This window comes from Halocatena marina (assembly GCF_023276375.1).
GTDB classification, from domain to species: Archaea; Halobacteriota; Halobacteria; order Halobacteriales; family Haloarculaceae; genus Halocatena; species Halocatena marina.
In genome coordinates, this window is sequence record NZ_JALLPK010000001.1 from 1,382,347 (window position 1) to 1,440,017 (window position 57,671).

51 protein-coding genes (2 of these 51 only partly in view) are annotated in these 57,671 nt (G+C 53.2%); 22 read left to right on the forward strand and 29 right to left on the reverse strand.

Features of this window, described 5'->3' with window-relative positions:
- Nucleotides 1-643: the 5' portion of a helix-turn-helix domain-containing protein gene (locus tag MW898_RS06370; RefSeq protein WP_248905552.1), read on the reverse strand. 2 nt of this gene lie to the left of the window's left edge; only the first 643 of its 645 coding nucleotides appear in the window; its start codon is at nt 641-643; only part of the stop codon is in view: it crosses the left edge, with 1 base visible at nt 1.
- Between the two features lie 68 nt (nt 644-711).
- Nucleotides 712-1,533, reverse strand: coding sequence for a TrmB family transcriptional regulator (locus tag MW898_RS06375; protein WP_248905554.1), 822 nt, complete (start codon nt 1,531-1,533; stop codon nt 712-714).
- A gap of 373 nt (nt 1,534-1,906) precedes the next feature.
- Between MW898_RS06375 and MW898_RS06380 the strand changes: the two genes are divergently transcribed.
- Entirely contained in the window at nt 1,907-2,701 is a 795-nt protein-coding gene (locus MW898_RS06380) for a TrmB family transcriptional regulator (protein ID WP_248905556.1), read from the forward strand.
- Nucleotides 2,702-2,897: 196 nt separating this feature from the next.
- Here the strand turns inward: MW898_RS06380 and MW898_RS06385 are convergent, their stop codons facing one another.
- Nucleotides 2,898-3,632: a hypothetical protein gene (locus MW898_RS06385; RefSeq protein WP_248905558.1), complete on the reverse strand. Its 735-nt coding sequence runs from the start codon at nt 3,630-3,632 to the stop codon at nt 2,898-2,900.
- 427 nt (nt 3,633-4,059) lie between these two features.
- Here MW898_RS06385 and MW898_RS06390 point away from each other — a divergent pair, with 427 nt between their 5' ends.
- The 4 genes from MW898_RS06390 (at nt 4,060) to MW898_RS06405 (ending at nt 10,936) form a co-directional block, all read left to right on the forward strand.
- Nucleotides 4,060-8,430 (forward strand): PAS domain S-box protein, encoded by a 4,371-nt coding sequence (locus MW898_RS06390; RefSeq protein ID WP_248905560.1) that lies wholly within the window; start codon nt 4,060-4,062, stop codon nt 8,428-8,430.
- Nucleotides 8,431-8,870: 440 nt separating this feature from the next.
- Nucleotides 8,871-9,242, forward strand: coding sequence for a DUF7344 domain-containing protein (locus MW898_RS06395; RefSeq protein WP_248905563.1), 372 nt, complete (start codon nt 8,871-8,873; stop codon nt 9,240-9,242).
- Nucleotides 9,243-9,640: 398 nt separating this feature from the next.
- Entirely contained in the window at nt 9,641-10,201 is a 561-nt protein-coding gene (locus tag MW898_RS06400) for a hypothetical protein (protein WP_248905564.1), read from the forward strand.
- A gap of 33 nt (nt 10,202-10,234) precedes the next feature.
- The gene (locus tag MW898_RS06405; protein WP_248905565.1) at nt 10,235-10,936 is read left to right on the forward strand and encodes a class I SAM-dependent methyltransferase; all 702 of its coding nucleotides are present in this window, start codon (nt 10,235-10,237) and stop codon (nt 10,934-10,936) included.
- A gap of 851 nt (nt 10,937-11,787) precedes the next feature.
- Here the strand turns inward: MW898_RS06405 and MW898_RS06410 are convergent.
- Entirely contained in the window at nt 11,788-12,438 is a 651-nt protein-coding gene (locus MW898_RS06410; protein ID WP_248905566.1) for an ABC transporter ATP-binding protein, read from the reverse strand.
- Here MW898_RS06410 and MW898_RS26175 point away from each other — a divergent pair.
- Nucleotides 12,398-12,721 carry an IclR family transcriptional regulator domain-containing protein gene (locus MW898_RS26175; RefSeq protein ID WP_368409142.1) on the forward strand — a complete coding sequence of 108 codons (324 nt, stop codon included), beginning with the start codon at nt 12,398-12,400 and terminating at the stop codon, nt 12,719-12,721. The two genes, MW898_RS06410 and MW898_RS26175, sit on opposite strands and share 41 nt — an antisense overlap.
- Before the next feature lie 882 nt (nt 12,722-13,603).
- Here the strand turns inward: MW898_RS26175 and MW898_RS06415 are convergent.
- From MW898_RS06415 to MW898_RS06445, 8 genes are all read right to left on the reverse strand, one after another.
- Complete coding sequence (locus MW898_RS06415; RefSeq protein WP_248905567.1) at nt 13,604-14,110, reverse strand: anthrone oxygenase family protein; 507 nt, start codon at nt 14,108-14,110, stop codon at nt 13,604-13,606.
- Between the two features lie 273 nt (nt 14,111-14,383).
- The gene (locus tag MW898_RS26560) at nt 14,384-14,491 is read right to left on the reverse strand and encodes a DUF8156 family protein (protein WP_507237218.1); all 108 of its coding nucleotides are present in this window, start codon (nt 14,489-14,491) and stop codon (nt 14,384-14,386) included.
- Entirely contained in the window at nt 14,478-15,143 is a 666-nt protein-coding gene (locus tag MW898_RS06420; protein WP_248905568.1) for a hypothetical protein, read from the reverse strand. Before MW898_RS06420 ends, MW898_RS26560 begins: the two co-directional genes overlap by 14 nt.
- Before the next feature lie 159 nt (nt 15,144-15,302).
- Nucleotides 15,303-16,304: a Cdc6/Cdc18 family protein gene (locus MW898_RS06425; protein ID WP_248905569.1), complete on the reverse strand. Its 1,002-nt coding sequence runs from the start codon at nt 16,302-16,304 to the stop codon at nt 15,303-15,305.
- Nucleotides 16,305-16,739: 435 nt separating this feature from the next.
- Nucleotides 16,740-17,537, reverse strand: coding sequence for an ATP-binding cassette domain-containing protein (locus MW898_RS06430; protein WP_248905570.1), 798 nt, complete (start codon nt 17,535-17,537; stop codon nt 16,740-16,742).
- Between the two features lie 2 nt (nt 17,538-17,539).
- A complete protein-coding gene (locus MW898_RS06435) occupies nt 17,540-18,562 on the reverse strand; it encodes an ABC transporter permease (RefSeq protein WP_248905571.1) in 1,023 nt (340 codons plus the stop codon).
- 34 nt (nt 18,563-18,596) lie between these two features.
- A complete protein-coding gene (locus MW898_RS06440; protein WP_248905573.1) occupies nt 18,597-19,742 on the reverse strand; it encodes a sugar ABC transporter substrate-binding protein in 1,146 nt (381 codons plus the stop codon).
- A 292-nt stretch (nt 19,743-20,034) separates the two neighbouring features.
- Complete coding sequence (locus MW898_RS06445) at nt 20,035-20,706, reverse strand: nitroreductase family protein (RefSeq protein ID WP_248905575.1); 672 nt, start codon at nt 20,704-20,706, stop codon at nt 20,035-20,037.
- A gap of 229 nt (nt 20,707-20,935) precedes the next feature.
- Between MW898_RS06445 and MW898_RS06450 the strand changes: the two genes are divergently transcribed.
- Nucleotides 20,936-21,322, forward strand: coding sequence for a DUF7475 family protein (locus MW898_RS06450; protein WP_248905577.1), 387 nt, complete (start codon nt 20,936-20,938; stop codon nt 21,320-21,322).
- 213 nt (nt 21,323-21,535) lie between these two features.
- Here the strand turns inward: MW898_RS06450 and MW898_RS06455 are convergent, their stop codons facing one another.
- Nucleotides 21,536-22,597, reverse strand: a complete 1,062-nt coding sequence (locus tag MW898_RS06455; RefSeq protein ID WP_248905579.1) for a saccharopine dehydrogenase family protein — start codon at nt 22,595-22,597, stop codon at nt 21,536-21,538.
- A gap of 501 nt (nt 22,598-23,098) precedes the next feature.
- Between MW898_RS06455 and MW898_RS06460 the strand changes: the two genes are divergently transcribed.
- Complete coding sequence (locus MW898_RS06460; protein WP_248905581.1) at nt 23,099-23,239, forward strand: hypothetical protein; 141 nt, start codon at nt 23,099-23,101, stop codon at nt 23,237-23,239.
- 60 nt (nt 23,240-23,299) lie between these two features.
- Nucleotides 23,300-24,352 (forward strand): mannonate dehydratase, encoded by a 1,053-nt coding sequence (locus tag MW898_RS06465; RefSeq protein WP_248905582.1) that lies wholly within the window; start codon nt 23,300-23,302, stop codon nt 24,350-24,352.
- A 49-nt stretch (nt 24,353-24,401) separates the two neighbouring features.
- Here the strand turns inward: MW898_RS06465 and uxaC are convergent, their stop codons facing one another.
- On the reverse strand, nt 24,402-25,766 hold the full coding sequence (uxaC, locus tag MW898_RS06470) for a glucuronate isomerase (protein WP_248905583.1): 1,365 nt from the start codon (nt 25,764-25,766) through the stop codon (nt 24,402-24,404).
- Between the two features lie 125 nt (nt 25,767-25,891).
- Here uxaC and MW898_RS06475 point away from each other — a divergent pair, with 125 nt between their 5' ends.
- Both MW898_RS06475 and MW898_RS06480 read left to right on the forward strand, forming a co-directional pair.
- Nucleotides 25,892-26,974 (forward strand): LLM class flavin-dependent oxidoreductase, encoded by a 1,083-nt coding sequence (locus MW898_RS06475; RefSeq protein ID WP_248905584.1) that lies wholly within the window; start codon nt 25,892-25,894, stop codon nt 26,972-26,974.
- Between the two features lie 112 nt (nt 26,975-27,086).
- Entirely contained in the window at nt 27,087-28,544 is a 1,458-nt protein-coding gene (locus MW898_RS06480; protein ID WP_248905585.1) for a family 4 glycosyl hydrolase, read from the forward strand.
- Between the two features lie 176 nt (nt 28,545-28,720).
- Here MW898_RS06480 and gfo6 read toward each other — a convergent pair whose 3' ends face one another.
- Nucleotides 28,721-29,800, reverse strand: a complete 1,080-nt coding sequence (gfo6, locus tag MW898_RS06485; RefSeq protein WP_248905586.1) for a D-xylose 1-dehydrogenase Gfo6 — start codon at nt 29,798-29,800, stop codon at nt 28,721-28,723.
- A gap of 312 nt (nt 29,801-30,112) precedes the next feature.
- Between gfo6 and MW898_RS06490 the strand changes: the two genes are divergently transcribed.
- Both MW898_RS06490 and MW898_RS26180 read left to right on the forward strand, forming a co-directional pair.
- The gene (locus MW898_RS06490) at nt 30,113-30,880 is read left to right on the forward strand and encodes an IclR family transcriptional regulator (protein WP_248905587.1); all 768 of its coding nucleotides are present in this window, start codon (nt 30,113-30,115) and stop codon (nt 30,878-30,880) included.
- 171 nt (nt 30,881-31,051) lie between these two features.
- Entirely contained in the window at nt 31,052-31,315 is a 264-nt protein-coding gene (locus MW898_RS26180; protein WP_368409143.1) for an IclR family transcriptional regulator domain-containing protein, read from the forward strand.
- 1,088 nt (nt 31,316-32,403) lie between these two features.
- On the opposite strand, the gene MW898_RS06495 is transcribed toward MW898_RS26180, so the two are convergent.
- Complete coding sequence (locus tag MW898_RS06495) at nt 32,404-33,147, reverse strand: SDR family oxidoreductase (RefSeq protein WP_248905588.1); 744 nt, start codon at nt 33,145-33,147, stop codon at nt 32,404-32,406.
- A 197-nt stretch (nt 33,148-33,344) separates the two neighbouring features.
- Between MW898_RS06495 and MW898_RS06500 the strand changes: the two genes are divergently transcribed.
- Entirely contained in the window at nt 33,345-33,620 is a 276-nt protein-coding gene (locus tag MW898_RS06500; protein WP_248905589.1) for an ArsR family transcriptional regulator, read from the forward strand.
- Between the two features lie 596 nt (nt 33,621-34,216).
- Here MW898_RS06500 and MW898_RS06505 read toward each other — a convergent pair.
- Nucleotides 34,217-34,576 carry a PadR family transcriptional regulator gene (locus MW898_RS06505; protein ID WP_248905532.1) on the reverse strand — a complete coding sequence of 120 codons (360 nt, stop codon included), beginning with the start codon at nt 34,574-34,576 and terminating at the stop codon, nt 34,217-34,219.
- Between the two features lie 534 nt (nt 34,577-35,110).
- Nucleotides 35,111-37,120: a putative glycosyltransferase family protein gene (locus MW898_RS06510; RefSeq protein ID WP_248905590.1), complete on the reverse strand. Its 2,010-nt coding sequence runs from the start codon at nt 37,118-37,120 to the stop codon at nt 35,111-35,113.
- Between the two features lie 547 nt (nt 37,121-37,667).
- On the opposite strand from MW898_RS06510, the gene MW898_RS06515 reads away from it, so the two are divergent.
- Complete coding sequence (locus MW898_RS06515; RefSeq protein WP_368409171.1) at nt 37,668-39,101, forward strand: FAD-binding oxidoreductase; 1,434 nt, start codon at nt 37,668-37,670, stop codon at nt 39,099-39,101.
- A 219-nt stretch (nt 39,102-39,320) separates the two neighbouring features.
- On the opposite strand, the gene MW898_RS06520 is transcribed toward MW898_RS06515, so the two are convergent.
- Nucleotides 39,321-39,902, reverse strand: a complete 582-nt coding sequence (locus tag MW898_RS06520; RefSeq protein ID WP_248905594.1) for a hypothetical protein — start codon at nt 39,900-39,902, stop codon at nt 39,321-39,323.
- A gap of 415 nt (nt 39,903-40,317) precedes the next feature.
- Here MW898_RS06520 and MW898_RS06525 point away from each other — a divergent pair, with 415 nt between their 5' ends.
- The 3 genes from MW898_RS06525 (at nt 40,318) to MW898_RS06535 (ending at nt 42,265) form a co-directional block, all read left to right on the forward strand.
- Entirely contained in the window at nt 40,318-41,262 is a 945-nt protein-coding gene (locus tag MW898_RS06525; protein ID WP_248905595.1) for a DUF7504 family protein, read from the forward strand.
- 142 nt (nt 41,263-41,404) lie between these two features.
- Entirely contained in the window at nt 41,405-41,683 is a 279-nt protein-coding gene (locus tag MW898_RS06530; protein ID WP_248905597.1) for a hypothetical protein, read from the forward strand.
- A 96-nt stretch (nt 41,684-41,779) separates the two neighbouring features.
- Nucleotides 41,780-42,265 carry a DUF7974 family protein gene (locus MW898_RS06535; RefSeq protein WP_248905598.1) on the forward strand — a complete coding sequence of 162 codons (486 nt, stop codon included), beginning with the start codon at nt 41,780-41,782 and terminating at the stop codon, nt 42,263-42,265.
- 490 nt (nt 42,266-42,755) lie between these two features.
- On the opposite strand, the gene MW898_RS06540 is transcribed toward MW898_RS06535, so the two are convergent.
- The 7 genes from MW898_RS06540 to MW898_RS06570 form a co-directional block, all read right to left on the reverse strand.
- Nucleotides 42,756-44,033: an ABC transporter ATP-binding protein gene (locus tag MW898_RS06540; RefSeq protein WP_248905599.1), complete on the reverse strand. Its 1,278-nt coding sequence runs from the start codon at nt 44,031-44,033 to the stop codon at nt 42,756-42,758.
- The gene (locus MW898_RS25980) at nt 44,026-45,051 is read right to left on the reverse strand and encodes an ABC transporter ATP-binding protein (RefSeq protein ID WP_248905600.1); all 1,026 of its coding nucleotides are present in this window, start codon (nt 45,049-45,051) and stop codon (nt 44,026-44,028) included. Before MW898_RS25980 ends, MW898_RS06540 begins: the two co-directional genes overlap by 8 nt.
- Nucleotides 45,048-46,106, reverse strand: coding sequence for an ABC transporter permease (locus MW898_RS06550; RefSeq protein ID WP_248905601.1), 1,059 nt, complete (start codon nt 46,104-46,106; stop codon nt 45,048-45,050). The genes MW898_RS25980 and MW898_RS06550 overlap by 4 nt, the downstream gene beginning before the upstream one ends.
- A gap of 3 nt (nt 46,107-46,109) precedes the next feature.
- Entirely contained in the window at nt 46,110-47,060 is a 951-nt protein-coding gene (locus tag MW898_RS06555; RefSeq protein ID WP_248905602.1) for an ABC transporter permease, read from the reverse strand.
- Nucleotides 47,061-47,121: 61 nt separating this feature from the next.
- Entirely contained in the window at nt 47,122-48,825 is a 1,704-nt protein-coding gene (locus MW898_RS06560; protein ID WP_248905603.1) for an ABC transporter substrate-binding protein, read from the reverse strand.
- A gap of 173 nt (nt 48,826-48,998) precedes the next feature.
- Nucleotides 48,999-51,044 carry a S9 family peptidase gene (locus MW898_RS06565; RefSeq protein WP_248905605.1) on the reverse strand — a complete coding sequence of 682 codons (2,046 nt, stop codon included), beginning with the start codon at nt 51,042-51,044 and terminating at the stop codon, nt 48,999-49,001.
- Nucleotides 51,044-51,232, reverse strand: a complete 189-nt coding sequence (locus MW898_RS06570) for a hypothetical protein (protein ID WP_248905606.1) — start codon at nt 51,230-51,232, stop codon at nt 51,044-51,046. The genes MW898_RS06565 and MW898_RS06570 overlap by 1 nt, the downstream gene beginning before the upstream one ends.
- A 394-nt stretch (nt 51,233-51,626) precedes the next feature.
- On the opposite strand from MW898_RS06570, the gene MW898_RS06575 reads away from it, so the two are divergent.
- Genes MW898_RS06575 through MW898_RS06585 form a run of 3 tightly spaced genes read left to right on the forward strand, consistent with a single transcriptional unit; the run spans nt 51,627 to nt 55,044 of the window.
- A complete protein-coding gene (locus MW898_RS06575; protein ID WP_248905608.1) occupies nt 51,627-52,322 on the forward strand; it encodes a helix-turn-helix domain-containing protein in 696 nt (231 codons plus the stop codon).
- Nucleotides 52,323-52,376: 54 nt separating this feature from the next.
- Nucleotides 52,377-53,795, forward strand: a complete 1,419-nt coding sequence (locus MW898_RS06580; protein WP_248905611.1) for an APC family permease — start codon at nt 52,377-52,379, stop codon at nt 53,793-53,795.
- On the forward strand, nt 53,788-55,044 hold the full coding sequence (locus tag MW898_RS06585; RefSeq protein ID WP_248905612.1) for a M20 family metallopeptidase: 1,257 nt from the start codon (nt 53,788-53,790) through the stop codon (nt 55,042-55,044). The genes MW898_RS06580 and MW898_RS06585 overlap by 8 nt, the downstream gene beginning before the upstream one ends.
- A gap of 60 nt (nt 55,045-55,104) precedes the next feature.
- Here the strand turns inward: MW898_RS06585 and MW898_RS26495 are convergent, their stop codons facing one another.
- Entirely contained in the window at nt 55,105-55,995 is an 891-nt protein-coding gene (locus MW898_RS26495; RefSeq protein WP_444881622.1) for a DUF7537 family lipoprotein, read from the reverse strand.
- Between the two features lie 340 nt (nt 55,996-56,335).
- Here MW898_RS26495 and MW898_RS06595 point away from each other — a divergent pair, with 340 nt between their 5' ends.
- Complete coding sequence (locus tag MW898_RS06595; protein ID WP_248905615.1) at nt 56,336-56,809, forward strand: arsenate reductase/protein-tyrosine-phosphatase family protein; 474 nt, start codon at nt 56,336-56,338, stop codon at nt 56,807-56,809.
- 383 nt (nt 56,810-57,192) lie between these two features.
- On the opposite strand, the gene MW898_RS06600 is transcribed toward MW898_RS06595, so the two are convergent.
- Nucleotides 57,193-57,627, reverse strand: a complete 435-nt coding sequence (locus tag MW898_RS06600) for a PIN domain-containing protein (RefSeq protein ID WP_248905616.1) — start codon at nt 57,625-57,627, stop codon at nt 57,193-57,195.
- Nucleotides 57,628-57,671: the 3' portion of an AbrB/MazE/SpoVT family DNA-binding domain-containing protein gene (locus tag MW898_RS06605; RefSeq protein ID WP_248905617.1), read on the reverse strand. It continues 202 nt past the right edge of the window; the window shows 44 of its 246 coding nt (coding positions 203-246); its start codon lies off the right edge, out of view; the stop codon is at nt 57,628-57,630.

Consider the following 57,671-nt stretch of genomic DNA (forward strand, 5'->3'; position numbering starts at 1 on the left):
ATTCGGGCTGAAACGACGCATCCATCAGCGATGTGAGACCGTGGCGAAGCCGCTTTGAAGCGGTATCTGTACTGATCCCGATCGATTCAGCCAACTCATCCAGCGTGATCTGTTGTGGAATTTCCCAATATCCCTGTCGGTAGGCGGTCTCGATAATATCGTACTGTTCGTCGGTGAGGTCGCTATCTGTGTGGTTGACTGGGACAACAGGGTTATAGAGAGCGTTCAGTTGCATCTGGATATTGCTATCCAGACAGCTCTCTCTGAACGTGGCTACTCGTACTCGATCTCTGAACTGCAGTCTGAATTCCCAAACACCGGCTGTTCCCTCGGCGCGCAGGACGTCAGCGCCACTATCGATTAGTGGTTGGACGAGCGCGTCACTATCAGAACTCCACCGGATTTCAAAGAGTGACCGACCATCTACCTCCGTCAGATGGTGTATTTTCTCAGAGAGTTGGTTCTCTCGCACTGTCACTTCGATCTCTTCGGGGGGCGCTCCAGTCACCCAGAAGAGGGAAATGATGTCCTCTCGGAGCGGAACGAGTCGTTCGAGCTCAACGGCGATATCTGGATACTCATCGAGGAGACGACCGAGGGCAAACTGATCTGCTGGTATCGAAATGTCAGTTATCACGGCCATAGCTGTGCGTGTGGATGCCGAATCTCGTGAGGATTGTGTATCTATACATATATAAAATATTCTATATATTACTTGACTTCTTCTTCTTGGGGGCCGATATCCGAATCCAGTCCAGTTGTGAGCAACCGCCGGAGGATCACTAACAGTCCGTTACCGACTCCGTCGCTCCAGAGGGCTGCCTCTTCTGTTGGGGTGTGTCGGCCAATCGAACTCACCAACAGCGTCTCACGGTCGACCAACAGCAGCCGCCCGATCGTTTCGTCTTCGGTGGAACGAGGTTGGAGCCATTCGAGCTCCGATGCAAATAGGGTGACGTCGGGCAACGCCGTTGCAAGACGTTCGTGGACCGCCTCAGAGAGCGTTCCGACGTAGATCGCTACGCCACGATCGGCGGCAGCTTGCACTCGTTCGAGCAACTGATCGGTGATGGCCGTATTCCCACTCATAAACAGAATGGCCTCTTCATTCGCCCGGTCGAGAAAGTCAACCATTCGTCGCGTGATTGTCTCGCTCCCGGTCGTTGTCCAGACGCTCGCGTGCGTGTCGTTCGTCTGAGGTTCGATCGGCTCAAGAGCGTCGAGACTGGTCTGTAGACGCGTCAAGCGCGCATTGAAGCGCTGGCGCAACAGGGCGGTCGCTTCCGTGACCGAGATCGCGCGAAACTGTTGGGGCGAAGAGTGTTGTATATCAACCAATCCCTCGCGTTGAAGTTGCTCAACCGCATCATATACCCGCGTCCGGGGAACATCGGTAGCATCACTAATCTCTTTGGCAGTTCCGTAGGAAAGGCGAGTCAATGCGGTGAAACATTCGGCCTCGTACTGTTTGAGTCCGAGCGACTCCAGTGTCTCAATCGCGGTCGTGCGGGGAGTGTTGTGTTCCATACTCATCAACATCACTCCATTAAATCGGTGTTTCCACGCGCTGGTACATCTCTACTAGTTGCTACAACGGGGAAGGTATAGCCTTCTCGGTTGTAACCCCTCCCGTGACAACGATGTAACGGCGTGCCTGATAATAGATATTGGAGATGCTAATCATCAATAAACTACTATCGACACAGAAAATTACATCTCTTCAGGTCACGAACGAATATGATTCACTCGGATTACCACAAAGAAACCAAGTAGTCGGAGCGTCAACCCTCTCGCGTGCGACATCGATGTTATTCACTCACATAACCAGGGGTGCAGATCTAGAACCGTGCGGTTGGCATGAGGCTAAGAAAAAAGCAGCTGGAGATTCAGCATCAGGGACTTGAATATGACTGATCCACCAGTGGCACAATCCGCTGCTATTGAACTACTGCAGCAGCTTGGACTGAGTCAGTACGAAGCCGCCAGTTACGTTGCACTCTTGCGGCTTGGAGAGGGAACCGCCCGAGAGATGAGTGAGACAACGGACGTTCCCCGGACACGGATATACGATGCAGTCGAAGGCCTGCAAGAGCGTGGGTTGGTCGATATCAAGCACGCCTCGCCCAAGCTCTTCCGACCGGTCGCACGCGAGACCACACTGCGCCACTTCCATCACGAGTACGAGGATACCCTGACGAAGCTCGCCAATCGCCTCGCTGCTCTCGAACCCACTGATCATCAGCACGAACAGCGGGGTGTCTGGACAACCAGCGGACGCCCCGCAGTTGACGATCGGGTCGAAGAGTGCATTACGAGCGCCACTGACGAAGTCGTCTATCTGACTGTTGATAGTCTGCTGACCGACGATATCCTTGCACACTTACGCGCTGCCAGCGAACGTGGGGTCACGGTATTAGTTGCCAACAGTACAGCGGCGACTTACGAGCGAATGCAAGCCGCGGTGCCGGCCGCTGAACTGGTTGAAGCACCCTGGGAGTGGGACGAACCGATGACCGGACGGCTGCTCTTCGTAGATCGGGAGGCGGTGCTCATGAGTACGCTGCCGGCAGGCGATGGTCCAACGGAAACGGCAATCTGGGGAACTGGTGCAGAGAACAGTTTGGTGGTGGTTCTGGAAACGATCGTCGATTGGTGGCTCAGTTCGCCCGAGTCAGAATTGGAAACTGTTCTTGAGGAGTAATAGATAGCAACTGGCAGTTACGGTTTCTGGATGTTGAGTGAATACGGCGAGGAAATGCCATAATTATGATGCGAATTTATTAGTTATACGAAGATGGGTACTATCTATTGAGACGGCACTCTATAATACTCCCTCATTCACAACAGAAGTCCGCATCAGCGGAACGTATCCATGTACAGGGATAGGAAACTCCGTATCAGACCGGCGTTTGAACTCCGATCCCGTAATCGAGCGTCCAGTCAAGGCGTCGTTCTGCACTGTCCGCAAACGACACCTCACAGACACCGATCAGGGGAACATCGTTTGCGTGGAAGCCGTTCCAGTGCGAGTGATAGCGAGTCTCATCGATGAGACCCATCTCATAGGAACCATCTGGAACAATCACTGTCTCACCGGCAACGTTGACAGGACCACCATCCCCGGAGAGCGAGCGATCTGTCGAAAGCTGATTTTCGTAGTTCACCTCAAGTTCTTGTTCGAGTTGTGTGAACGCCATCTTCTTTTGATAGATTCCCCATGAGTCGTCTCCGTACTGTCTCCTGAGGAGGCGGCCCGCACTCCATAACCGCAGTCGGTAACGGGTGTCAACGAGGTGGTGAACCAACACAGCGGCATCTTGTACCGCGTACCGATTACTCGGGGTAATGGCCTTTTGACGTGTGTACATCCCAACTAAGTTGCCAGGGAGTGATCGCGGCTTCGTCCACGGAACAGCAACTTCTTCGTACTGCTCTCGCATCCGGTCTATATACGTAAGGACCTCAGACGGTGAGACGAACGTCTCACTGGTTGGCGATTTGAAGTCAATGGTACGGGTGGCTCCTCCACCAAATTTCGTACGGGTTGTTCCGAGACAACCAGCGCTACCAGTGAGGACACCAAGACTAGCAGTACCGCCGACTCGCATAAGGAATTTGCGCCGAGAGGGCATTGTCTGAATTAACTACGCACTTCCGTATATCTTTTCTGTGCTGACCATATCCCTGACCTTTTGTATATATTTATGCCAATTTATTATTGAAGATGACTACAGAGATTCTTGTGGATGGACGGTCGGTATATGACGATATGAGACGGATGGGCGAGGTAGACAGCAAAGATCGTGAAGCCATACACTGCAATCAGGTCAATAACAAGTAGATACATTCACTCGATCATAACTTAGCTGGCTACCCGTTCCTTCTACGTGGCAAGATTTTGTTCTAGCAACTAAACGAACATAATCTACTCAGATCAATAATCGAGAGCTTGTTTCACTCGATGTTCGTTCTTATACACTGAAAATATTACAATTATCTCCAGAAAAGATGGTCCAGTGTACGGAGCAGTAAATACGCTGCATCACATCTTATTCGAATATGACCTCGTCGGATCAACACATAACGCACGAGGATATACGTACTGTGTTCGATCGCTTTGACGATCCACAGACGCCGGTGACAGCAGCAGAGGTGGCATCCACTCTCGACTGTTCTCAGACGGTAGCTGTCGAAACACTTGCGACGCTTGTCGAGCACGGCACACTTCAAACGAAGCACGTCGGTGGGAATGAGCGTATTTGGTGGCATCCTCCCCACGACTCGTTAGAAATGCATCCGGAGACAGCTCAACTTACCGCACTTATGCAAGCGGTCACTGAGTACGCTATCTTCATCCTCGATCACGACGGACACGTGACAAGCTGGAATGAAGGTGCAGAGCGCATCAAAGGATACACAGACAGCGAAATTGTCGGTGAACACTTCTCAGTCTTCTATACCGAAGCTGACATTGACGCAGACGTTCCCGAAACCAACCTCGCCAAAGCAGCAGTCGACGGTGAATATACGGACGAAGGGTGGCGGGTATGCAGTGACGGCACCCGCTTTTGGGCTAACATCACGATCACAGCGCTCTACGACAACGATGGCTCAGTGTATGGGTATACCAAAGTAACGCGAGACAACTCAGAGCAACACGAGTACGAACAACAACTGCGACGCGAACGGGATCTCGTCGACCGTATCTTGGACACGATTCCTGTGGGTGTCTCCATCTTCAATCCGGACAAAACGCTGGCGCGGACGAATAGCCGGGCAGATCAAACGGTGGGACATCAAGATGAGAATGTTCACGAGGACGAGATTGACACTCTCGATGCGTCTGATACAGACGACACAATCGTTCCCGTCGACAGTCGTCTCTACGATCGTGTCTTTGAGACGAAAGAGCCCGTATCAGACGAGGTTATTCGGTACGAACTCCCGACCGGAAAGCACCGATGGATTTCGGTCAACGCAGCACCACTGCTAACGCAGGACGGTGAACTCGAACGGGTTATCGTTACCGAAAAAGACATCACCCAACTCAAAAACCAGACGCACCAACTCGAACGACAGCGCGACGAACTCGTACGCGAACTACAAGACATGTTCGCCCGCATTGACGATGCATTCTTCGCGCTCGACCGAGAGTGGCGGTTCACCTACGTCAACGAACGGGCCGAAGAGATCATCGAGAAGAGTGAAGCAGAATTGCTCGGCAACGTCGTCTGGGACGAGTATCTCAAAGGCGCTGAAACAACATTCCAGAAGGAATTTGAGCGGGCGATGACCACCCAGCAGGCAGTCACCTTTGAGGAGCACTATCCCCCACTCGATCACTGGTTTTCGATCCGTGCGTATCCGTCTGAAACTGGCCTCTCTGTCTATTTCCAAGATATCTCAGAGAAGAAAGCGCGCGAACGCACTCTCGAACAGTCGAAGACAACGATGGAGACGGTCTGGGATGGTATTATAACGCTTGATGCTGACGACCGATTCGCAGTGGTCAACGATGCATTCTGTACAATGGTCGGATACGACCGCGAGAAGCTCATCGGTGAGCACGTGACTCTCATCCACAACTCACACATTAACGAAGAGGCCACATTACTGAACAAATCCGTGCTCGCTGGAGAGTCGCCCTTTGTGACTTCGGAGTTCGATATGGTGACTGCCGATGGAGGGACAATTCCAGTCGAGGGTCGATTTGGTCCGTACAAGTATGGGGATGGCACGGACGGACGCACTGGCGTTGTCCGTGATATCACCGACCGTAATCGTCGCAAAGAGGAGCTCGAAACACAAATCACGCAACAGACAGCCACCGCAAGACTCGGTAAACGCGCCCTCGAGGAACCGGATCTCGATCGTCTGATGGACGAGGCTGTTGCACTTGTCGCCGAAACTCTCGACACAGACTACTGCAAAGTGTTGGAATTGCTCCCAGACGGAAATGAACTACTTCTCCGGGCAGGAATAGGGTGGAATGAAGGTATCGTCGGCACGGCAACCGTCGAGACAGACCGACATTCACAAGCAGGCTATACGTTACTCTCCACCGAACCTGTCGTGGTGGAGGATCTAACAGCAGAATCACGATTCAGTGGACCTGATCTCTTGATTGAACACGGTGTTGAAAGTGGCCTCAGCGTCATTATCGGATCGCCAACCAATCCGTGGGGTGTCCTTGGCACACACGATCGGAGCCACCGTGAGTTCAGCGTCCACGACATCAACTTCGTTCGGAGCGTCGCTAACATCCTCGCAACAGCCATCGAACGTGCTAATCAAGAGCTACTGCTTTCGACTACTCGATCTATCGCCGAGGCAGAAACGTTTGAGGATGGTCTCCAGGCGGCACTGCACGAAGTCTGTACCGCCACGCAGTGGGAGTACGGTGAGGTATGGACCGAGTCGAACGATGGACTTGAGTTCTTAGGAGCAGAAACTGGTGTCGATCACACCTTTGCTCCGTTTTCTGCTGCCGCGAGGGATCGTCGTTTCAAGCGCGGAGAGGGACTCGTTGGCCGCGTCTGGAATACGAAATCACCAGAATGGATGGAAAACATTTCAAAGGTGTCTGATAGCGAATTTTTACGACGGAATGAAGCTCGTGCGGTTGGGCTGAAAGCCACGCTCAGCATCCCCATCACGGCTCAGAACGAAGTTATCGCGGTGTTTGTATTCTCAATGACCGAATCGTGCGAGAAAAACGAGTGGATGGTCGAGTCACTCTCTTCGATTGCCAAAGAGATTGGGGGGGTAGTGTCTCAGCGGCGGATTGAGAGAGCACTCGAACGCGAGAAAGAACTCGTCGAACAGATTCTGGAAACGAATCCACTCGGAATCACAGTCCTGACCGCAGATGGTACGTTTGCCCGGCTCAATACACGCGCCGAACAGCTGTTCGGACGATCTCGTAGAGAGTTACTCGGGCGGCAACTCACTCAGTCAGAGTGGCGTCTCTTCGATGAGAATAATCAGCTGATCCCCGTCAAGGATCGACCAACGACACAAGTACTAGAGACCGGCAAGAGCATACGGGATTGGGAGGCCAAAATCGAACGACTCGACGGGCAGTACAAGTGGGTTTCTGTAAATGCTGCACCAATAACGAATCCCGATGGAACGATTACACATTTCGTATTTACGACAGAGGACATTACCGAGCGGAAACATCGGGAACGAGAGCTAAAGCACCAAATAGAGGCACTACAGCCACTGAATCGATACAATACGATTGTTCGAGCAGTCACTGAAGCAACAGTCGAAGAATCGACAGTAGCGGGGATTGAACAAGTTGTGTGCGAAACATTCGCTTCCTTCGATTTATATTCATTTGCAGTGATTGGTGAGTTCACACCTGACGAGGAATTTGTTCCGCGATCGTGGGGGGGAATCAACGAAGCGGAATTACAGACAATCCTCACGACGGATCCAGGCAGGAATCTTCAGATGGGACTGGGATCCGTAGCGGCGCAGACGAATACAGTGCAAGTGACCCAGACGGTCAGCGGTACCGACGCTGAATCACAGCGTTCCGTTGCCGATCGAGAGTATCAGGCAGTCGCGTTTGTTCCGTTGAGCAACAACGGTGTCGTGCATGGTGTCCTCAGCGTCTATGCGACGTCGTCGTTCGCATTCTCTGAGGACGACATGAGACTCCTCGAAGAGCTCGGTCGAACGATTGGGCTATCAATTGCAACGATGAGAAACCGACAGTTGTTGTACTCTGAGACAATTACCGAACTCAACGTCGAGATTGCTGGTTCACAGGATCCTCTCTTGACTACCTCAGAGCAAGCATCCTGCTCTCTCACGCTTGACACAGTCGTCCCGATAACCAGAGAGTCTTATCTCGCCTACGTAACCGTCGACAGCGCCATCCCTGAGGAGATCGCAACAGCGATCACTGGCAAGCCATCGGTCCTCGATGCACGGGTTATTGATTCAGACACCGATCACGAACGTGGGAAATTGGAGATTCACCTCTCCAATACTGCTTCACTCGCACAGATTATCGAGTACGGTGCGCATATCACGAAGTTTATCGCCAACAGTGGAACGGGGCGGCTCGTCGTGGCCAGTCCATCGCGGGACGATACGCAGAGTATGCTGCGCTGGCTGTACCAGATGTTCGATGACGTACAGTTCGAGTCATTGCGCGAGATACCGTGGACGCCACAAGAAACGACTACATCATTAGATGCGCTTGATGTCGGATTAACAGAGAGACAAGATGAAGTCATCGAAACAGCCCACTATGCAGGCTATTTCGCGTGGCCCCGCGAGAGCACAGCGGAGGAGGTGGCTGCCGCAATGGAGATCACTCCACCGACGTTACATCACCATCTCCGCAAGGGAGTGCAGAAAATCGTTGCAGCCTTCGTGGACCCATCAGGAGAACAGTCGGTTTCCCAACTCTAATCGGTTTGAGTGTGCTGGACTCTCATTGTCGTCGATCTACTCTCTACAGCGTTGAGAATCGACAGACTCCCCGAGTTTACTGTCACCAGAGACTGTACCATCATCCCTCAATCGCCATCGAACCAATACCAGCCCATCGGTTCTATTTCGGAGCCGTCTGTGATCGTCGATCACATAACAAATAGCACTGATTACGGTGAATGTGAGTGCTACCAATCACGGCTGTTTGATCTGACTCAATCAGTGATGCAGGCGAGTCTCTGAGGGTGCTGATTGGTAGACAGCAGCGTTCTGGAAACGTTGAAGAGACGATTTACGTCTCACACCAGAACCTGAAGAGACTCCGGAGACGTCCATCACTTTCCCATCGTACGATGCTGCCACAGGTGGCGCCAGTGCTTTTCTTTCTCTGAGACTCTAATCACTTAGACAGTGACTCTATGCCAAAGCCATCCAAAGAACGATCAGGCATGGAAGCCAATGAGACTGAGGTACAATCGGGATTCCCATTCACGATGTTCAGTGTCTTAGCAGACCCAGATCGCGTGGAGATACTCTCTTATCTGCTCGACCAGCCAACCCCAGTGACGATCGGAGAACTCGTGGATACGCTCGCAGAAGCTAACAGCAACGGAGAGAACACAGATACGGAACGTGAAAAGATCAACATCGCGCTTCATCACAATCACCTCCCGAAGCTGAGTGAATCTGGAGTAATCGGAATCTCCTCGGATGAGGAGTACGTCACACTCCTCCAGCCGGCACCACAGCTGAAACCCTACCTCGAACTCGCAGTGAATCCTCCGACATAAGAGAGCGCCAGCCCGCACTCTCTGCGGTGGATCACTGCGCAACGTGTGAAATTGTAACGTAGTGTTGTGAGACGTCTCACCGATATCTGAGTGCTCACAGCGTCCAGCAGCAGTTGAGCACCACTGTTCCTGTGTCCTGTCTTGGAGAGACAAACTTGATTCAAATGGAGCCACCTTCGCTATCGAATAACGCCCGACTCCTGACGAGAATTGATGTCGAGATTCTGAGGGAAAGATATAAAAATGTAGCGTGCGAACTAGTAAGTAAGAAGTAAAGTAAATTATATCGATAATTTTTTCTGGTAGCAGTAGCTACGTCAGAACACACGTAGGACAACGGCTACCGCACTGTTGCGGCACGAATGAACTGTCTAATGATTAGCTACTGCCATACACACATGTCTGATACGACACAAGCGGACACGACCGACGCTCATACGACGTACGAATCTGTTACCGACCCAGAGGCGATTGCCAACAGTGAAGGGATCGAGATTCGCCAGCGGACATACACCCACGAGGACCGAGACCACTATCAAAATCACTGCGAGGCCAACGCTATCGGACGAGCCATCGTTGGAGTGAGGAATACGGCGGATCGGCTCCTACTACTGGTAACCCCCGAGGCCGATTACGCTATTCTCCCAAACGAAACGGTCGCACCCGACGAGGACTGGGTGACTGTTGGCAAGCACCGTGTCGAGGAACAAGCGGGAATGGACGTTACGCTCGACAGCATAGCACGAGTTCGACGGATCGACCACGTGATTGACGGCGAGTCGACACCGCGATCGACGGTCCAACACGTCGTCTTCGGTGCGTCAGTCAGCTCGTCAGACGCGACACTCGATACGTTGTGTGATGAGGATTGGGAGATCGGATGGTACGACGAACTCCCTGTTGAGACTGACAATCTTGGGTCATATACACGCAACGATATCCAGCTGTTCCTCGAATGAGTCACTGAACATGAACAGAAATCATGGTTCGAGATGACGGACACGACTGCCGATGAGCCGATCGACTGGAATCGGTTCTGGAGCGAGGCCGACTGCGCTGACCGTGCCAGCGCGACACCGAGTACCCATCACGTTCGCGGGCTACTCGCCGACTTCTTCACAGCGAAGGGTGTCCCAGATTCGTTCGCGGATGTTGGCTGCGGTCCCGGGGTCGTTACCTTTCATGTCGCTGAGTGCTATCCCGAGGTGACCGCCATCGGATACGATGCAGCGGCGTCGGTTCTCGTCGAGAATCGCCAACAAGCTAGCGAGAGAGAGGTCGAGAACGTTTGCTTCGAGTCAGCCGTCCTCCCGAACTTCGAACCCGATCGGCAGTTCGATCTCGTCCTCTGTTTCGGCACGCTCGCCTACGTCGCAGCATCCAAGTGCGCTCTCCGGCATCTCTATGATGCAGTCGCACCCGACGGTCAGCTCGTCGTGGGCTATCTCAATCAGCGCTGGCAGACACATCACCAGCGTTTGGTTGATTCCCCCGAGCGGCATCCGAATCCGGAGTTCGAACCTGAGAGGTTCGAAGAGCGGTTCCAGCTTGTGCTGGCTGGAGAGAGTACGCTGTCCTACCGACAGATCCACGATGCACTCGGTACGTGGCCTCGAAGCTTCTGGGAGTTCACCGACAAACCAGCGGAACGCTGGGCGTGGCACCATGCTCCTCTCGTGTGGATACCGAAATAACCGCACGCGTCGCTAACCGGAGGTTCACTTCCAAAGCATCCCACGATATTTGACTGCGAAACTGATGTGATGGGGTGAATCCATGATAATGTCGAAGAGTGAATGGGTTTTGGCAGAGAAATTCTCTGTCTAGCGCTCGGGGGTCATCTACTCACGACTACACAATTAACGATCTATCGGCGGATCACCACGCTGTCGAAGTCTCCACAATGGATGGTAACTCACTTTGCAGAATACTGAAATCACGTGCACGTCGTTCGGTGCAACAGTTCCTATAATGACTCGGAAGATCCAATACACCAACTGTGGTTGGAAATACGCTCTGATTTCTGCGTGTACTACAAAGAGTACAATTAATTATGTAATCGAACAAATCAGATAATAATTATGTATATGTGAACAAGAGCGCATCAACGACCGAAATATATCGATCAAAGTGTTCCTCTCGGCCTCGCATAGATACAAGACGATATTGCTCTGACAGAAGTTCAGTTTATTTGATTAACACAATTGCTTTGTACGGGTTTCAATCATATTTATGAAATTATGGCGTTAATTGATCTACTGTCGTTCGTAACTATCATCTGCTACAGTTGTTAATCGACTGTATTGATATTACAGACTCCTTCTAACACCTATTCAAAATACTATGTGTCACATATATGAGCAAAAATAATTGGATTGCTGTTGCTGTGGACGTCGACGTCAGAGATAGGTCCGGTTGAGATTTATCCACAACTTCAATCCGTTTGTTGGTTTACAGCGACCGAGAAACAGAACTCGATAAATTACCAGATATTTAATATTTGTATCTGTGGTCTGGTTCGAAATGGATACCGTGGGCACATTGTTCAGGCACTAATTCCCCAGGTATCGTCGGAAGACGAAACCACTCGATTCGTGATGGATTCTCCGGTATGTCTATCGAAGAGGTGAATCCGGTCTTGCGGAAACACCACAGATAATTGGTCTCCTTCACTAACCGTAAGATCCCCTGGAATGCTCGCAGTGCAGACGGTATCACCGACATCGAAGTACACGTAGGTAGCATCTCCAAGTGGTTCAGCGACGGTTACCGTAACGGTGATCGCGTTGGAATCGTCGTCATCGGGACGGATATCTTCGGGACGAATACCGAGTGTGAGCGCTTCGCTGTCAGCTTGCTCAACCGTTCGAGCGAGCCGGTCAGAAAGACGGTATTTGAACGCCTTGTGGTTCAGTGTCTGGCCCGACCGTCGCGTCGTCAGGAAATTCATCGAGGGACTTCCAATAAACCCGGCGACAAAATGGTTAGTAGGTTGGTGGTAACACTCTAACGGGGTGCCAATCTGCTGCAGTTCACCGCCATTCAAGACAGCGATGCGATCGCCCATGGTCATCGCCTCGGTCTGATCGTGGGTGACGTAAATCGTGGTAACGTCGAGACGCTGCTGGAGCTCTTGGAGTTCGGTCCGCATCTGGGTGCGGAGTTTGGCGTCGAGATTCGACAGCGGCTCGTCCATCAAGAACACTTCTGGTTCACAACAGATTCGAGAGCACGGATTTGCGTTTGATGATAGAGAACAATTTGACGAGATTCGTTGTGTTGCCACCACGATTACTGCCGATTCCGGTGACCTACTCGGAGCTATCAGCATCGCTGCACCGATCGATCGAATGAACGATCACCGGTTTCGTTACGAACTACCGAGACTACTTCAGAACGTTGTCGAAATGATTGAACGAGTCGACGAATACCGATTCCGTCACGAGCTGCCGTGCATTTCGCGGACCCTACCAAAGTAATCTCTTGCGTGCGGTCTCTCCAAGACCGATACGCTGCTGTACTGTTTGTTCATAGCAAATCCAATCGTCGGTGTCTGTTGCAGGATCTGTGACACTGTAGATGCATTCTCTTGACGGTGTTGCTCTTGTGTAATGTGCGTTGTTTCATAGAGCACTCACTCTACTGTGATTCGTCTTATCTTGTTGTTTGAACCGTACGTGTAGTGTTGGGATCAGCGTGAATTCAGGAGTCACTCACAGATCGTTGGTGTCACAGCTGCCCTTAGGCAGAAAGCGTGTGCTGACGCTTTTCCGGTCCATCGACCTGCTGTCCGTTCATGATTGGGAACCGTGCAGGACCGCATAGTCCGTTACAAGAGTGCTGATGTAACGATAATATTTATAGTATTTTCTTCGAGGAACCAAAATGTGGATTGACAGGGAATCGAACGGCGATCAACAACAGCGACAGTCAGTCCGACTCGGAACGATTGACGCGAACGAAAGCCATCGACCGTATCGCGATAAAAATAATTAGAAGTAATCACTCACACAGTGATTAGTTGTATGGCTCAGCCGTTTCTCTATCATTCGGTGTTGTATTCACGCCCATCTGGCAAAATCACTCCACACCTGCCCACAGCGACAGAATTTCGAAGTCATCGATGAATGCGACCAGCCCCTGTCAAATATTGGTCCGAAGACGTTTAGAAGGTCTTGAGCTTCATGCATTTTGCTGTCTTTCAAACTATAACTGTTGACTTTGACGGCTGAATACACCAACAAACACACGAATAGCAGTGTTCGTTATATTTGACTATGGCAGCTCAAATAAATCTTCAGAAAAATACCCGTACTTACGAATTGAGTAGAAACTATTTATTGATATTCGAAAATAATACGCTATGAGAGAGTAGAGACAATCGCTGAGAGGTATATCACAAACGAGATAACAGCAGCGATCGCACGGACGTGGTTCCACCGTGCCCAGCGTGTCCGAACTGTTGTCCAATCGTCTGGTGGCGATGCTGGCGACCACGTTGCGATAGACTCGTTCATCGGTAGGTGGATATTCATCGTTACAGCGATTGTGCCGGTCAAGTAGATCGCTGTTCCAAGGAGAACTAACGGACCGTATTGGCTCGTCCAGTCACCCTGAAGGAGGACAACCGAAGCACTCACTGTCGGAACGGCGATCGAGCCGATGAACACGACGCCGAACGCGACGTTGAGAATAGCGTTGTTTATTGATTGCATCACGATCGTGTATGCTGACGCCGAGAATGTCTTGAGTGCCAGTACTACACTCACCGAGTAGGCAAAGAAGAGTCCGGCCAAGATCCCAACAAAGAACGCTGATGCTGCAAGTAGGAGAGGGACGAAGCCCTCCGAAAGGATGTTCAGTGTCACGAGAATCACGCTCCCTGCTCTTGAAGCGTCGTCATTCTACGGGGCTTCGAGTCGGTTCGACCTCCGTATTGAGCGACCGTTGACATAATCTCAGTCACAGTCGACACCATCGAGTAACTACTCCGGAAGATCTGATAAAGATGTATTCTGGATCAGAATCACATTTGGTGTTACAGTTGCACGGTGCGTCGGGGTTGTGAGTACGTGTTCGCTTGGTTCTGCCGCCGAAGAGGCGCTACTACCACGGTATTGTGACGCAACGTTACAATCCGATCAATTGAGTATTCCTTGGTCGGCGCGGCGGAGCGTCCGTTGATAGTCCAACCGCCGCTGTTCTGTCGTTCGTACTAACTCGCGATGCGTTCGGTTAGTCCGCCCCACGCGTGGCCACCTCCGGTTGCGTTGCCGTGAGTGCTGACTGCCGGGCAGTGAGTATGCGTTGCCAGTACGCTAGAGTCGTTTGAATAGTGCCGCCCTCGAGCGGGTACACCAGCGTCTCGAAATCGTCTCCTGTGAACCGTGGACCGAATGAGGTGAATTCACAGTGAATGACGTCGTTTACATGGTCATCAAGCACGGCCGTGAACGCATCGGCGGCCGTCCGCGTCAACACGATTGGTATCTCGGCAGTTGCAGCGAGATCGGCGATGAGCGTACACACTGCTGTGAACATGCGCTTTCCTTCACGGTTCGAACAGTCCTCCGAACGATAGAAGTAATCGATCGCCGGTAGGACGACGAGTGTTGTTCTGCCATCGAGTGGCAGATCACGCAGGAGGCTGTAGTGTTGCCACGGCGTGAAGCCTCGTGCGACGGCGATCCGTTCGAGGAGTCTCATACTCGGCGCGATCTGAGCGAGCGGCTGGGTGGTCCCGTGGTCGTGAGCGTCGACCCAGACAACACTTCCGTCCTCAAGAAGGAGGTGGTCAAGGACGAGCGAGTGAAGCGCGCCCGTCGCACGATCGTCGACCTCCAAGAGAGTGAGTCCTGAATCGAGCGTCGGAAGTTCTGGCCGGCGTGTCTGCCCCATCATTACATGATGGCTATTCGTGATCTGCTATCATAGTCACGAGTGAGTCGTTTCCAGAAGTTCCGAAAATTGCGGATGGTCTTTCCGTCGTCTGTTATTCTGGGAGGGGCGCTCGCCGATCATCGCATCCAGATTATTCGTACTCCAAAGATGCTCGGTGGGTTATCGCGGTCGATAGGTCCGGGCGCGATTTTGCCCGTCAGCGTGAATGAGCCGATAGTGTTCCATCTTCGAGAGATAGTTTCGGACTGTTCGGCGCGTTTTCGGGGCATCGACCGCATCGAGATAGGCATCATAGAGCGGACCCATCTCCAATTCTCCCTCATCGTTGAGAATGTCGTATAGTGTGCGCTGGTGTGGAGTGAGTTGGTCGATGGTTTTCTGACGGACCTCATCGCGTCCCTCCGGGACCGCGTCGTGAACGAGGTCGGTCGAAATGCGATCGGAGCCACACTGGTCGGCCAACCGCGCGGCATTTCGGAGAATACTGATTGCGATCCGAGCATCGCCTGCCGCTGCATCGGCAATCAGTTCGAGTTCATTTGTCCCAATAGCGTCTTCAGAGAGTCCCCAGTGGGCTCGCGCTTTGAGGATAGCCACGAGTTCATCGAGCGGGTACTTCTCGAAGGAGATACGAACGCACGTCTGTAAGCGACTCGTGAGGCGGTCATCGAGGAGCGAGAACAGGTCACGTTCGCGGTTGGCAATGAGAATCATCGAAATTCGGGGAAGTTGATAGAGATCGTAGAGCACGCGGTTTTCCTGCAGTTGATCAACCTCGTCGAGAATAACCACACACTGCGGACCATCGTACGCCCGGACCCGATCCAACAGTTCGTCTTTTGGCGTCGATCGTCGGTGGATATCGACCGTCCGATCGATCGCTTCGAGGATGCGATAGAGGACTTTGAAACGTGTATAGTCCTGCCAGCAGTTCACATACTGTGTTTTGATGTCCAGCACATTCTCGCGCAACCGCTCGACAGTAAACCGTGCAATACAGGTTTTTCCGGCACCGGTTGGACCAAGTAAGAGCGACGGTTCACCGGAGTGACCGTCCATGATCGGTTTGAGAGTGTTCGAGAGTGCGTTGACCTCAGCGTTTCGATGCTCGACATCGTCCGGGACGAACTGGGATTGGAGCACCCGAGCATCGCGTATCATAGTATAATTCGACCGTTCGACACCCGATGGCTTAAACGGATGTGCGTCGGTTCCGATTCTTCCGATACTTCTAGTTGCTTCACCAGATTCCTGTGAGCAACTGCAACACGAGCGACGCCTACCGAGACCGTTGCCCAATAGCTATAACCGTTAGTGTAGGCTGATGTGTATATTTGGCCATTAATGAGTATAAATCGACGCTTTTTTGACCTCTCCTTCGTTAGAATTAACGGGCGACATCGTTACCAGATGTTTACCCAGCGCTATCTGTCATTCCCCACCGGTTCAACCCCATTCAACATACGCTAATGGTCTGTTCTCAGACAATGATTGGAGTGGACCTCCACTGCGGTACGGTTTTCACTGTTCTCGATAGACCCACTTGAATGACATTGACATAAACAATTTGAAAATAACGAGTAACGGTGAGCGATGTTATCGCACGCGTTTTCCGGAAACAATGAGGTTTGTGAGCGTCTCGATATCGACCTCTGAAGGGTCTGTCACATCCACGAGCTGTCCTTTGAAGAGGATACCAATACGATCTGCGAGGTCGAGCACATCCTCAATGCTGTGACTAACAATAAGAATCGTATGGCCCTCGTTCTTGAGCCGACGTATTGTCTGATGGACGAGGTTCGTTGCGTCGATCGACAGGGCACTCGTCGGTTCATCGAGGATAATCACATCCGGGTCGAACGCCAGCGAGCGTCCGATAGCCACCAGCTGGCGCTCACCGCCTGAGAGGAACTCTACCTCCGTGTTGAGTGCGATGTCACGGTCTAGTTGGTCGTGAATGATCGCTTCGGTGCGTTCGCGTGTTTCGTCCCAGTCGATGATCCTGAGCGCACCAATCCCTTTTGTCGGGAACTGACCCATGAACACGTTCGATGGGATATCCAAGTCGTTCATCAGTGCGAGATCCTGATACACCGTTTCGATGCCTGCTCTTCGGGCGTCACTCGGACTGTCGAAGTTCACTTTCTCGCTATCGAGAGAGATCGATCCGTCGGTTGGCTCGTAGACTCCACTCAGGATGTTCATCAATGTCGATTTTCCCGCGCCGTTGTCGCCAATGAGCGCGAAAATTTCGTTCTCCTGAATATCCAACGTGACGCCGTCAAGTGCGACGATCCGTCCGAAGCGCTTGCGGACGTTCTCGACGCTGATTTTAGTCAATCCAGACGCGTCGGAACTCCGATCGATAGTTTCCGTGGCTTCATTAGTATCCATGGTTACTCACCCCTCCCAGTTCTTGCGAGGACTCGCTCTCGAATACGTTCTTGTGTGGCATACAACAGAATGGCGATCAATAGCACGAACCCGTTGATCATCTGGATTTGGGTCGCCTCAATGGCCGGGCTATTATCCAGTGCTGTTTGGATGATCTCGATGAGGATAACGCCGCCAAGCGCACCCGTGACCTTTCCCCGTCCACCGAAGAGGCTAACGCCACCGATAACAGCCCCAGCAAATGCCTGAAAGAGTAGATTCTCGCCGATAAGCGGCGGTACGATGCCGATGAACCCCGTGATCAACAGCCCTGCGAGTGCCGAGAGCAGACCGCTGATCGTGTACACCGCGATGATGATCCGGTCGGTGTTGATTCCGACCTCGCGTGCGGCATTAGCGTCACTACCGACGGCGTACACCGCCTGACCGAACCGAGTGTACTTCATCACGACACCGAAGGCGATGAATGCTCCGAGCACGAGTCCAATGGCAATAAGAGCGGTACTTCCTGGCAGAATGTACCCCACCGGAAGCTCCGTAACAGGCTGGGTCTGCATGGCGGTCTTTGCGCCCTCTAAGATGATGAGAAACGCCAGTGTCTGCAAGAAGGGGTTCAGCCCAACCTTGGCGATCATCACGCCGTTCACGACACCAATAACGAGACCGATAACGAGGATGAGAACAAAGCCCAGCAGTGCGCTGTCAGAGTAGTTCCAGCAGCTCGGGCAGTTGCCGAGAACCATTCCGGTGAACATCGCAGAGAATCCCGCGATGGCACCGATCGAAAGGTCAAAATGTCCAGAGAGGAGCGTAACGCTCTCGGCAAGCACGAGAAGACCGAGCGGTGCCCCCGCCCAGAAGATGAGTTGGATACTCGAAGCGCTGGCCAGGGTCTGCGGAACGAATGCGAGGACGCCAAGAATCACGATCGCGAGAATTGGCCAGATCATGTTGTCCAGCAGTGACAACAGCAAGCTGTCCGTGTCCTCGAAAAATCGACCGATGACGATATTTTCTCCGTTCATGATTGACTGAATCGAAATACGTCCATTTCCATTTTTATGCCTCTCCCCAGACATTACCCCAAAGGAACGGTTTGTCGGCGTTCTCTTGGGTTATGACGATGCTGTTCGTTTTGAACCACGGATGTCCGTTTTGTTCTTTCATTTCGGCCGGTGCCCAGATCGATTCCGACCAAAGATCAACGCCCTTGTGTTGACCCGATTTGACAGTGAAATCATCCGCCGTGACTGTCGAGTCCACGTCGGGAATCGCATCCATCGAGTGTCCGTTCTCGATGTACTGTTTCATCATCGCGATTGCGATAGGGTTGTAGAAGTAGTTTGGTTGATCGATGGCAGCGTCGATCATTCCCTGCTTAACCAGTGGATTTACCTCCGGACTGCCGTCCATCTGTGTCAGCACAATATGCTTGCTGTCACCCTTTTTGAAGAGCAGATTGAGGTTTCGAAGTGCTTGGACTACACCAAGACCCATCGATAAATTTCCGGAGTAGATTCCGTGAGGTTTTTTGTTCGCGTTGATCCATTCTTGGGTCTTCTCGAGAGCCGTATCGCGTGCATAATCAGCGTTGATTGTTTTCACGACTGTCACGTCGTTGTTCGACTTCATCACATCAAGGAAGCCCTGGCTGCGTTGGTTCGCCGACTGGTTGCCCTGACTGCCACGAATGTTCAGCACCTTCCACGGTTTTTTATTGGGCTTTTGTGCTTTCAGTGCCTTGAGCATCTGCTTTGCGCATTTCTCACCCCCTTCGTAGTTACTGAATCCCGTATACATCGGAACGTTCGTACTCGCTGTGTCGGCGTTAGTAGCGAACACTGGGACATTTTTCTTCATCGCATAATCGATGGCAGTTTTTGCGGCACCAGTCTGCCAGACACCCACGAGGATTCCGTCGAAGTCCTTGTTAGCGAAATCTCGGATGTCTTTGACCTGTTTCTGTGCGCTCTGCTGGTTTGGTCTAACTTCAATCTGGATGTTCTGATCCTTCGCGTAGAGCTTCGCTGCCTCGTTGTACGCGGTGATCCAGGCTCCACCACGAACGTACGAGGTCATTCCGAGTTTCTTGAGCTTGTCACTACCGCCTCCACTTCCAGCAATATCCCCCAGACAACCTGCGATCCCTGCGACACCGACCGTTCCCGCTGCCCTGAGAAAACCTCTCCTGCCAATATTATACATGGCTATGACAGGTATGATGATAGGTAGTATTAATCCTGGGGTCGTTAGTTCCTGTAGTCGAGCGATACCAGCAGTGAAATTCGATGAAATGAGATGTACAGGACAGCAGAGATATTGTTATAGGTGCGTTGTATACAGAATCACCTCTCAACAGAGATCGACAGCAGCGATGTCTCTGCACGTTGTGGTTGACTCGAGTGTTGTGAGTCGTCCCCAGCTACGCCTGTCGTACGCTCACGTGCACTACGAGCAGGTCGCTGAGATACGAGACGCGATGAATGAACGAGCGAGGTTAGTACTCTTCTCGGTGAAGTACTTCGTCGACAGCACGACGAGGGAGACGTTCGGGTTCCTCGCCACCGCTCGGACCAACAGCGATTAGCATAACCGGGATTTTGTCGTCAGGAACTCCAAGATACTCAGCGATACCCTCAGCGTCGAAACCAATCATAGGTGTCGCGGAAAGTCCGCGAGCATGTGCCGAATGAAGGAGGTTTGCTGCGGCGAGACTAGCATTCCGGATGCCGTAGTCGCGTCCCATACGATCGTCGGCGTACAGACCAACAGTCTGCTCTTTGGTCTGCTCTGCCGTTTCCTCGTCCATCCGTCCGGCTTCGGCCCACTCTTCGAACACGCGGTCGGCCGTTTCGGGAGTGGTGTGCCCAACGACGAGGATAGCCGTGCCAGCATCCCGAATGTGCTCTTGGCCGAAGGCGAGTTCGACGACGTCATCGAGCCGGTCATCGTCTTGGACAGCGACAAACTCCCACGGCTGAAGATTGTACGAAGACGGTGCGAGTGTCGTATCTTCTATGAGCGCTTTAAGCGTCTCGTCATCGAGATCCGTATCGGGGTCGAAATTGTGACCCGACCGGCGCGTTCGCAGGGCTTCAACTGCCTTCGGAAACGTTTCGTCGTGAGCGACGTCGACACTACGGATGTCTGTATTTGGCGTGGAACGCATCCTAATCACTCCTTGTACATCGGGTAATAAATCCGTTCGCTAACATCTTTGTCAGGTAGTAACAGAACTGTAACCGGTGTTCATCGTTTTAAACAGGTCAGTGAATGTATGGATATCGCGACAGTTTGGTGATAAATGTGTTTTCTCATACAAACTACGTCATCGAAAAATGGTGAAAGTATTTAGAATAGACATAATTTTTTTGAGTCACTCCTCCATTGCTCTCCGTATGTCCGATCAATCGACCGTCGTAGACAACTCGCACTCACTGATGAATGTTCCATCGAATCCTATCGCATACATTGCCATTCTTACAGCACTCATTTCTGCGGCCATCCATTTGTTTCTCGCACCGAAAGTGATCGGGTTCGATCAGACAACGGGGCTGTTGTTCGTTCTTAATGGCCTCGGGTTTATTGGCGGCATTCTTGTCTTCCTGACCAGATACTGGCGGCGTGAATTCTATCTTGTGGCCGTTGGATACGCGCTTGCAACCATCGTCGCCTTCTTTGCGATGGGTGGTCCCACCAACATGCTCTCCATTAGTTCGAAAATAGCCGAAGCTGTGCTCGCACTCGCTGCCACGTACCTCTATCTCTCCACCAACACCGCATGAAACGTTGGTCTATCCTTCGATTCGATACAAGGACGGGGCCGCCGACGTTGATACCGTTGGTGAGTTCGCTTATTCGCAAGTGGACGCCGAACACAACGCTGGTTGCGAGATGAGTGTGTCCTCACGAATCCAGTGGGGCAGATCGTCTGGTTCGCCACCGGTGAAAACGAAGAACGATTCGAATCTTCCGGCGAGGGATCTGGAGAATACCCTTCAGGTGATCTCTCCGACCTCTAGCGTGACACCGTCGAACTCGGTGATGAAGTCGGCACCGAACGCAGAGGACGGTGTTTGAAAGCCTGATTCGACCTCATCTGAGAGAACCCGCCGAGCCGATTCGACAGCTGTAGCCGCTGTCACATCGTAGATACCGGGAGTAGTGAGGCGCGCAGTTGCGCGGTCGCCAGCACCGTTTGTGACTTCACCAAAGAGACGTGTCGTGCTCTGTATGCGTTCGTCCTGTGTCGGCCCCGAAACGAGGCAATCGGTGGCGTAAAGCAGCAGCTGCTGGATGGGTCCGAACGTGAGTATCGGAGTGACGGCCGTTCCGTAGCGCATCGACCGCACGGCCGCTTGCGGGACTGTTGCGTACGTCTCAATGGTTCCAATACCAGTCGAGTAGTATGCAGTCGATAGCGCGCCCCACGGGACCATTACCCCTGTCTGTTCCCCGGAGCCAAAGTCGAATTCACGGGATTGCCAAGCGGGAGAGACGCTCTGAATTTCGCCGTCCTCACGCATAGCACTCGGTCGATTGACACTCTCGATGATGGACTTGACAGTCCCCGGTGAGAAGTTTTCGAGTCCATCCAGCGCGAGAGTGAGATGCTCTGTCTCCGGGAGTTTGGCGTTGAGTATCGCGGCGAGACAGTCCGTTGGAACCACATCGAAGCCGACGCCTGGAAGCAGCGTCACGTCGGCGGTTTCGGCCTCACGATCACGTTCCGCGATTGATTCGAGCACCTCGACACGTCCGGCGATATCGAGGTAATTGGTGCCTGTCTCGAGACAGGCATCGATGAGTGGCTCTGCTGTCCCTGAAAACGGGCCTGCACAGTTCAGCACAGCATCGACATCTGCAATGGATGATTCGATGATGTCTGGATGAGTGAGGCTGAACGCCTGATGATCAAGTTCGAATTCCGTTGCTTGCTCTTCGAGCGGTTCGGCGCGTCGGCCCGCCACAATCGGCGTGGCTCCGTCGTCGACGGCTCTCCGAGTGATGAGATCACCGGTGTAGCCGTACGACCCGTAGATGAGCAAGGTTCCGTCCATAGTGGTAGTTGTCTTTCCAGTACGTTAATTGTGATCATGGTTCATTCTCCTCAGAGATACGGTTGACTACGGTCTGCAACCATACGGAGAAAGATGAATCCTACCCTCGGAATTGAACATATATTATCGTATTTTTCTCTGTAACGACAGTGATTCGATCATCATCCTTCGATCTACAATAGCGTGAATAATCAGTCATATTTGCTGCAGTATCGACAATAGGATACTTTCATCCAGTTTCTCAGGAATGGATCTAATATCGCCGTGGAAAACACAGAGCAGATGATAGATACGATCGAACATCTCGTTCATCTATAGGTGAGTGAATACATTATTGAATTGTTATATTCAATTATTACTGTTTGTATAGTTTCTGATTGGAGAGCAAGTACGGAGGACGAGAGGGGTCTCGTCTTCGATCATCTAATTACAACCCGTTTCGCTGTACTGGATCAGTTGCTGGAGCAGCACGATAACCACGTCTGTGTTGGTTGATAAGCGATGGATGTCCGTGGCAACCGCATCGGGATCGGGCAGCTCTCCGAGAGCGAAAAACTAGAGGCCGACACCGTCGACAGGAACGCCACGGTCAAGGAGTCGTTTCATACGATCGGAGAGCGCGTCAGCGAAACACACCGGTAGTGTGAACGGACGCGTCGAGAGACACATCAGTTAAGATGTCTGCGATACGAACACGAACTGATGTCCGCCAACGACCGAGGAGATGTACCTGTGGAGCAACCGGACGGGCTTCCGATGCGGGTGGGACTGGGACAGTTCATGGAACCAACTGCAGAGCGTCTGCGGTTCATCAAGCAACTCGGGGCCAATGATATCGTTCTGAACATGTACAAATACGACGATCCTGACTACGAACATATGCCCGACAACGATCGAATGCCACTGTCGGGTGATGGGGAGTGGTCGGCCGAGAATCTGTTCGCGCTACGTAAGCGCGTCGAAGATGCTGGGATTCGACTGTACGCCATCGAGAACGTTCCGGTCTCGTTCTACGAGGATATGATGCTCGGTGGAACAAAGCGCGACGAGCAACTGAAAAAGCTCAAGACAACAGTACGGAACATGGGTGAGGCTGGAATTCCTCTCTTTGGCTATCATTGGGCACCAGCGGGCGTGTGGCGAACCAGCACCGAGACAGTCCGCGGGGGCGCTACCGTCTCAGCGTTCGACGGTCGAGAGACGGACACGAGCTATACCCACGGACGTGAATACACGGAAGCTGAGCTGTGGGAGAACTATGAACACTTCTTGCGTGAACTGCTCCCTGTCGCCGAGGAGGCAGGTGTCAAGCTGTGTCTGCATCCCAGTGACCCACCAATGAAGACTCTCGGTGGGATTCCACAGCTAGCGCGAAGCTTCGAGAATTTTAAGCGGGCGATGGAACTCGTTCCGAGCGAGAATCACGGACTGGAGTTCTGTCTCGGTTGTTGGTCGGAGATGGACGAAAACGTGGCAGAAGTAATCAGGTATTTCGGCGAACGGGATAAACTGTTCTATGTTCACTTTCGTGATGTGGAGGGAACGATCCCCGTGTTCAAGGAAACGTTCATCGACGAAGGGAACTACGACGAGTACGCGGTTCTAAAACTGCTGGACGAGGTGGGGTTTTCGGGTGTGATGATCCCGGATCATACGCCGCATTTGGAGGGCGACAGTGATTGGGAACACCGTGGGCGCGCGTACACTGCCGGCTATCTGAGAGGAATGCTCACAGCACTCCGTTCAGAGCAGTGATGCTGGACGCATTCAGCAGTAACAGTGGTTCGAATCGACTCGGTTTAGATCAAAAGCCAAAGAGCTTCTTGGGACGATCATAGGCAATGTGCTCGACCAGATCGTGTGCAACTTCGATCGGTATCCGGCCACGTTCGACGTGATTCCCGACGACGTTTGCAAGCGACCGTCGGAACATCTCGAAGCGCGATCCGTACGAGAGAAGCTTTCGAGAGTCGCTGACCATTCCTGCGTGATTTGCGAGGAGATCGACCGACCCCATGTAATCGAGCTGGTGTTCCATCCCGAAGGAGCTATCATTAAACCACCACGCGGCCCCAACACTCACATTCGGAAAGGCCCGTGAGATGGTCGTAATCGTCGGATACTGCGTCGGATCGACGCAGTAGAGGACAATCTCACATTCCTCGTCGAATACATTCATGAAGTGGCGGATGTTTTCTGCGATCTCGATGCGTTGCGTCGAGACAGTGCCCCCGGAGGCCGAACCAATCCTCTCGTAGAGTTTGGTCCGGTAGTCTCGAAGCGGTCCGATGTGTAACTGGGTGACCCACCCATTCTCGACGTTTAATTCGCCGATGTATTCGAGCATAAATGCCTTGAAGTCGCCGATTTCACGCTCACTCAGCGAGCGTCCCTCGCGCTCTTTCCGATAGATCGTTCGTGCCCGCGTCTTACTCACTGGACGGGAGACGGGTTCGTGGATCCCCAAATCGCTCGCTCGACAGCCATGTTCCTGGAAGAAGTCGTGAGTCGTCGCTAACGCGTCGAGAAAGCCGTCGAAGTCGTCTGTTGCAGTTCCGGTCGAGTCAGCCAATTCGTCAACAAAATCATTCCACGGTGGCGTTTCAATATTCACAGCACGATCCGCGCGCCACGTCGGTCGGATGTCCACACCAGACACCTCGTCGACGGCTCGCTCGTGATATTCGAGTTTTGAGGTCGGATCGTCGGTGCTACAGATCACCTCTACATCCATCTCCCGAAGAAGTTCCTGCGGTTGCATATCGATACGTTGGAGCTGTCTCTTCGTCTCCTGCCAGATTTCGTCTGCTGTCTCTGCTGAGATTGGCGTCTCGATTCCGAACCGTCGCTTCAGATCGAGGTGAATCCACTCGTAGGTCGGATTCCCCGCAAACTCGGGAAAAACCGTCGCTAGCGCGTTCCACTTCTCGCGGTTCGGCGCGTCACCGGTGATCAACTCCTCATCGACACCGCGCTTTCGCATCGCCGCCCAGACGTAGTGATCGGTCGCTGCTTCAACCTCCCAAACGTCGTTCCAACCGTCATTTTCGACGATCTCGACGACATCCGCATGACTGTGAGGGTCGAGAATCGGTGATTCAGCAATCACATCGTACAGCTCGCAGGCAGTGTCCGTCTCAAGCAAGTACGCTTCACCGAGGAAATTCATGGTAATCGAGATCGTGGTGGCCAGAATATAAATCTAGAGATCGCACACAACGATGAAGGAACGTGTTAGAATATGTCGAATTTGGACAATCAATTATTTACTCCATGCAATCAATATCGGACTCAATGACACGGTTTGATGCCAACAACATACGACTCGGTTGCCAAATAGCTAGCTACGGAAACGTCTCAGAGACCGTCCAACGAGCGGTGCGCGCCGAGACGGCTGGTTTCGACATCATTTCCGTACCAGATCATCTGTTTCATCCGACAGGCTCGGAAGAGTTTCTCGTGGATCCACCGTGGGAAGCATTCACCATATTAGGTGCAATCGCCCAGCAGACCGACGAAGTGACGCTGTTGCCGGGAGTTACAGACTCTGTCCGGCGGCATCCAACGGAGCTTGCCCACGCTATTGCGACCCTCGATCGCATGACCGATGGGCGTGCAGGGCTCGGTATCGGTGCCGGCGAGGCGTTCAACTTCGCTTCGATCGAGGATATTGACTGGGATGAGCCATTCACGCGGTTCAAAGAGACGGTGTCGGTGATCGATGGGCTGTGGAATTCCACGCCCGAAGAGCTGTTCACGTTCGAGGGCGAGTATTTCGAGATCAAACGATCACACATGGGACTGAAACCGGCACAGGACCCCCGTCCTCCGCTCTGGGTCGGTGGATACGGCCCGAGCATGCGCGGTTTTACCGGAGCGGTTGCTGACGGCTGGTTCCCGTGGATCTACTCTCCAGAGCAGTACGAAGCAGATCTTCAACGCGTGCTGGACGTCGCAGAAGACCGGAATCGATCTGTCGAATCGATCGACAGCGCACTCATGATTCCAACAACCGTTACAGACAATAGTGAGACAGCCCGACGGGCAGCAATTGAACGCAATCGAACGAGCTTGGCGCTCAGACCTCCGCTACTGGCCGACATGGGGTATGAGGATATCGCTGAGGAGACGCCGATCATGTGGGAGATGGCCTTCGATGAGCAACAGGAAGCACAACTGCTGGAAGCGACAGAACGGATTCCCGACGACGCAGTCGATCAGATTTGTGTCGCCGGTGATCCCGAGAGGGCGATTGAGCGTATCGAGGCGTTTTCTACCGCGGGTGTCGACAACCTCGTACTCATTCCAGTCGGTGATTTCGAAGAAACGATGACCCACTATCGAGAAGAGATCATACCATACTTCGAGGAGAGCTGAATACTGGAAGGTTCCTTTCGTATTGCTCGTCTCGAAACACACAGCGGTCGGGGTCAGACGTCCCGTATCACTCTGCCGGTACATTTATCAGAATATGCTCGCTGCATCAGATATGGGCACATCAGCTCAACAGAGACAGTCAGATACCGGAATCGACGCCGACGAGATGGTTATCACATACATTGGTGGTGGTAGTCGTCAGTGGGCACCGAAGTTCGTACAGGATATGGCGCTTTCTAACCTCGATGGTGAAGCCCGTCTCTACGACGTCAACTACGAGAGTGCGCAGTTGAACAGTCGCTTTGGGAACTGGGTTCAAGACGAAAACGAGACGACTGGCACGTGGACCTACAGGGCGGTTAAGGACCTCGATGAGGCTTTGGCGGGCGCAGATGCTGTTATCACATCGACGCAGTTTGATCCCACCGAAACGTTCGTCCACGATCTCGATATTCCAAAACGATACGGCATCCACGGTGCCGTCGCAGCGACCATCGGCCCTGGTGGAATCATGCGAGCAATGCGAACGATCCCGCTCTATCGCGCGATTGCGGCCGGTGTTCGTGAGCAGTGCCCAGACGCGTGGGTGTTTAACTTCACGAACCCGGTTCACTTCGTAACCCGCGCGCTCTACGATGAGTATCCCGACATCAACGCAGTCGGTCTCTGCCACGAGGTGATGGGAACTCGATTCCACCTCGCACGCATCGCAGAAGAGCACCTTGGAATGAATGCGACCCACGAGGACATCACACTCAACGTCAAGGGAATCAACCACTTCACGTGGGTCGATGAAGCCTACTGCAAGGGAGTCGATCTCTGGCCGGTTCTGGAAGAACTCGCTGATAGCGAACAGGCGAACCAACTGTTCACAGCGGCGGATTTAGAGGGCGAAAGTGTGTTCGTCGACAATCAGCAAATCACGTGGGAGCTGTTCCGCCGATTCGATATGTTCCCCGCTGCGGGCGACCGACACTTGGTCGAGTACGCGAACTGGTTCCTTCATGGCGGTGAGGAGTCACTCAACCGGTGGGGGATCAAACGCACCGGAAGCGATTATCGCGCCAAGCACTGGACTCCTGCTGAGTCGAAACAGACGACCGATGTTACGGCGTGGCTCGATGGCGAGAAGGAGTTCGAACTCGAACCGACTCGTGAAGTGTTCGCAGACATGCTCGAAGCACTTGCGGGCGGTGACAGCTTCGCAACGAACGTCAACATGGTTAACACCGGACAGGTCTCGGATATCGAGGAGGGCGCTGTCGTCGAAACGAACGCGCTGGTGCGTGCCAATGAGATCCGACCGCTTTCGACCGGTGGCTTTCCGCGGCAGGTCCGGTCGATGATCAATACTCACGTCGATACCATCGAAACGATTATCGAAGCATCGCGGACTGGCGACATCGATGAGGCGTTCAAGGGCTTCCTCATCGATCCACAGATCCGCACTCTTTCGCCCGAAGATTCTCGTAACATGTTCGCCGAACTGATCTCGGCTGAAAAATCGTATCTCGATGACTGGAAGCTAGACGAGTCCACGGTGCTCTCGGAATCGGCGACGTACGAGTAGACGCCTGACCATTTCAGTAAGCGTGGCGATCCTCGTTCGGAGGACCAAACAAGCGCTTTCTTCGTTTTTATTCGGCCGGTCGAATGGATTCAAGAGTGTGCCGATGCTCACAACAGTACCATCGGAGCGTTGTCCCGGCCCGAGCGACGATGCTCAGCTGAACAGCGAATGTGAACTCAGATGTCGACTGTTTCGCCAGTTTCTGCGGCTTCGTAGACAGCCGCAAGTGCGCGCATATCGACGAAGCCGTGCTCAGGGTTGGCGTACGGTTCACGGTCCGTAAGGAGACAGTCAGCGAAGTAATCGAACTCCTCTTCCATCTGATCGACCTGCTCGGTGTCGATGTCCATCGTCGCATTTCCAACTGTTACACAAAGGCTACTCGACATGTGAAAGGCCGGCTCAAGCAGGAGCGATCCTTCAGTACCAACAATACGTAGTTGGCTGTTCAATGTCGCGTTCTGACTCGCCGTACAGGTGGCATACACTCCACCCTCGAAGGCCACGCTGAAGGCAGCAACCTCATCGGGAACATCTGTGAAATACTCGTGATCTGAGCGCATCATCGACTGAACCGCGATTGGATCGGCAGTGAGAATGAACCGAGTTGTGTTGACCGAGTAGATTCCGAGATCCATCACGCTTGCCCCATATCCGACGAGATCACTGTCTAGACGCCACTGTTCTCGACCCCAGCCGAGTATTGACTGGGACATGTCGCCGTGAACGTGGACCGGATCACCAATAGCGCCAGCGTCGATGAGATTGCGTGCGCGTCTAACCGCGGGTTCAGTGTGCATCCGGTAGGCGATCATCGCCGTTGCGTCCGCTGCGTTACAGGTGTCGACAATGTGTTCGGCACGCTCGACGGTCGCCTCCATGGGTTTCTCACAGAGAATCGCTTTCCCATTTTTGGCTGCGCTTTCTACGAATTCGAGATGCCGGGCGTTGGGAGTGCAAATATAGACAGCGTCGTAAGCATCAGCCGCGCTGTCCTCGTGAAATTCTTCGTAAGTGATCCCGATTTCGACCGATTCGTGTTCGGCCGCAACCGTGTTGGCTTTCTCGGCCGAACTGCTGACGACGACTGTCGTCTCGCAGAACGTCGAGTTCTCGATGGCGGGCATCGCTTTGTCGCGGGTCCACCAGCCCAGTCCGACCAACGCAAATCGGATCGGACCGTCGCTCTCATTCGATTCTTGCCAGTCGCGGTGCGTGAACGACGAAATGTACGCTTCGATGTCTCGAACGCTCATGGGCCGTCGTTCACGACGGAAACTAATAAATCGCCACGCTCGTCGTTCAGTCCATTATTTGATCAGATGATGTGTGGAAATGTGAAGTGTCATTCTAAGCGTGTCGCATATCGCACGCCGAACTTCAGGCACTCTGAATGAGGGTGATTCGGAACACGAACGTCCAGTTCGTAATAGAACAGGGCATGGCACGTATCGAGATTCTCGATATCGATTCAACTGAGCAAACTGTTAGAATCATCGACAGCTTGAGAGTTCAAGTCCACTAATAGTGGAAAGGATTTTATTGGTGGGGATCAAGAAACATTTTGGATGAACGAAACGACTGAATCGGGAAAGACGATTGGTGCAGTCGAGCGCGCGTTTTCGATAATTGAGACGCTCCGAGAGTCGGGAACGATGACCGTCTCAGAGGTTGCCATCGCTCGTGACATACCAACCAGCACTGCACATGTTCACCTGAAGACGCTGCACTCGCTCGGCTACGTCGTCAAAGTGGATGGAGCATATAGATTGGGTCTCCGCTTTCTCCGTGATGGGGGCGCCATCCGCCAACGTCAGCACATTTACCAGATAGCGAAGAACGAAATAGATGGTCTCGCTGCCGAAACAGGCGAAGTGGCGAATCTTGGTGTCGAAGAGAACGGACAACGTGTTCTGCTCTACCAGTCGGAGGGGAGCAAGGCGGTGTACGACAATGCGCCGATCGGTGAGTATACTAACATGCACTGGACTGCGCTCGGGAAATCGTTGCTCGCGCATCTCTCTCACAAGAAGGTTGACGAGGTCGTCGATACGTATGGACTTCCTTCCAAGACTGAGCGAACAATAAGTACTCGTGAAGAGCTCGTTGCAGAGCTAGAAGGTGTCCGTGACCGTGGATACGCACTCGAAGACGAAGAACGCCGCGAAGGAATACGATCAGTGGCTGTTCCACTCAGAGTGGATTCATCTGTTGTCGGTGCTATCTCTGTCTCCGGTACAAAAAACCGTCTCAACGACGACCGAATCGACAACAAGCTTCTTGAACTGTTGTACAACGCCGCAAACATCATCACAGTTCGCTACGCGTACGAGTAATGTTGGCTGGTGCGTTTACAACTGTACTTCTGTAACTCTACCGTCTCTGTACAGTCATTACGAACGATTTATCGTTCCATCATCAGTAGACGCTGTCCGATTGTGTTTGCTGTCTCATACACCGTTGTGATGGGGAATATCTTATTCCAACACGATCGATGGCGCGTTGATATGGAGGTCTGTACTCAAACAAACTGGGGAATTACCTCGTCTGTGAATAGTCTCGTCATACCAAAATTCATATATAATAGAGAACGTGTTAAAAGCGTGCGATGTATCGCAGCCCCGATCATTGATAGCAGTGACAACGTAATAGCCACAGTCGGTGTTTCTGGGCCGACGAATCGGATGCACAGCAAACGATTTGAGAATGAGATCCCTCAGCAAGTGCTGAGTACTGCAAACATCATCGAGGTTACTATGACCTATTCCTAGTATCCAGTATTGTCGGACGATTTTTCGTCATCATTGTCTGGGTGCTGACCACCGATTTCCCATTGATTCAGGTTCAATTCTCTATCCTCTGCTACAATCGTTCAGGACACAACCTCGACGTCGTCCGGCAGTATCGAAGAAGATCTTGACTGCCAATTACAGATATACTGTTGTAATGGCTTGATTTTTTCTGCCTATCTCGATCGGGTTTTTCTCCAGTGATTGGAAAAGCTGTGGATAGGACAGTCGAACGGTTTCACGCTGTACGGAGATACCGTATTGAGTGATTATGCAGACACCCACTTCGTTCTACTCAATTAGATTAACTCATCTATATTTAGATATTTTGCAGACGGCAGACAACTACCTCAAATATAAGTAAATGCATATCTTACTATGAGTAATAGCTGTAAAATCCAGCGTAGAAGTAATATATGATAATATTCTTTGACTACTGTGTGATAACTGCCATCAACTGATGTCGAGATATGAGAAAGGGAGAACTATACGAATTCGTCTATTGATCGGCTATTAAAGTTAAAGAATGAGTTCTGCACGCTAATAGAGTTCAATCGTATGCTTTTCACTTCATATACATCATGTTAGAATAGGGGCATACGTGAGGGCTATTTTGTATGCGAAGACACGATATCGATGTCCTCACATAGATTGATTCACATTCATTGATACAGAAATCCAATAAGATATGATTACCACGGTGTGAACACAGCCTATCTAATATCTGTTGTTTGTATTTGTTTCGTGCTTCTATACAGAAGGATACGGTCGTTGAAATAGTATAGCAGGAAAGTCGATCACTTCATCCATGAATCAGTTGTTGTCACTTACTACTGTTCATCTGTACCGACGTCACACAGTAATCGATCATGCGTTGGATGTAGTTCACTGTAAGTAATCGAACAAAAGTTCAATCGAAGTGTCATACCATCCCAGACAAACGCAAGCAAGTTCATGTGGGCGATTGTCCATGCCCACGTGGATTCACAAAAGGTCGTCAAATTGTAGACAGCGGTGTGAAAACTTCGATATTTCGTATTGTGAGTCGTCTCGAGGAGCAGAATGTAGACTCAAAATTCGGTGAACTTGTCCCGGCGGAAGAGATCAAGTTCGGTTACGGAAGAGTGCTCCTGAGTCAGCGCAAACACAATTGCGCTGGCAATTTCCTCGGGTTCGGTTACGTCACCGCGTTCGAACCGTTCTTCGAACGATTCACCATCGTTGCCACCAAACTCTGAGCGAACTTCCGACGGATTGATCACAGTGACACCGATTCCGTCGTCGCCGACTTGCGCCGCAACGCTGTGAGCGAACCCCCGCACCCACCACTTTGTCGCAGCATAAACCGGATTCGCCGGACGTGGATACTGTCCAGCAAAGCTTCCGACAAACAGTATGTGGCCACCGGTTTCACGAACGTAGGGAATCGCCGCCCGTGTCGCATAGAAAACCCCGTCGACGTTGACCGCTTGCATCGTCTCGAAGTCATCCGTCGACATCGACTCAACTTCGCCTCCTCGTGCGAGTCCAGCATTGTTCACAGTTGCGTACAGCTCACCGAACGTCTCGATCGTCTCGGATACCAGGGTTTTGACTGCCTCCTCGTCAGCCACATCCGTCGAGACGACGAGGGACTCCGTCCCGTACTCAGACTCGATATCCGCTGCAATCTCCTCGAGTCGCTCTTTCCGGCGGGCTGCGAGCACAAGGCTCGCCCCCTCCGATGCGAGGGCGTGGGCAGTCGCTTCGCCGATTCCTGAACTCGCACCAGTGATGATTATTGGCCTTCCGTCTAGCCTATCGGTTGCTGCCATACCTGATCAATGACGCCAATTCTTTTCTCTGTTTCCCGACTCTCGATATTCGCCGACTGAGCTGTGTGTATCATGGTTCTCCGTTCGAATCGCTGCGTGCAACGTTACGGTTGGTGTATACGGCTCCACGAGAGAACGGAAGGCACCGATCAACTCAAGGAAGTCGACACCATATAGATATATGGATGTGGTATGTAATGGCATCACAATGGGATGACGTAAGTTTCGTAATCGCTTCCACGTATCGCTCAGCTGTTCTCGAACGACTAGTCCGCGGCCCAGCAACCCCGTCGATGATTGGATCAGAAACAGAGATTGAGATCGCTCACATCTCGCGGGCGCTACAAGAACTACGCGAGCATTCACTCGTCGAGTTACTTGTCTCAGACGACCGGCGGAAAGGCCGCGTCTATGGAATTACTGAGTACGGGGAGGACACGTGGACGACCATTGAGGCACAACACCTCGCCTGAACTGCTCTCACCGACTGTTGCGGCCACCGCGTGCGTACTGCTAGTAGCACGTACATGTCGCGCTGTCGCGGGGGCCAGTAGTGGTGCGTGTAGTTTGATCTCTCCACTACACACTCATGCATCGACCAGTTACGACGCTGGATATTGTCGTCGCATCGCTTCGGAGTAGGTGATGCTAAGTGTGCTAACCTTTGTTCGCACTTTTCCGTCATCGTCAATCGCTGATTATTGGATGTTGTTCGCAACAGACACGTCCGTCATTCGAGACGGTACTATTGTTACTCAAATTTTTGCCGGGAAGATCGAACCAAACGACTGATTGTAGTACGCTCTTCCTCGCATTTTCCAATGACACACTATGATACTCCTCAGTTAGAGAGATACACATCTGAAGATAGACGTCAGGTGATACATTACTGTTCAAGGTTCATAATGAGCTCAGTTGATTGATGCCTACTCTATTCGTTTATAAACATGTAACCACAGCCGGAGCTGCAGTTCAGTAAGGTGGCAAGACCAGCCGTTTGGCCGTACTATCTCGCACTGCAATGAATAACTCCAATAGACTCACACGCCCCTGAGTGGTCGGAGTTCGCTTACTGCTGGGCGGTGACGAGGTCTTTGATTTCTTCGGCGCGGCTGTCGTCGGTGATGAAGCGCGAGAAGACCCACGAGAGCTGGGTGATGATGGCGTCGTGGCCGTCCTCGGTGAGCGCGTACTCGTTGGTTCGCTTATCGAGTTCACTTTTCTCGACGAGTCCCATCTCGACGAGATCGTCGAGGTTGGGGTAGAGTCGACCGTGGTTGACCTCCGAGCCGTAGTACTGCTCGAGTTCGCGTTTGATGGCGAGGCCGTAGCGCGCCTCTTCGGCGAGGATGGCGAGGATGCGCTGTTGGAAGGCGGTGAGTTCTGGTGCGATACTTGATTTGCTGTCGCCTGACACTGTCGTCGACATACACTACGTTGATGATAGTATCGCACTTAATACTCGTCAACCTTCATACGAGTGTTTGTCCCATCGCGGTACTAAACAACTTACAGACATGCAGCACTCTTTGACGACCAGTCCGAAAGAATATCTGTACCATGGATAATACTGCGAGAGAACGACGCTATTCAGAATGCCAGTGATAGACTCACATAGTACTACCACTTTATTTATCATTCATTCCCAACTGTCAGAGATTAGTTTATTTGGTATCAAATGTCATCGTTTGCTCTACGCAGATGGGTCTCATCTGTGAGTGTTTGAAACCTATCCCATCTGGCTGGCATTCAGCCGATCATTTGCTCAAATCCGGTATCACTGAATCGCAGATCGTGCTTTGATAGACTTCATGTAGTTGAGGATACCCCACTCAGCGTATAGTCAGTGCATTGTCGATTGCTGTAGATTGTTCTAGAACCGGTAATAGTCACTCTCTACCAAGATAGCCACAAACACTCACAATTCGCTTAGCGAAACCGCACAGACACCGTGACCGTCTCCTTACGCTCCGCCCGTATCGCAGATCACGACATCATCATTCATGTAGAGGATGTCTTTTCCACTGCAGACCTGCTGAAGCTTAACCTTGGGTGTGTAGGAAACACTCGCATTATTGTAGAAGAGGTCGTAGTACGCAGCACCACTTCCCTGATAGTCCCGATAGATGAAGGTATCAGCGTCTCTGAGCACTGTAGTAGTTGTTCCATTTTGGAGTTCTAGGTTCCTTTCGTACCCAGCAACTTTACCGTCTTGTATTGCACCGGATTCCATATTGTGTGATTCGGTGCGTTCGATCGCTGTCGCATACGGGTGATCGGTGACCCAGTTCGTACTCTTATTCTCTGCGTAGGTATCGATAGCCTGCATGGCGGCCAGTTCGGATTCCGTGTAGCTGTAGCGCGTCTGAGTATTGGTGAATGCCGGCTGATCCTGTGTGCTTTCGCTTGCGAGGATCGAGGCTGCCGGGAAGACGACGACGAAGAGCAATAGGACGACCACCATGACTGACGGTTGGGTATTCTTGACGAGATAGGGCAGTCCGATTGCAGCAATAACAGCCATCGGAGCTGCAACGAACGGATACCACCGACCAGGAACAAACGTCGTGATTCCGAACATGGGGAATCCGAACACGAACATGAGCATAATAACGGTCGCGATGACACACGTGAACGTCGCGTGTGAGATGTTTTCCTGTCGAATGATGTACAGACAGCCCACGATCGTCAACAACAGCAACAACAGAAATCCAAGTACGTCGAGATACTCCACGATGCTCTGCATAAGCGTCTGCTGGGGCATCACATTGGGAGGAATATTCTGTGCGTTGGTACTCTGAAGTTGACCAACTCCGGATTTCTCTACCGTGCTGACAAAGTAGTCGAGGATAATCATCAGAAATGAATTCCCGTGATGTGGCGTCAGCGACCACATAAACGTGATCAGTCCGAGATCAAACACCAATAGCCCGGTGAGATTCACCGATTCGCGCGTCGACGAGCGCTCCCAGCTGGGCCGACCAATATCGAAGATGCCGAGGCCCAATCCGAAGTAGGCGAGGAGGCCAGAGCCGGTGAACACCAGCATGATGAACGCAGAGATCTGGTGTGTGAGGATAACCGCAACGCTGAAGAACACGACCAGCCCGAAATCACGCGGCTTGTAGTCGATTCGTAACATCCGATCCAGACTGTAGAAGATCGCGAGAAAGAAGATTAACCCTAGACTCGTCGGAATGAGGTGGATCCCCCACTCGATAACGGACGCACTAGTCGCGTACACAGCCGTGGCAAACACTGCCCAGCGTGGCTCGACGAAAAACGTCGCCGTTGCATAGATCAGCAGAACCGAAATGGGCATTGCTACGCCGACCACGATGAACAGCGCTGTTCTGATCGGCACGTCTAGCAGCAAACTCGACCCGACGACCAGCAGATGATACAACGGTGAGGCGTAGTATTTCACGTCGCTGATCGGCTGCAACGACTGCGCTTCAAGGACATCCGCAGTCCAGTGTCCCATGTGGGTCCAGACATCGATGCCGATGAAGCCAGTCGTTGTATACAGCGCGGCGAATCGGACAACGAGCCCGAAGACAATGATTAAAAAGAGCGACAGTCCGGGTGAGAAGTAGTCGTTATCGACGAAGAGAATCTGCGCGAATAAGGCAGTGCCAACAGCTGCAGCGATATCGTAGAACAGGAGCGTTCGGCCTTCGAAGAAGCCTGCTATCACGACAAGGGCAGCCGAACCGAGAATGATGAGCGGTGGCAGAATCCGTGCCATGGTAAATGAGAGCGTTGCAATTTCGCCGTGGCGCTCATCGCGGGCCGCAAGCAGATAGAGCGTTGATGCACAGCCCAACACGATCGGAAGCGTGCGAATGTACACTTGATCAAGCAGAAACTGCAGCGGCATCAGCGCTATCGCTGCTATGAGACCAAGCAAGCCCGCAATAATATCGAGACGACCCTGACGGGCCATCCCAAGAAGACTGGTGTTGTTGACCATTAGTACCTATCTACGAGAAAAAATCCTGCGCCGAGTATTAATTTTCTGATTTCCTCACAAACACATGATGATATTTTCGTAACACCCAAGTTCTCCCTTTTATACATTTGTTAATGACGTAAATGGAGTTTTGGATTCTATAAAACAACATATGTGTATCTGCTTTGGAGTTTGGCGACGGTGTTTGTCGTTATTCTATCGGAACTGTTTTGATACCAAGATGCATCGAACGTGGGTTTCCAGACACCAAGTGGTAATTGGGCGACGGGATAGCAGCGAATCTCGAACCGAAGGTGACAAACGTCCACTGCTGTACGAAATGTTCGAACTGGTGCGTAGGAGCGTGTTGCGATCATTCTAGTGAAAGATACTCACTAATCCGACAGAACGCTAAGAGGCCATTCATTTCAACGTAATCACTTTAGCTGTGTATCGACAGCGGATGGTTTCACGAAACGAACCGTGTCTCAGTATGTGAGACGCATTCGGAATCTCGTACGACATCTCGATGAGTGAGGCCAACAGCCACGCAGCCGTTGCATGCTATATGGAGACATATGCCATGGATAGCGAGCAGATCGGACAGTTCGAAACAAACATTCACGGCTCCGTAATTCGGCCAGAGGATGTCAAGTACGACGAGGCCCGCACAGTGTGGAATGGGATGATCGATCGACATCCTGCGCTGATCGTCCAGTGTAGCGGAAGTGCAGACGTAATCACCACAGTGAACTTCGCCCGCGCGAACGGTATTCCTATCGCGGTTCGCGGTGGTGGTCACAATGTTGCAGGGAGTGCTGTCCGTGACGACGGACTAGTAATCGACCTCTCGGAGATGACTGGCGTGCGAGTTGACCCTAATGAGCGGACTGCATGGGTACAGGCTGGTGCAACGTGGGCGGACCTCGATCACGAAACCCAAGCATTTGGGCTAGCGACACCCGGTGGTGTCGTCTCAGAGACCGGTATTGCAGGTTTGACTCTCGGAGGAGGCCTCGGCCACCTTCGCTGTAAGTATGGACTGAGCTGTGACAGCCTTCGCTCTGTTGAAGTCGTTACAGCTGACGGCGAGTTCCTGACGGCCAGTTCAGTGGAGCATTCAGAGCTATTCTGGGGACTCCGTGGTGGTGGTGGGAATTTTGGTGTCGTTACCGCGTTCGAATACGGACTCTACCCTGTTGGACCTGAGGTAGCGACCTGTCTGGTGTTCTATCCAGGCGATCAGCTGTCTGAGTGTTTGCGGGTGTTTCGTGAGTTCGTTGCCTCTGCGCCGGAAGAGATCAGCATACTCGCGTTTTCGGGCGTAATGCCTGATGAGGAGCTCTTTCCGGCAGACGCGGTGGATGACCTCAAAGTCGGGTTCCTGGCTTGCTATTCTGGCCCGGCCGAAGCGGGTGAGCGGGCACTTTTGCCCTTACGAGAGATCACCGAGCCAATAGCGGACTTCAGCGGGACGATGCCCTATATCGACTTCCAACAGATCCTCGACGAGGATTATCCGGACGGGATGCGCTATTACTGGAAGTCGATCTACCTCGATGGACTCTCAGACACCACCATCGATCGCATCGAGTACTGGACCGACGCGGCCCCATCGCCGCTCTCGACTATCGACGTGTGGCAACTCGGTGGTGCGATCACGGACACAGACATCGAGGAAAGTGCCTTTGCGGGCCGACACGCACCCTTTCTGCTAGGCGTTGAAGCGAACTGGGAGGAACCAGGACACGATGACGCCAACGTCAGGTGGGTGCGCGACTGCCTCGACGATATGCGCCAGTTCTCTGATGGCTCGGTCTATCTGAACTTCCCGGGCTTTATGGAAGAAGGTGATGCCATGATGCGGACAACGTTCGGACCGACCTACGAACGTCTGGTTGAGCTGAAAGACGAGTACGATCCAACGAATCTGTTCGACCTCAACCAAAATATCGCACCGTCCGGAACCGCACGGACGAATGGAGGATCATCCCACGAGTGAATTCGATCTCGAATTACTGTTATTTCTTGTCGTCGACAGCTCGCTTTCTCACGAGCATCCACTCTAATCCAATTCGCAGCAGATTTCACATACATTTTTGTCCGCTCTCGCCGCGTTGCGGAATCGGGCGGCCCAGTTCTACCACGATTGGTACAGTTATGGCCGATGAAGCGAATACTCTCGTTCGAGCTAATCGGATTCGGATCTATCGAGATCTACCTAGGGCGGATTGGATATGAGATTTCGTGCGACACTTGAGTCGTTCTGTATCTTGCACAGCGCCTTGTCTGTCGAGTTGAGTGCGAGCGTATACAGCTGCTTACCCCGGAGTTCTGTCCACGTCGTTTCGAGTCTCTGTCGTTCTGTTTCTGTAGCAGGAATCAAAGCACACTCACCGATGAGCTGTTCACTCCCCGTCGGAGCAAATGCGATGGCTGTTGTGTTTCGTGGAATCTCGGCTAACGCATCAGCAACCGTACGAAGATATGGTTCTCTCAAGACAACGAACAACAAATCATAATCCTGAGAAAGCGTCTGACTGAGTTTCTGTGGGATGTTCATTTCACGACCCACGACCTGAATTACTTCTTCGCTCGTCATATCCTCGACATCGAATCCTGCCTGTTTAGCACGGAAACGAACAGATTCGGTATCGCTGAGCCCACACTCGTACGATGGTATTTTATCCTCTTCGTGGAGCAGTCCAAATCCAGCGGAAACGATATGCCACTCGACAGTTGTATTCTCGCGCAGCATCGCGACCGCCTCCCGAACGTATTGGTGCTCTCGACCGACGTACATCTCTGCAGCTGTTGCGGTGCTGTCTTGATGTTTTCGTACTAATTCACTCCGCGAATGTACATCGATAGATTCACTGGTGACGACAGGATCGAACCGTTTACTCTGAGAACACGGTGAAAGCACCAAGATGTTCATGATTTAAACTATTCTCATGTGGTATGTCGAGTAATGAAAGCATTGTGTTCGATGGACAGTATCGGGTCCAAGAGTATGAGACAATTTCAGAAGTTTTGACAGTGACCACGATACCCAAACGATGGTCGATTACACACGTCGATTACCAGAGCGACGATGGCATGACTGACCGAACTGAGCACCGTAATACGTACCACTACATACCACGTAATATCCCATATAGTATTACATAAATAACGGGAATTTTTTACGGGTTGCTCTCAAGGCTTTAGCGAGAACAATGGCTCCGAATAGTACCAACACGGAACCACACACGGATCCGGACCCCATTTCACGAACATTGCAGTTCACACCAACTGCCTCTCAGTCACTGAGTACGGAGATTGTTATGGGTGTCGCCCGCGCGAGTGGGATCGATCCCACGCAGTTCCATGAAGCGCTGAACGAAGTCATCAATCCAAGCGCGTTGGATGCACTGTTCCAGCCCAAAGCAGACGGGACTGCACGCTCAGGTGGTACAGTCTGTTTTACCTTCCACGGATATCATATCTCCGTTGAGGCAGATAGAACTGTTACGCTCCAATCCGAACTCGATCGACTCAGACAAACTGGGGCAAATCTACTCGTATGTGGGATGGTCCCTGATGACGTTCGTGATGTAATGAGTGCACGCCTGCTCGGCGACGCTACGCGAGAGCGTGAGCGAACAGCCTTCTTTACACTTTCTGACTGTCCAACAGAGACAGCGCTTGATCGGCTCACGAAAGCACAGATACCCCAACAGCGCGCGCACGTGCTCTCGACGGGAGAGACCGCCCGTGCTGCGACACAGGCCACGACGCCTATCGAGGCGGCGCAGTCAACTGTGACTGGCTCTCTCGAAGACGTTCAAGCGGCGGTTCTGCAGACACTCTCTGATCTCGAACATCAAAACGATCCCTTTGGACCCGCTGACCTACGCTTTTGCTTTGATTCGCTAGGCCCCTTCGTCGACGCAGTCGATCAGAACCGACTGACCAGCGTGCTGGATCAGCTCTGCGACGCTATCGCTCAGCGAGATGGGATGGGTCAGTTCCTGATTCGCAACGCGTTCGAGACGCCGCTGGTTCAGGCGATACGTTCGTGCTTCGAAATCGTCGTTGAACTACGCATCAGTACACAAGGTCCGGAATATCGATGGCATCTCCAAACAACCGGTTTCACCACGCAGTGGCTCCCGCTCTGAACACCGTGTGGTCTTTCTCGATAGTGCTCTACGACTGCTGAATGGATTTACCTATTGGGAGAAAATGAAATGGAAGAACACATATTACACATGATGAAAGTTTGGTAAATTACTTTATGAATGTGCCGGTACTCCGATTTGGATGCTACCAGATGACTTCGTGCGTCCGTCGGCCGACAAGATCCATACTAAAACGTATCCGGGAATGAGCCGGCGGCGATTGTTATCATCGCTACTCGGTGTTGGCTTCACGCACTCTACGGCGAGCCATCTGACGAAAGCTGATATTGATACTGCTGCTTCCGATGAGGTTCCGATCGTCGTTGGGGTGCACGGTGAGACGCCATCCTCACAACGAACACCAATCAAGAGGTATGTCCCAGCCGATTGGCCAACTTTGGATACCACTTCTGATTTCTGAGTCCGAGTGCGATTCGAGGCACAATTTGAGCAGCTACGTCGTCCCAGAGTGTTTCTCTCCGTAAACGGTTTATTGCTGCTTGTATAGCGGTGAACAATGCGTGGTGTACGCCCAGCGACCGACCGGTCGACGAGAGGGACGAGTGACAGCATCGAAGTCGGATGGCTCGCTGGCATGCTTCCTGAGCGACTCGCAGTCCGCGGGCTCGCTGTTGAAGTTCAGGTTCCTGACATGATCTCTCTCGGCTCACCGTCATCGTTCACTGTCATCGTCTACAATCGCCTCCCGGTTCCGGTGGAGATCACACTTCCGACGAGTCGTCTTTGGGGATGGTCGGTCGACGGCGTGCCCGAGGCTGACAGTCGGGGATACGAACCGCCATCGGCCGAACGTTCGTTTGCTTTCAACCGAGGCCAACAAAGGACGTTCACTGCGACGTGGGACGGCCGTATCAGAGAACGCGGGACCGATGGCGACGTCTGGCGGACTGTTCGTGGAAAACACACGATAACCGGCTACCTCGCTGTCGAGAACTGGCGCGAGCGCGGCCTCTATTCCGAGAAGAGTGTCGATGTCGTTTGAGAAACGCGCTGGATCGAGAGACGAATGAAACATTAGCGAAAAGAGCCTGATGGCGATCACCCGTGTTTCGGCGATCGTATTTTCCGATCAATTATAGTGATGACTAGTCCAAGAATATTAGATATCACTATTAATATATGAGACGTCGTCTCCCGTTGGTGTGGGAATAGCAAAAATCCAGCTCCAACAATAGTGATCGCAGACAGACCAGCAACTAACAGCCAATAATTGAGTGAATACTGATGGTTTTCTGATATCGTAATCTCGTACAGCCGCCACGGTGCTATCACGATGATTAGTAATCCCATTCCGATATGGAGTATATATCGTTCCACATCTAACAGGATGGTGTGGGTTGTAAAAAATCACATCAACGAGTTGGCTCTCTTGCCACAGCAGTCAGTTCGTCATGGCCGTCCATTCTGGCTCAACGTGTCCGTAGTCGTGACCGTGCCAAGCGATGGACTTGGCGTGTAACAATGAGAGAGTATTACCACGAGTAGTCGGTTCGGTCATTCACTGAAAGGTGACAGGCCGATTGGTGGGAGTCTGAAATTCTCTCGTGTCGCGGGACCTCCCGTTCACAAACTGATTCGAACTCGGCGAGAGCATCGTGTGCGTCCTCCCACTCGCCCGTTGACGCCCGATCGAACGCCGTCCGTACTGCTTTCTCGGCGACAGCGGGAAGGGTGTCGAAATACGTCCCGATATCTTCTGCTGGATCGATAGATTCATCGCGGATAGCATCACGAAACGCCTGAAATTCACGGTATGACTCTCTGTCGAACCCGTCTGGTGGGATGCGTCGTGGACAGCGCGTGTGGAACTTACAGCCAGCGGGCGGATCACTCGGGCTCGGAACGGTACCACGTAATCGAGAGTCGATAGCGCGTGCGTCGGGATTCGGATGAGGAACGGAGTCCAGCAGCGCTCGCGTGTAGGGGTGATGCGGCGACGAGAAGAGCCGATCTGTCGGTCCCGTTTCAACGAAGTCACCGAGATACATCACCGCAACCCGATCGGCTATATGACGAATCACGGAGAGATCGTGCGTGATGAAGAGGTAGGTGAGTCCGTACTCATCCTGAAGGTCATCCATTAAGTTCAGAATTTGCGCCTGTACGCTCATGTCGAGGCCACTCACAGGCTCGTCTGCGATAACGAGATCCGGGCTGATCGAGAGCGCACGAGCGAGGTTGATCCGCTGACGCTGGCCGCCGGAGAACTCGTGGGGATAGCGGTTGTAGAAGTCGCGTTCGAGACCAACGTCCTCCAGCAGTTCAAGCACGCGATTACGTCGTCTCTCGGGGCTCCAACCAGCCGCTTCGAGCGGGTCCGCGATGATACTCCCGACGATCCGCCGCGGATTCAGACTCGACTGTGGGTCTTGAAAGACGAGTTGGATGTGCTGGCGGATCTCCCGCCACTGGGTGCTGTTGAACGTGGTGAGTTCCTCATCACGGAATTGAATCTCACCGTCCGTCGGTGGGGAGAGACCAAGCAGCGCGTGTGCGAGCGTCGACTTCCCACAGCCCGACTCCCCGACGACACCGAGCGTTTCGCCAGCGTGAAGATCGAAGCTAACGCCGTCGACAGCTCGAACCGAACGCTGCTCGATTGAGAGCGGAAATCCACCGCCCGAGCGATCGAATCGAACCGACGACAGCAGCCCCGAGTTCATCGGAAAATGCTTCTTCAGGTCGCGCACTTGGAGTAACGGATCGTCACTCTCACGCGCTGTTGCGTGTGATCCGACGACATTACTCATCGCGGCCACCTCCTGTTGTCCGCTCGTGTAGAACGGGTGGATCACCCGCGAAGTCGTCGTCGTAGAGGAGACAGGCCGCCGCATGATCCGATGTGACAGCATAATCCGGCGGCTCGACTGTGCTACAGTCATCAATAGCGACTGGACAGCGCGTCCGAAAGCGACAGCCAGAGGGTGGATCGACGGCACTCGGCATCGCTCCCTCGATGGGATCGAGTGACGAGACCGGACGGTCAGGCGTCACCACCGACCGCATCAGCATCTGCGTGTACGGATGTTTAGGATCGTTGAACAGATCCTCGTATCGCCCACGCTCGACGACCTCACCGAGATACATCACCACGACGCGGTCACAGACTTCTCGGACGACACCGAGGTCGTGTGTGACGTAAATCAGCCCAGTGTTGTAGCGGTCTTGAATCTCCTCGAAGAGGTCGAGAATCTGTGCCTGAATCGTCACGTCGAGCGCTGTCGTCGGTTCGTCCGCGATGATGAGCTTTGGATTACACGAGAGCGCCATCGCAATGAGGACGCGTTGGCGCATCCCGCCGGAAAATTCGTGGGGATACTGATCGGCGCGTACGGCAGCGTCGGGGATTCCAACGTCGTCCAGCAGCTCGACAGCGCGATCCCACGCCTCTGTAGCTGTCCGGTCGGTGTGGTGCTCGACAACCTCGGCGATCTGACTCCCGACCGTGTAGACTGGATTGAGCGCGGACATCGGATCTTGAAAAACGAAAGAGATCTCGCTCCCCCGTATCTCACGCCGTAGTTCTGACTCGGTGAGGCTGTGGAGATCCTGCCCGTCGAACGTGATCGTCCCGTCGACGACGGTCCCGGGCGGATCGATGAGGCCAAGGAGGCTACGGACGGTAACGCTCTTCCCTGCACCGCTCTCGCCGACGATACCGAGCGTTTCACCGGCGTTGACGCTGAAGTCGACGCCGTCGACAGCTTGCACGATGCCACCTTCCGTGTAGAAGTACGTCCGGAGATCGGATACCTCAAGGAGGCTCACGCATCATCACCTCGTTCGAGGTGGTCCTCGACGGATGGTCCACCATTACCATCGATGGCCGCTATGTCGCCCGTCGGCACTGTGCTGTTCGGCGTTTCGGCGAGCATCTCGGCCTTTCGCCGCTCGGTGTCGGGGACACGAAGACTCGTCCGGGGGTCCATCGCATCCCGGAGTCCATCGCCAAGCATGTTGAACCCCATAACGGTGAGAAATATCATCATTCCAGGGAAGATGGCGACCCACGGCGCGATGAAGAGCGCCTGTTGGGCGGAGTTGAGCATCCGTCCCCACGAGGCGGTGGGTGGCTGGACGCCAAAGCCGAGGAACGAGAGCGCTGCCGCGCCGATGATGACGCCCCCCATCGAGAGGGTTGCCTGCACGACAACGGCCGCAAGCCCGTTCGGAACGATCTCGCGAAAGAGGATGGTCCGTTTTGGGAGACCGGCGGCTCGTGCTGCGTCGACATACTCTTCTTCACGGATAGAGAGCACCTCAGAACGCATCACACGGGCGTACGCCGGGATGCCGATAACGCCATAGGCGAAAAAGAGATTGTAGATGCTGGGACCGAGGATAGCCATCATCGTCATCGCCAGCACAAGCCCCGGAATGGAATAGAGCGTCTCCATCAGACGCATTAACGCGTCGTCGACGTAACCGCCCTCGTAGGCGGCGACAGCACCGATGATAACGCCGCCAACAAAGGAGATACCGACAGCAATGAGACCAATAGCGAGCGCGATGCGACTCCCGTAGATGATGCGCGCAAGTACGTCTCGACCGTACTGGTCCGTCCCCATCGGATGGTCGACAGAGGGGGCTGCATAGATATTCGTCGTATCCATCCCTTGTGGATCGGCGATGAGCGTTGTGATGAGCTGTTTGTCGAACAGAAGTTTATCGACAGTGGAGAACACAGCGAGGACGATAATAGCGCTGATGATACCAGCACCGATGAGTGCCGTCGGACTGTGTCGTAGTTCCCTGAGCGTCGTCAAGACGCCGCTTTCCGTTTCGAACTCCGGATCTGAAACTGTGGTCGGATTCGAGTTCATGAATTAATCGTACCTGATTCGAGGATCAATATACGCGTAGGCGAGGTCGGTAAGCAAGACGCCGACGAGAAAGAGAAGGGCAAAGAAAATGTTCACCCCGATGATGATGCCGTAATCCTGCGCAAGCAGGCCCTTGTAGGCGAGTCGTCCCATTCCTGGGATAGCGAATATCTGCTCGACAACGACGCTCCCATCTAGCAGGAACGAGAGTTGGAGACCGATGATGGTGATGAGCGGAAGCAGCGCGTTGCGGAAGGCGTGGCGAAGAAGGATCCGTCGTTCCGGAAGCCCATACGCACGGGCAGTCTGAACGTAGTCCTTCGACAGTTCCTCGACCATACTCGAGCGAGTCATCCGCATCAACGTTGCCGTCTGTGCCGTCGCTAGCGTCACTACTGGGAGCACGAGATGTTTGAGCGCCCGGACGGGATCCTGCGAGAAAGGGACGTAGCCCGACGCCGGCAACACGTCGAACAGGTAGGCAAAGACGAAAATAAGCATCAGACCGAGCCAGAAGTTCGGTGTCGACAGTCCCGCGAGACCGACGAACCGTGAGGCGTGATCACCCATGTTGTTGTGTTCTGCAGCGGCGTAGACGCCGAGAACGAGCGATGTCGGGAGTGCAATGAGGTAGGAAAGGCCCATCAGCGTCGCTGTTGGACCGAGCCGTTCGAGCATCAGCGCACTCACCGGCTGCTTGTGAGTGAATGATTCTCCGATATTCCCGTGGAGCAGCCGCCAGAGATAATCGAGATACTGTTTCCAGAGTGGTTCGTTGAAGCCGTACTGTGCGATGAGTTCGTCGGCGAGCTGCTGGCTCGGGTTGACGCCGAGATAGATACGCACTGGGTTTCCCGGAAGCGCGTGAACCATCACGAACGTGAGGGAGAACACACCGATGAGAACCGGGATGATCTGGAAGAGGCGTCTCGCGGTGTAACGGTAGATACTCATGGATTCTGTTGGCGCGGCTCGCTGTTCCCGACGACGGTGCGCCAGCTGACGGGAATACGAATCACTCTATGTAGGCGTTCGACCATTTATTGGACAGTGACTGACTACTGAACGACGTAAATTCGTAATTTTTCACGTCATTACTCCACGCCTGGGTTGTCTGTTCCGAGAAGACGGGGATATGTGGGTAGAGTGACTGCCACGTCTCAGCGAGGTCGATGTAGCGTTTCTTTCGCTCTTGTTTATCAGGCTGTCTGCGGGCGTTGCGAATCTTCTTGTCGGCATCTTTCAACCGCTGACTGGGCGCGCTGTCGGACTGGTAGAGGAACGATGCCGAAGCATTCCCCTTCACACCATCTGAGAGACCGCCCTCGTCGTTCCGAAGATCACGAAAGAGATAGTAGAAGAAACCATCGGGATCCTGTCCACCAGACCAGCCGTAAATGGTGGCGTCGAAGTCACCGCTGTCGAGTTGATTGAGCCACTGACCGGTGGTCACCTCTTGTACCTCGGCGTTGATGCCGATCGTATCCAATTCGTTCTGGAGGACGACCACCATGTTTTTGAATTTCGAACTGGAGAGCGATGATATTTTCAGCGTCTTTCCGAAGCCGTCACCGTACCCAGCCTCTTCGAGCAGCTGCTTTGCCTTGTCGTGGTTCTTCTTGGGATAGTACTTTTTCTTCCACTGTTTCCACGGGAATTCCCACGCCTTGTTCACCTCGAGGGGCATGAATCCGTAGGATCGCTTCCCGAGTTCCCCTTTTGTCGCCTTCAACATCGCATCGTAATCGACGAGATACTGCATCGCCTTTCGAACCTTGAGGTCGTCAAACGGCTCTCGAAGCGTGTTGAAGATGATGCCGTTGTAGTCGAAGTGAGCGATTCGCTTCGTCTGGATGTTCTGTTGCTGTTTGGCCTTCTTGAGAAGCGTCTTCGGTATCGTCGCTTGGTGTACTCCGCCGGTTGTGAGTTCGACGAACTGCACCTGCGGCTTCGGAATAATACGCCACTTCAGTTTGTCGAGGTTCGGCGACGTCTGGAAGTAGTCCGGGTTTCGTTCGAGCGTGATGTGCGAGCTTGATTTATGCTCGACGAACGCGAACGGACCGGAGCCGACCGGCTTTTGCCCGAACGTTTTCGTTCCTTGCTTCTTTGCAATCTTCTTCGGAACGACAGCAGCACTCATCCCAGCGAGTGTCAACTCAAAGAGTGCGAAAGGGTGGCTGAGGTGGAACGCCGTCTCGTACGTCCCGCTGGCCTCAACACTGTCGATGAACTGGATGTTCGCCCGCTTGGGCGATTTATTCTTTGGGTCGAGAATCCAGTTCATCGAATAGGCAACGTCCTCTGCGGTGAGTTCGGAGCCGTCGTGGAACGTGATTCCTTCCCGAATTGGGATGGTGTACGTCGAATCATTCTGTTTTTGCGGTTTCTTCGAAGCAACGTGCGGGACGACATCGCTGCCGTCCGGTTGTATCATGTAGAGTGTATCGAAAACATAGTGGAGGAAGCTGTTCGCCCACGCCAGTTCGTTCATTCGCGGGTCAAGTGTCGGTGCATCCTCTGTGGTGGCTCCGATGAACGTACCACCTCGGTTCGCGCCTGATCCACCGCTCGTGGTATCGGTGCCCCCGGTACCATCGGTGTTAGAAGGGCCGTCAGCGGTGTTCGTGCCGCCACAGCCTGCCACCAGTACACTCACCCCGAGTGCGCTACCCAATCGTAAAAATCGCCGTCTATCGATGTTCGGTCTCTCATCCATATGAATCAATATCGCCTATGAGCGGTATGCCCAACCATATCATGAGGGAGATGGTGAATGTAGCATCTATTATGCTAGGCAACAGCACGAAAGCACGCGACAAACAGCCCCACGACCCGTTGGGTTGCGTATCGAAACGGGATGACACCGCTGGCGACTGACCGACCCCGGCCTCACTTCAGGTGCGTATCGAACGCTTCTTTGATTTTCTGGAGCGTTCGCCGCCACGTCGCACGTTTCGAAAAAACGTGTCCCTCACCGGGATAGTATTCGGCCTCGAACGTTTTGTCGAGGTCGAGTAGTCGTTCGACAGCGATATCCTGCTGTTCAACGGTGACGTAGCGGTCGTCGGTGCCGTGAAAGTTGTAAACTGGTGATTCGTAGGCCGCCATATGCGTCGTCGGACTCGCATCGTCCCACCGACTTGGTGTGGCCCACGGACTGCCACCGAGTTTGACCGGCATGAGTGATTCGGCGTGTGGACGCTTGGTTTCCGTTGCCCACGCCTCGTAGTTCCGGATATCCGAGAGTCCTGCAAGATTGACACCGACAGCGAACGTCTCAGGGTGTGTGCCCAATATTTGAAGCGTGGCGTACCCTCCGTAGGAGAGTCCCCAGATCCCGAGGCTATCTTCATCGACGTACGGAAGCTCCGCGAGGTAGTCGGCTCCGGCGACAATGTCAGCCATTTCGTCGCGGCCGTATCCCTCAGCAATCGACGCGCGGAATTCGCGGCCGTACCCAATCCCACCTCGATAATTGACGAACAGACCAACGTAGCCGAGGTGAGCGAGATACTGATGGGCCGTATAGGCGAGTCCGTACGATCGTGAGGGGTGCCAGCCCTCGCGCATTTGTCGCATCGGGCCGCCGTGGACCCAAACGACAGCAGGGAGGTCGTCGCTGGTTTCGACGGCTGGCACATCACGAGGATCGAGAAGGTAGCCGTGAATTTCACGGCCATCGCTGCTCTCGAACGTTACGCTCTCGGGAGTGATGGGATCGACTGGCCAGTCGGCAACGGTGGACTCGGTCAGTCGTATCGGTTGAGTAGAACTCGAAACGCCGTCTGCTGGGCTTTCATCCGAAGGAGCGGAGGATGGCTCGATATCGAGCGGCCGCACTCGCAATTCGGGCGAACGCTCGTGGTCTGCGTGGAGGTAAGCAACCGCCTCGCCATCCGGTGACGGACGAGGAAAGACGTTCGTCCCAGCCGAGTCGACGACAGGAGTGACATCACCAGCAAGGGTAACAGCAAACACTTGTCGCTGACCAGGCTCTCGACGGTTCGACGCGAATAAGAGTGTCTCATCGTCGAGCCATTGAGGTGACGAAGCCGCGACACCGCGATCTTCGAAGTTACCCTCTGTGAGCTGTATCCACTTGTTGTCATCACGCGCGTGGACGTGAACGTGGGCCCACCCGTCAACGGGAAGTGTCGCTGCAATGTGGGTGCTGGCGGGAGAGATAGTTGGTACACCGCCTTCGACAACACCACGTTCTGTGTCGGTCGTCTCGTAGAGAACTGTCTCGCGCCCGGTGTCGGTGTCAACCACCACGAACGCACGACGGGTCCGATTCTCTGCAGTGCGGACAACAAGGAGACGGCTGTCGTCGAGCCATGTCGGCGAATGCGTCGACGCGGTGCCAGTCGACCGCCAGCGAACACAACCTGTTTCGACATCGACGACACCGACGTTCTTGGTCTCACGATCGGTGAAGCGGAACGCGAGGCGAGTATCATCATCCGACCACGCCAGCATGCGCGCGTCGGCAAGGAAGGTACCTCGCCCGGGAACGTCGAAGCTTCGCGTTTCGCCAGTTTCGATCGTTCGAATCATCGGAACGCCATCGTGGTAGGTAGCGAGTCGGTCGCCAGCGTTCGACCACGCGAGCTGTCCACTGGGATCACCCTGAGCGAGTCGATCGAGTTCGTCGCTACCAGCCTCGTATCGATACGTGCTGGACGCGTCTGTTGTGAACGCGAGCGTCGAACCAGCAGGATGCCATGCGAATTCGGCGATGTGACCCTCATCTGGGCAGAGAATGCGTCGATCGTCACCGTCACTAGTAACGACGATCAGCTCTGATCCAGTATCGCCGGACAGCGTTGCAGCGACGAATCGACCATCCGCAGACCACGACGGTGCACCCGGATACGCGACATCGAGAACGTGATCGAGCGTCAGCGATGAGTCAGTGGATTTTGGTGTATCCATTAGCGTTCCTCACTGGCCACGATCTCATCAATGGCACTGAATTTGGTCTGTTCGTCCCATTGCGTCGGTTTGAAGAATAACCGTTCATTGACGCCATCAATTCGGTGTTCTCGTTCCTTCGTGGAGCCAAACCACTTTCCATCGGGATCGACCGTTGCGGGTGCGTCGTTTCGCATACGCATTTGCATACCGCAGAACGAGTATCCCGATAGAAAATCAGATCCCCAAGCATCCTAGGGTAGATCCGACAGTGCGTTCTACTTGCAGAGGAACCTCGATCCGAAGTATGTAAAACACCCGTGGGTTCCGGTCCAAGGACTCATTGATCATACACGAACTGTTGTATCGAAATCGGACGCAAACGGGCGCTCAGAAGCAAGGAATCCGTCATAGACAACTCGTGTCAGTGATACTACACCTCTAAGTGATCAAGAACATTCCCTTCGGGTGAGCTTCGACACTGCTTCACAGCACGATGCAATCTGCCACTATCCACATCACAACGACGGCGTCTCCATCAGAGTGGGTATTTCCCTGAAGACGGGCGAACAGTTTTTGTCACTGTTCCATCTACTTGTGTTGATGGTCCCACCACAGCGACCGGAAACGGGCCTACGGGTGACACTCGACATCTGGCATCCCGACTGCTGGACGTTGGCAGTAACCGAAGAAACCGACGCGGGACTTCTCGGTCATGGCGTCTACGCTATTGATGGGATGGCGACTGGTCGGTTCACCGTCTACGGTGAGACGACCGCTGCGGTCGAGACACTGATTGCAACAGCACGCGACTCCGAACTGACCGAATCAGTATGGGAGGCTGACGGGTCATATCCAACCGACACGGCCGTTTCAGGCAGTGCGAGCCGCGGAATCGTGGTTCAGTATAATATTCACAATTCGATCAACGACGCGCTCGTCTCGCGGGGATTCATTCCCGATGCGCCCGTCCGAATGCACGGTGGACGCGAGTATTGGACGGTGCTTGTCGATGCAAACCGCGAAATGGTCACCGAACGCGTCGAAGCCGTCCGCGAAGAAATGAACGCCGATATCCACATTTCGGACATCACCGCCGCGTACAGCGCTAAGGGCGTCCTCCCAACCGACAATCTCTCCGAACGCCAGCGAGAAGTATTCAACCTCGCCCGTCAACGGAATTACTACGAGTGGCCGCGCGAAGTAAGCGCTGCAGATCTCGCAACAGAACTCGATATTTCGAAATCGACGCTGCTTGAACATCTCCGTACGGCCGAAGCGAAGCTACTCGGACAGTAATGACCCGCACATGCTAGGGACTATTGCTATGCTTCTTCTCTTGTGTGCTATCGCATGGCAATATCAAGACAGAGCGACGATCGGAGCCTTTCACGGAACATTGGTCCGCTAGGAGCGATGAGTACCGTCGTTGCTGGTACACTCGGAGCGGGGTTGTTCATCACACTCGGAACTGCGAGTTCGACAACTGGTCCGAGCGTCATCGCTGTGGTGGCAGTCGCAGGACTACTTGCGACCGCGATTGCGATCAACTACAGTTGGATGGCAACCGTATTTCCAGGAGCAGCAGGATCGTACGCCTACATATCACGGACGTTTGATACACGACTCCCCGGCTTTCTCGTTACGTGGTCGAAGTGGCTTGGCTACATGGCTGCCGACGCTGTCCTCGCAATCGGCTTTGGAAGCTATCTTCAGGTGTTTTTCCCCGATCTCATTGCGGGACAGCGTGAAATTGCTCTCGTCGGGTTTGGTCTTCTCACCGTTCTCTTCATCACCAATCTCGTCGGTTCGCGCGGGTACAGCCTCGTCCAGAACGTCACCTTCGGGCTGCTGGTGATCGCTATTCTCGTCCTCGTAATTCCAGGGTCGGTTACCGTACAACCAGCGAACTACCAGCCATTCTTCACGGGCGGTTTCGATGGCTTCCTCGCTGCCGCTGTGCCGCTCTTCTATGCCTATATCGGCATCGCCGTCGCTGGACAGATGGGGGCCGAAGTCAGAAATCCCTCTCGGAATCTTCCGCTCGCGATGATTGGTGGGACACTCATCCTCACCGTGCTGTACATGTGGACAGCAGCAGTCATCTACGGGGTGGTCGCAGACTACACTGTGCTCGCCGAATCGGCCCGGCCGCTCGCTGATGCTGCCGAGATGTTCCTTGGACCGAGCGGATCGGCGATCGTCGCCATCGGCGGCCTGCTCGCAACTGCTTCGAGTGTGAACGCGGTTATGGCGGCCGGAATCAAGATGCCGTACTCGTGGTCGTGGGACGGGGTGTTCCCGCGGTGGTTCTCTGCTGTGAACGATCGATTCGGCTCGCCCCATTGGTCGTTGGTTACGCTCTATGCCGTCTCCTCACTCCTGACGTTCTACACTGCGGGTCTCGATCAGGTGCTCAAAATCGCCACGTTCAGTTATCTCATTGCCTATTTTGCTGTTTCAGTGACGCTGCTGTACGCCCGCTTCTACCGAACGGAGCTGATCGAACAGGCGGGGTTTGACCTGGGCGGTGGACTCTACCTCTCGGGAGGTATCGGTGCACTTGGTTCGCTTGCGTTGCTCACGCAGGCGTATCAAGGCTCGCTCGCCATCTACGTGCCGTGGATCGCCGTTGGATTCGTCGTGTTCGGTATCTATTGGTATCGTGGACGGCAAGCCGGAACCGATGTCGGAATGATCCTCAATACGCTCCCAGGTGTTCCGAGCTCGGAATACGATCCTAACATTCAGGAAACATCATCCGATGACTGACCCATCACCTAATATCGACGCTGCCGACTCGGCCGCCACAGACGCGGTCACGAAACGAATCGACGCAGAGGAGACGATTTCGTTGCTTCAGGAACTCGTCCGTATTCGGAGTCCGTACTTCGAAGAAGCGGAAATTACAACGTTCGTCTACGACTGGCTCGACGCGCGTGGTCTCGATCCCGAGCTTCATCAGGTGACTGAGCCGGATATCGTTGGGTTCGAGGGGAACAACGTGATTGCGCGCCTCTCTGGTTCGGACCCGGACGCACCGACGCTCCTGTTGAACGCCCACATGGATACCGTTCAACTCGTCGAGGCGTGGGAGGAAGATCCACTCTCCGGTCGAATCGAGGACGGGAAGCTCTACGGTCAGGGTGCCTGCGACATGAAAGGCGGGCTCGCGGGGATCATGGTGGCGTTCGAGGCACTCGCGGCGGCCGATATCGAACTTGCGGGGGATGTCGTCTTCACCGCTGTCGTCGACGAGGAAGGACCCTACGGGCTCGGTGCGAACCAGCTCATCCGGGATGACATCGTCGCGGACTGCGATGTGGCCATCGTGACTGAACCTGGACCGACTCTTGCTAGAGAGGATATCGAAAATCCCGCCCTCATTCTTGGTGCCCGGGGTCGATTTCTCCACGACATTACTGTCACTGGAGAGGCAGCACACGGTTCACAGCCACAGACGGGAACGAACGCAGTGGTCGATGCGTCCCGTTTGGCTGACGCACTCACTGATATTGAGGTCGGCTCGCACGAACAGCTCGGTGACGGCTCGATCTGTCCGCTCAAAATCGAGGGAGGCAGCGAAACGCTCTCTGTCCCCGAGTACTGTCGCCTCCTCGTTGATCGCCACATCGTCATCGGCGAGACCGAAGACCGCGTTCGCGCTGATGCAGAACGCGTGGTCGAGCGTCTCGACCTCGATTCGACGGTCGACATTGGATTCCGTGAGGCCCCAGCAGCGGACGTTCGATACGGCCCGTACGTCACCGACGCCGATCATCCGCTCGTGGGAGCACTTTCCACCGCTGTCGAGACGGTCACAGGAGACGAACCGGCCATCGGCTACTTCGCCAGCGTCGGTGATTTCAACTACTTCGGCCATCGTGCCGAGCTTCCGACAGTCATCGTTGGACCCGACGGGGAGAACATCCACGGGGCAGGCGAGTTCGTCTACACCGACGAAGTCGTCGACGTGGCACACATCGTCGCTGCCGGTTGCGTGTCGCTCCTCAGTGCCTGAGTAGGCTGAAACCAGCTTGCGTGATGGTATGGCTTGCTATCAAATTCCGAGAACGACTGATTAGGAGTAAGTGGTAGGAGGTTCCGGCGTAGTATTATTTGCTTTGGCGTACCACGACGGCCGGTCGACTGTCGTGGATCCCATCTTAGTGTAGCGTGTGGTGCTCACGACTCGGACCGACGTGGACGGATTCGTTTCTGTGAGTGTTGCTGTATATGCGAGTCGATACTCGTGAACGACTCCGCGTGAATCGATCACGGCGTGAAACGTTAGATTTCGAGGATTTTGAGCAATTTTGACATTCATCGAGTACTCAATGAGTTGAGCCGAGTCGGCTATCTCGGTCGACGTAAGTCGGTACAGCGTTGTTCCGTTGTTCGTCGTATGGTTGATTACTTTTGTGTCGACGGCTTGGAATAGTGTGTAATACCGTTCCTTTTGGGGATGATATTTTAGTATGGGATATTGAGGGTCTCGTGATTCGAAGTGTTGGTACGTAGTTGAATTCGTCTGTGACGAGGAAAGCGCAACGAGCACTCGTTCACCATTCGACCAGAATGAATTATTCGTAGATTTCTGATCCGACCTTATTTTATTCTGGGTATAAATACTTACATTAATATAACGCCGATCTCTTGGATTTACAACGCGGGCGGTTCTTTCCCCTTGTCTCCGAAGCGTCCCATTCGAATATTTCACAGTCGTTTTTCCATGAATAGTGAAGGAGGTGTTCGAGAGGACTGCCTCGTGTGCATCTCCGAGAGCGATCGAATCAACGACACCATGATTGGTCAGTCCCGGCGCAAGCCCGCGGGTTGCATTCGGATCGTCTGTTGGCACACCGGCTGGCGTGATCGAAGCCGTCTCTGTACTACCGCCATTGAACGCGTTGCAACCAGAGAGACAAAGGAGGACAACGAGACACAGGCGCAGACCAAGGTTCTGTGACATTGTTTTCCCTTCAAATCAATGTATGAAATAGATTATGATTGCCAGGAATTCGTGGTATCTATGGTATGTCAGTCGTTTTCTATGCTAGTGGGACGGCTGCGACGCCCTGAAGTTTCATCTTTCGCTTGTCAATTAGTACGGGAGTCCGATAGTGAGAGGACGATATACAACGAGAAAAGCGATGGAACCATCTACACGAAAGCCGTCATCGAGTCGGTTGAAACAACAGCGTGTCGATGTTGAGCGTGTTCGTCCCTACTCGCAATCTCCATATCAGGATTATAGACGTATAGACGGCTATTGAGCACGGCTTTTGTTGGTGAAGATCGATGTAAAATTGATGAGTGATAAGGACAATACAACAGTTCGACTCGCGTTTATGTGTGTACAGAATGCTGGTCGGAGCCAAATGGCAACTGCATTTGCCGAACGTGAGCGCGCCGAACGCGAGCTCGAAGAATCAGTTGAGATCCGTACAGGCGGAACGCTCCCCGCAGACCACGTCCACGCTGAAGTTATCGATGTGATGAGCGAAGTGGATATTGATCTCTCTGATCGAACCCCGCGCGAGATCTCCACTGAGGAGCTACTCTCATGTGATATCGTCGCAACGATGGGATGCTCTACACTCGATGTGAGTGAAGCCGAGTCGTCTGTCGACGTTCGTGACTGGGCACTCGATGATCCCGACGGACAAGATCTCGATGCTGTCCGGGCGATTCGTGACGACATTCGGGATCGGGTGACAGCAATTTTCAATGAGATTAGCGTCTCTGAAGAGAACGAAAACGCCACTACAGAGCAAATATCCTAAAATTTCGGAGTCTGCGATCATCCGTCGATCAGCGGAACCGTCGTCCTCGAATGTATTTCTTCAGGATGACACTCGATTATCTGAACACTCGTCGGGAATAGTTTCATCGAGTCATTGTCGTCTTTGAAATGGGTCAGAAAGGCTATGGGTCGCAGAAGTTGTTGGAAATGATGGTAGCCGTGCTGAAGCCAACAACGGTATCCGAATCTATCAAATCCAGAGCGATGCGTCACTGCCCCACGCTTTGGATCGGTGTCGATACCGGGACAAGCCCATAGCGCTGGAATGAGTGCTCTGTAACAGATATTGACGAGGCTGTCGAATTCAACAAAACAGTCATACGTCGTCACCGCTGGTGATCGCATCGTTTTAGCAAGTGACTGTTACTGTGGGTCGTAGGGATTCGTCGGAGTTGTGAGCCGGTAGACATCCTCGCAAGCATCGAAGTCATCATCGAATGCGTAGAGATAACCCAACCCCTCAATCTGCATGTATGCGACAATGCACGCATCGACAAATGAGAGCGGTCGGTGGCGTCGGAACAACGCCTTGGCCGCTGCGAAAGCGTCTGTCGTCAAAGAGTCAATATGGAACTGTGGGTTTTCTTCAAGACGGTTGAGAAGATCCACAGCCGCACCGTGTCCGGCGTGCGTGGTGAGGCCGTTGAGGCTTTCTGCGAGAACGTAGTCGAGAATAACTGCTTCCGGTAGTGAACCGTTATCGATTCCTCGAACAATCGGAAGAGCTTCGTCGTGGGAACCGTCCCGTTGATAGGCCGCTGCAAAGAGAACAGTCGTATCAAGGAGTGCGCGTGGCATCTACTCGATGCCCCAGACATCGTGTTCGGTGGTAACATCGGTGT

Coding starts and splice junctions, on each gene's coding strand:
- uxaC (WP_248905583.1), bottom strand. CDS start 25,766: ATGAATTTCCTCGGTGAAGCGTACTTGCTTGAGACGGACACTGCCTGC.
- MW898_RS06535 (WP_248905598.1), top strand. CDS start 41,780: ATGCGTGGTGTACGCCCAGCGACCGACCGGTCGACGAGAGGGACGAGT.
- MW898_RS06575 (WP_248905608.1), top strand. CDS start 51,627: ATGGTCCCACCACAGCGACCGGAAACGGGCCTACGGGTGACACTCGAC.
- MW898_RS06540 (WP_248905599.1), bottom strand. CDS start 44,033: ATGAGTAATGTCGTCGGATCACACGCAACAGCGCGTGAGAGTGACGAT.
- MW898_RS06555 (WP_248905602.1), bottom strand. CDS start 47,060: ATGAGTATCTACCGTTACACCGCGAGACGCCTCTTCCAGATCATCCCG.
- MW898_RS06525 (WP_248905595.1), top strand. CDS start 40,318: ATGGCTCCGAATAGTACCAACACGGAACCACACACGGATCCGGACCCC.
- MW898_RS06550 (WP_248905601.1), bottom strand. CDS start 46,106: ATGAACTCGAATCCGACCACAGTTTCAGATCCGGAGTTCGAAACGGAA.
- MW898_RS06520 (WP_248905594.1), bottom strand. CDS start 39,902: ATGTACGTCGGTCGAGAGCACCAATACGTTCGGGAGGCGGTCGCGATG.
- MW898_RS06500 (WP_248905589.1), top strand. CDS start 33,345: ATGGCATCACAATGGGATGACGTAAGTTTCGTAATCGCTTCCACGTAT.
- MW898_RS06440 (WP_248905573.1), bottom strand. CDS start 19,742: ATGTATAATATTGGCAGGAGAGGTTTTCTCAGGGCAGCGGGAACGGTC.
- MW898_RS06580 (WP_248905611.1), top strand. CDS start 52,377: ATGGCAATATCAAGACAGAGCGACGATCGGAGCCTTTCACGGAACATT.
- MW898_RS06375 (WP_248905554.1), bottom strand. CDS start 1,533: ATGAGTATGGAACACAACACTCCCCGCACGACCGCGATTGAGACACTG.
- MW898_RS06505 (WP_248905532.1), bottom strand. CDS start 34,576: ATGTCGACGACAGTGTCAGGCGACAGCAAATCAAGTATCGCACCAGAA.
- MW898_RS06475 (WP_248905584.1), top strand. CDS start 25,892: ATGACACGGTTTGATGCCAACAACATACGACTCGGTTGCCAAATAGCT.
- MW898_RS06600 (WP_248905616.1), bottom strand. CDS start 57,627: ATGCCACGCGCACTCCTTGATACGACTGTTCTCTTTGCAGCGGCCTAT.
- MW898_RS06460 (WP_248905581.1), top strand. CDS start 23,099: ATGGATGTCCGTGGCAACCGCATCGGGATCGGGCAGCTCTCCGAGAGC.
- MW898_RS06570 (WP_248905606.1), bottom strand. CDS start 51,232: ATGCAAATGCGTATGCGAAACGACGCACCCGCAACGGTCGATCCCGAT.
- MW898_RS06445 (WP_248905575.1), bottom strand. CDS start 20,706: ATGCGTTCCACGCCAAATACAGACATCCGTAGTGTCGACGTCGCTCAC.
- MW898_RS06465 (WP_248905582.1), top strand. CDS start 23,300: ATGTCCGCCAACGACCGAGGAGATGTACCTGTGGAGCAACCGGACGGG.
- MW898_RS06425 (WP_248905569.1), bottom strand. CDS start 16,304: ATGATACGCGATGCTCGGGTGCTCCAATCCCAGTTCGTCCCGGACGAT.
- MW898_RS06565 (WP_248905605.1), bottom strand. CDS start 51,044: ATGGATACACCAAAATCCACTGACTCATCGCTGACGCTCGATCACGTT.
- MW898_RS26495 (WP_444881622.1), bottom strand. CDS start 55,995: ATGTCACAGAACCTTGGTCTGCGCCTGTGTCTCGTTGTCCTCCTTTGT.
- MW898_RS06495 (WP_248905588.1), bottom strand. CDS start 33,147: ATGGCAGCAACCGATAGGCTAGACGGAAGGCCAATAATCATCACTGGT.
- MW898_RS06385 (WP_248905558.1), bottom strand. CDS start 3,632: ATGCCCTCTCGGCGCAAATTCCTTATGCGAGTCGGCGGTACTGCTAGT.
- MW898_RS06515 (WP_368409171.1), top strand. CDS start 37,668: ATGGAGACATATGCCATGGATAGCGAGCAGATCGGACAGTTCGAAACA.
- MW898_RS06405 (WP_248905565.1), top strand. CDS start 10,235: ATGACGGACACGACTGCCGATGAGCCGATCGACTGGAATCGGTTCTGG.
- MW898_RS06530 (WP_248905597.1), top strand. CDS start 41,405: ATGCTACCAGATGACTTCGTGCGTCCGTCGGCCGACAAGATCCATACT.
- MW898_RS06560 (WP_248905603.1), bottom strand. CDS start 48,825: ATGGATGAGAGACCGAACATCGATAGACGGCGATTTTTACGATTGGGT.
- MW898_RS26180 (WP_368409143.1), top strand. CDS start 31,052: ATGGAGGTCTGTACTCAAACAAACTGGGGAATTACCTCGTCTGTGAAT.
- MW898_RS06510 (WP_248905590.1), bottom strand. CDS start 37,120: ATGGTCAACAACACCAGTCTTCTTGGGATGGCCCGTCAGGGTCGTCTC.
- MW898_RS06480 (WP_248905585.1), top strand. CDS start 27,087: ATGGGCACATCAGCTCAACAGAGACAGTCAGATACCGGAATCGACGCC.
- MW898_RS06455 (WP_248905579.1), bottom strand. CDS start 22,597: ATGGACGGAACCTTGCTCATCTACGGGTCGTACGGCTACACCGGTGAT.
- MW898_RS06595 (WP_248905615.1), top strand. CDS start 56,336: ATGAGTGATAAGGACAATACAACAGTTCGACTCGCGTTTATGTGTGTA.
- MW898_RS06390 (WP_248905560.1), top strand. CDS start 4,060: ATGACCTCGTCGGATCAACACATAACGCACGAGGATATACGTACTGTG.
- MW898_RS06585 (WP_248905612.1), top strand. CDS start 53,788: ATGACTGACCCATCACCTAATATCGACGCTGCCGACTCGGCCGCCACA.
- MW898_RS06400 (WP_248905564.1), top strand. CDS start 9,641: ATGTCTGATACGACACAAGCGGACACGACCGACGCTCATACGACGTAC.
- MW898_RS06435 (WP_248905571.1), bottom strand. CDS start 18,562: ATGAACGGAGAAAATATCGTCATCGGTCGATTTTTCGAGGACACGGAC.
- MW898_RS06380 (WP_248905556.1), top strand. CDS start 1,907: ATGACTGATCCACCAGTGGCACAATCCGCTGCTATTGAACTACTGCAG.
- MW898_RS06450 (WP_248905577.1), top strand. CDS start 20,936: ATGTCCGATCAATCGACCGTCGTAGACAACTCGCACTCACTGATGAAT.
- MW898_RS06410 (WP_248905566.1), bottom strand. CDS start 12,438: ATGGACGAGCCGCTGTCGAATCTCGACGCCAAACTCCGCACCCAGATG.
- MW898_RS06420 (WP_248905568.1), bottom strand. CDS start 15,143: ATGATGGGGCAGACACGCCGGCCAGAACTTCCGACGCTCGATTCAGGA.
- gfo6 (WP_248905586.1), bottom strand. CDS start 29,800: ATGAGCGTTCGAGACATCGAAGCGTACATTTCGTCGTTCACGCACCGC.
- MW898_RS06395 (WP_248905563.1), top strand. CDS start 8,871: ATGCCAAAGCCATCCAAAGAACGATCAGGCATGGAAGCCAATGAGACT.
- MW898_RS06490 (WP_248905587.1), top strand. CDS start 30,113: ATGAACGAAACGACTGAATCGGGAAAGACGATTGGTGCAGTCGAGCGC.
- MW898_RS06430 (WP_248905570.1), bottom strand. CDS start 17,537: ATGGATACTAATGAAGCCACGGAAACTATCGATCGGAGTTCCGACGCG.